Raw genomic sequence first — 57,671 nt, 5'->3', positions numbered from 1 at the left:
CCTGGCCGTCTCGGCATAGAGGCTCTTGGGTAAAGGCTTGGCGGCCATCTTCGGTTCTTCAACTTTGAATGTTCGAGGGCGGGCGTGCCGACAGTGGAAACATTTTTGATGCAAGATGCAGGCCCGGCGCAAGATCGGCGCATGCCGGTGCCGCGGGCGCTGGAGCGCAAGGCGCTCTCGCTTGCCGCTTGGATGACCCATCATGCGAACCATCTCCGGCAGAGCGAGGACGGGCTGTAGGTCGGCGGCCACCAGGCCCCCTCGACTTCGCTGGCCACCATCATGACGGCCCGTTGCTCCGCGACCCTCGGTCTCGAGGACAGGGTGGCGGTCAAGACGCATGCGAGTTCCGTCGTCCACCCGATCCGGTACCTCTCGGGCAGCCAGGCGCGTGAGCAGCTGGAGCGGACTCGCGCCTTCGAGGGCGCGCAGTGCTATCCCTCGCGCACCAAGGACATCGACGATGTCGATTTCTCGGTCGGCTCGGTGGGCCTCGGCGTGGCGCAGACCCTCTTTGACCCGCTTGTTCAGACCTATGTGGGCGCGCGCGGCTGGCTCCGCGAAGGCTTGAACGACCGGATGGTGGCCTTGGCGGACGATGCCGAGTTCGACGACTCTTCGAGGCCCTGATCGAGGGCTGGAAGCACAAGGTCCAGAGCTGCTGGTGGATCATCGACTATAATCGCCAGCACCTGGATGCCGTGGTGCATGACGAACTGCGCGAGCGGCTCGAGGATCTGTTTCGCAAGTTCGGCTGGCGCGTCGTCACGCTCAAACACGGTCATCTCCAGAAGGCGGCCTTCGCTGAGCCCGGCCGCGAGCGACTTCGCCAATGGATCGACGCCTGCCCCCACCTGCTCTGTGCGGCGTTCTGCTTCCAGGGCCGTGGCGCTTGGCGCCTACCGATGAGAGCAGGCTGGGCGGCTAACGGCTGCGCGAGCCCGGTGCCGATTGCGAGAACATCGTTGTCTCTACCGGCGAGGTGGCGCCGGCCGCGGTCGAGGCTTCGGGCCTGATGGCCGAGGATCGGCACGATATCGGCCCTCTTGTCGTCACCTCGGCCGACCGGCTGCACGCCGCCTGCCAGAGGCCGGCTGGACGTGACGCCCTGTCAAGGGGCCGCCATCGCTGTCCAATGATCCAGAACGAGCCGCTCTTCCGGTGTCATCTCGGTGACGTTGCCGGGTGGCATGACGTGGCTTTGGACCGCCCAGAGACGGATGAGCTCGGCATTGCGATCGATCATCGCCTCGTCGTCCAGACGGATGCCGCGCGGTGCCGCGGCCAGGCCCGGCCAACCCGGCTCCGCCGTGTGGCACATGCTGCAGCGGGAGATGACGATGTCGCCAGCGGCGCCTCGAAGCGCCGCCGCATCCTCGGCATCGGCCGGACCGGCCAGGCCCAGGAGAACCAGCGCCAGCAAGCCCAGCGCCGCCACGATCCAGGTCCACCAGGGCGAGGGCTTGTGCGCATGGCGGCTGTTGAAGAAATGCCGGATCGCGGCACCCATGATCAGCACGACGCCCACCATCGCCCAGGCATAGCGGGCGCCGATCACCAGCGGATAGTGATTGGACAGCATGAGGAAAAGGACTGGCAGCGTCAGGTAGTTATTGTGCAGCGAGCGCTGCTTGGCGGCCTTGCCGAGGGCGGGATCGGGCTTCTCGCCCTTGAGGAGGGCCTTCACCACCTTGGTCTGGTTGGGGATGATGACGATGAAGACGTTGGCCACCATCATCGTGCCGATGAGGGCACCCGTCTGCAGGAGTGCCCCCCGGCCGCTGAAGACATGCGCGAAGAGGAAGGCCAGGACCAGGAGATAGACAAACCCGGCGAGCGCCAGCCTGAGATCGCTTCGCCCCAGCGCCGAGCGGCACATGAGATCGTAGCCGATCCAGCCCATGCTGAGGGTGAGAAGGCTCGCCAGCACTGCCTGCCAGGGGGTCAGGGCCAGGATGCCTGGATCGATCAGATAGAGATCGGGGCTGCGATAATAGAGCGCGCAGAGCAGCAGAAAGCCCGAAATCCAGGTCGTATAGGCTTCCCATTTGAACCAGGTGAGTTCCTCGGGCAGCGTGGCTGGCGCCGTTAAATACTTCACCATGTTGTAGAAGCCGCCGCCATGGATCTGCCAGGCCTCGCCGCCTGCCTCGGGCGGCAGATGCGGACGGTGCCTGAGGCTCAGATCCAGGTGGACGAAATAAAAGGACGAGCCGATCCACGCGATGGCCGTGATGACGTGCAGCCATCGCACGCAAAGATTGACCCATTCCCAGAGGACGAGATCCATGGCACCTCCTGGCCGGCGGCGTATGCGCGCCGGTAGACACGGCAAGAATCGTGCGCTTGCCCGCTAGCTGCCGCGATAGGTCGAATAGGCGTAGGGGCTGATCAAAAGCGGCACGTGATAATGTTCGTCGGCATCGGCGATGCAAAAACGCACCGGCACCTCGTCGAGGAACGGGTGCGCACTGAGCACGCTTCCTGTGCGCGCGAAATAGGCGCCCACGGCAAAGCGCAGTTCGTAGATGCCGGCTGCCAGCGCGACGCCTTCGAGGAGCGGCCGCTCGCAACGCCCATCGGCGTTGGTCTGGACGTTCAAGAGCAACGATGCTTGCTCGCCCTCGATGCGGAAAAGTCTAATATCAACCCCGGCGGCGGGCCGCCCGTGCGTCGTGTCCAGGACATGAGTGGTCAACCGTCCGACGCCGTGCGGCATGGTCTCGTCACCTTGGCATGATCATCGCTGGAACTCTTTTAGCGCGAAGTCACGCGGCGCCAAACGACGCGGTGACGGGAGCGATTTCTCAGTTGACCGATTGAACCTGAAATTGCGCCGCTTGGTGCGGCAGCCTGGAAGAAAATGGCGTTGCAGACCTATCCCCGCGATCTGATCGGCTATGGCCCAAAGCCGCCGCAGGCCGGCTGGCCTGGAGGTGCGAGGCTGGCCGTGCAGTTCGTCCTCAATTACGAGGAGGGAGGCGAGAACAGCGTCCTGCACGGCGACCCTGCCTCCGAGACCTTCCTCTCCGAGATGATCGGCGCTCAGCCGGTCCATGGCGCCCGGCATATCTCGATGGAGAGCCTCTACGATTACGGCGCCAGGGTCGGGGTCTGGCGCATCCTCGAACTGTTCGACAAAATGGGCATCCCACTTACGATCTATGCGGTCGCCATGGCGGCCGAGCGCCATCCCGAGGTGATCCGAGCCATGGTGCGGGCCGGTCACGAGATCGCCAGCCACGGTTATCGCTGGATCAACTACCAGGATGTCCCGATCGACATCGAGCGCCAACATATCGCAAAGGCGATGGGCATCCTCACGGAACTGGCCGGCCAGCGGCCGCTTGGCTGGTATACCGGCCGGACCAGCCCGAATACGCGCCGCCTCGTCGCCGAATATGGCGGCTTTCTCTATGATGCCGATTCCTATGACGACGACCTGCCGCACTGGGAACTGGTCGATGGCCGGCCGGAACTCATCGTGCCCTATACGCTGGACGTGAACGATATGCGCTTCATGGCGCTCCAGGGATTTTCCACGGCACGCCAGTTCGAAACGTACCTTAAGGATACGTTCGACACGCTCTATGCCGAGAGTGCCGAGATGCCGCGCATGATGTCGATCGGGCTGCATTGCCGGATCATCGGCAAGCCGGGCCGCCTGCCGGGTCTTCGGCGATTCATCGACTATGCGCGTCGCCACGAAGGGGTCTGGTTCTGCCGCCGCGTGGATATCGCGCGCCATTGGCGCGAACGGCATCCCTATCGCGAACAAGGAACAGGGGCATGACCTCCCAGGCATCCCAGCTCACGAAGGAGGAGTTCCTGGCAAAGGTCGGCCACGTTTTCGAACACAGCCCCTGGGTGGCCGAAGCGGCCTGGGATCGTGGCCTGGTGACGGATGCGCACACGGCCCTTGGCGTGCATCGGGCACTTTGCGGCGCCTTTCGCAGCGTCTCGCCCGAGCGCCGCATGCAGGTTCTAAGGTCGCACCCGGACCTGGCTGGCCGGCTTGCCCTCCTGGGCGGGCTCACGGCGCATTCGGCGGCCGAGCAGGCCGACGCCGGCCTCGATGCCTGTACGCCCAAGGAGTTGACGCGCTTTGCTCAACTCAACGACTATTACACTCGCCGCTTCGGCTTTCCCTTCATCATCGCCGTCAGGGGCAAGACTCGGAACCAGATCTTGAGCATTTTCGAGGATCGGGCCGCCAATACGCCGGAGGACGAATTCGAGATCGCCTGCGACGAGGTCGAACGGATCGCCCTTCTGCGGCTCAAGGACATCCTCCCTTGACCCCCGGCGTCCATGTCATGGACCGGCTGGAGACCCTGGCCGGCTGCAGCGACGAGCCTGGAGCCCTGACAAGGCTCTATTTGAGCCCCGCCCATCGGGCGGCGGCAAAGCTTGTCCTCTCCTGGATGGAGGAGGCAGGCCTCGCCGCCCATATCGACCCGGTCGGCAATGTCGTGGGCCGCATCGAGGGCTTCAGGCCGGGCTTGCCGGCCCTGGTCCTGGGCTCCCACATCGATACGGTGCGCAATGCCGGCAAGTATGATGGCAATTTCGGCGTCGTTGCCGCCATCGAGGCGGCCGCTGCCTGCCGGGAAACCATCATGGCGGGGCCCATCGCCCTGGAAGTCGTTGCGTTCGGCGACGAGGAGGGCGTGCGTTTTCCTGCCACGCTGACAGGCAGCCGCGCCTTTGCCGGCACCCTTGACGCGGCGGTCCTGGATCTCGTCGACAGCCAGGGGGTGCCCATTGCAGAAGCCCTTGCCCGCTTTGGCGGCGCACCTGAACGGTTTCGAGACGCGGCCCGGCAGCCGGGCGAGATCCTGGCTTATATCGAGGCGCATATCGAGCAGGGTCCGATACTTCAGGCCGAAGGTCTGCCGGTCGGCATCGTCACCGCCATCGCCGGCGCTTCGAGGCTGGTCTTCACGGTAAACGGCGACGCGGCGCACGCCGGCACCGTGCCCATGGCGATGCGCAGGGACGCGCTGACGGCTTCGGCCGCCATGATCCTCGAAATCGAGGCGATCGCCAGGGAAACGCCGGATCTGGTGGCGACGGTCGGCCAGGCCCAGGTGCTGCCGGGCGCGGTCAACACGGTGCCGGGGCTGGTCCGCTTTTCGCTGGACGTCCGCAGCGCCAGGGATGCCATCAGGAATGAGGCAAGATTGCGGATCGAGGAGGCATGTCGCGCCATCGCCGATGCCAGAGGGGTCCGGCTGGGCGTGCAGGTGACGCACGAGGCACCTGCGGCGCCCTGCGCGCCCTGGCTGCAGGACATGCTTGCCGCCACTGTCGAGCAGTTGGGCGTGCGGCCCTTCCGGCTACCGAGCGGGGCCGGGCATGACGGCATGGCGATTTCGGCCATCGCCCCTATCGCCATGCTCTTCGTCCGCTGCAAGAATGGCATCAGCCATCATCCTGCCGAGAGCATGACGGTCGCGGATGCCGAGCTTGCGACCCTGGCCCTTCAAGACGTCATCATCCGCTTCAAGGATCATCATGACAGAAACGGCTGAAATCGCCATCAGCGACTATCTGGCCAGCGTCGAGCATGCCGAGGTCGAATTCCTTGCCGAGCTGGTCAAAACACCCTCGGACAATCCGCCCGGCGACTGCGCCCCGCATGCGGAGCGGACCGCCCGCCTGCTGGAAGCGATGGGCTTTGAAGTCGAGCGGCATCCCGTGGCGCCGGCGCTGTGCCAGGCACATGGCATGATCTCCGCCACCAATCTTATCGTCCGCCACAGGTTCGGCGAAGGGCCGGTGATCGCTCTCAACGCACACGGCGACGTGGTGGGTCCGGGCGAGGGCTGGACCAAGGATCCTTATGGCGCCGTGGTCGAGGACGGCTGGATGTATGGCCGGGGTGCCGCGGTCTCCAAGTCGGATATCGCCTCCTATGCCTATGCGCTCAAAGCCCTGACGGTCGCAGCCGAGGCGGGCGCGGTCTTCAAGGGAAGCATCGAGCTGCATCTGACCTATGACGAGGAAACGGGCGGCGAGATCGGCCCGCTCCTCCTCCTGCGGGAGGGCTTGAGCAAGCCCGACTATGCGATCGCCGCTGGCTTCAGCTATGCCGTGGTCACCGCGCATAACGGCTGCCTGCATCTGGAGATCGAGGTGCGCGGCAAGTCGGCCCATGCGGCCCTGCCCATGACAGGGATCGACGCCCTGGAGGCTGCCGTTCCCATCATGCAGGCGCTCTACGACTATCGCGGCGGCCTCGCGCTGAAGGAATCGGCTCTTGCCGGCATCGGCTCGCCGCAACTGACGATCGGCCTGATCGAGGGTGGCATCAATACCAACGTCGTACCGGATCGGGTTACGATGCGGCTCGACCGGCGCATGATCCCGGAGGAAACTCCCGAGGAGGTCGAGGCGGGATTGCGCCAGCTCATCGAGCGGGCAGCAGCCAGCCATCCCCTTGCCACGGTCGCGGTCAGGCGCATTCTCCTGGCGCGGCCGCTGACACCGATCAAAGGCAGCGACCGACTGGCCAAAGCGATCGAGAAGCGCGCCACGGCGGTGATGGGCGAGGAAATTCGCGCCAAGGGCGTGCCCCTTTATACCGATGCCCGCCACTATGCCGAGGCGGGCGTGCCCATCGTCCTCTATGGCGCCGGCCCCCGCACCATAGAAGAGGCCAACGCCCATAGGGCGGACGAGCGCCTGCCGCTCGACGATCTGAGAAAGGCGACGCTCGTCATGGCGCTCAGCCTGGCCGACCTCCTCAAAGCCTAGAAAGTCGGCTGGCGCCGACGCGCGAGCCTGGAAAGTCGGCTGGCGCCGACGCGGCCGGACCGGATCACGACGGCGGCTGGAGCAGCGGGGCCGGCCGCGCTTGACCGCATAGCCGCTATTGCGCCGCGGCATCACCCAAAAAGATTTTAAATCCAACCAAATCGTTTATCCCGCATCAACTGCAAGTTTCAGCTAGATTTTTATGATCGGGCGAAAGGATGCAGGGAAAGCGACGAAATGATCGCGATATGGGCAGGCAGGCGGCGCGGCTTCAAAGCTCTGTTGATCCTCCCGGCGATGCCGGCAATCGTGGCATCGCAGGCGCTCGCTCAGAACACTTTTACCGGTACAACGACGTCGACCGGACCGTTCTCTTCTGGTAAATATGAGTTTAAAGAAAGAAGCACACTCAACGCCAACAGCGCCAATACGGTGAGCGGCAAAGCCCACATATATTTTTATAATTATAGCACACTAAACGCGACCGTCGTCGGCGCCATCGACAGTACCAGCCTAGCCGACGGCACCCAGCTTCGCTTTTACGATTACAGCGTCTTCAATATTCGGTCGGGCTTCGCCACCACAGCCACGACCCAGCAGCAATTCTATGGCGACAGCACACTCAACGCGCTGACTGCCAACGCCCTGAATGCCGGAAATTCATTCTACTATGGCAACGCGCAGCTGAACGCTACAGCGGACAACGCCATCAGCGGTGGCAACCAGACCTTCGATGGCGGTAGCGCGCTGAACGCCTCCGCAAACGCCATCAGTGGCGGCGCGCAGTTTTTCCAGGGTTCCTCTAAATTGAACGCCACCGGTTCGGCTGCGTTACATGGGGGCTACCAACTGTTCTACGATAACAGCCAACTCGTTGCATCAGGAGGCGCGATCGCCGCTGGCAATCAAATCTTTAGTGGCAACAGCGTACTCAACGCCAATGCCGCTGCTGCGGTCGCAGGCGGCACGCAGAAATTCGGCGTCGTCAGCACGCGCAACACCAAAGCCGGTCCGAGCGCGCTCAACGCCAATGCCGCTGCTGCGGTCGTAGGCGGCACGCAGAGTTTCGAGGGCATCAGCGCGCTCAATGCCCAGGCATCCAACGCCATCGCTGGGGGCACACAAAGCTTCGTCGGTTCGAGCGCGCTCAACGCCAATGCCGCTGCTGCGGTCGCAGGCGGCACGCAGAAATTCGACGGCACCAGCGCGCTCAATGCCCAGGCATCCAACGCCATCACCGGGGGCACACAAAGCTTCATCGGTTCGAGCGCGCTCAACGCCAATGCCGCTGCTGCGGTCGCAGGCGGCACGCAGAAATTCGACGGCACCAGCGCGCTCAATGCCCAGGCATCCAACGCCATCACCGGGGGCACACAAAGCTTCATCGGTTCGAGCGCGCTCAACGCCAATGCCGCTGCTGCGGTCGCAGGCGGCACGCAGAGTTTCGAGGGCACCAGCGCGCTCAATGCCCAGGCATCCAACGCCATCGCTGGGGGCACACAAAGCTTCATCGGTTCGAGCGCGCTCAATGCCAATGCCGCCACTGCCGTCAACGGCGGGATGCAAAGTTTCGATTACTCGAGTGCGTTCAACGCTGCGGCGGCCAACGCGATTATCGCCGGGACGCAGTCTTTTCACGGGAATAGCAGCCTCAATGCCCAGGTCGCGGCCTCGGTTGCGGGCGGAAACCAATATCTCCTCGAAAACAGCAAGGTTAACGTCTTTGCCGACAATGCGTTGACCGGAGCTGCCCATCTTCACTTCGACAATCAGCTGGGTGGCGTTGGCGGCACGCTCAGTCTGGGCGGCCACATGACGACCGTCGGCGGCATCACGAGCGAAAGCAGAGGCAGCGGCCTGATCACCAACGGTGATACGGACGATGCCATCTTGACCGTCGATTCGACGACGATCGGCGCGGACACGTTTTCGGGAACGATCAACGATGGCGGAACGGGCCGTCTCACCCTCGTGCTGGCCGGCGGAACCCTCACTTTCTCGGGGACGGCATCGCACACTGGCGGCACCATTGTTTCGAATGGCACCTTGCTGGTGGGCGATTCGAGCGGCGCCGGCACGCTGGGCGGCGATGTCAGCGTCCAGCGGGGCGGCACACTCGGTGGCTCGGGCACGTTGACGGGAGAGGTCACGATCGATGGACGGCTTTCAGCCGGCAACAGCCCAGGAACGCTGACCTTTACCCATGACCTGACGCTCTCGCCCGGCTCCACCTCCCTTTTCGAATTCAACAGCCCGGGCGTCGTCGGTGGAACCGGGGTCGCCGGTAACGACCTCGTCGAGGTGGGCGGAAAGCTTACCGTCGCCGGCGCGCTGGAAGCTCGAGTCGCGGCGGCCGGCTATTACCGGTTGTTTGACTATGGCACGCTGGCACCAGGGAGCGGCTTTGCCAGTGAATCCATCGTCTCGACCGATGCGGGCTTCACGCCGGTCAACTACGCCGTGCGGTACAACATCCCGGGTCAGGTCAACCTCTTGGTCCTCGGGACAGGTCAAAGGGTGCAGTTCTGGGACGGCTCGACCGCAACCGCGAACGGCACGGTCGACGGAGGTGACGGGGTCTGGCAGGGGTTCGGCACGAACTGGACGAGCGCGGATGGCAGCGGCAATGCCGGCTGGGCGAACTCCGTGGCCGTCTTCAGCGGCCAGGCGGGGACGGTAAGCGTGCGGGACGACCCTTATTTCGACACGCTTCAATTCTCGACTTCCGGCTATCGCCTCCAGGATGGCACCCTTGCGATCGGCACGGCCAATGGCGGCATTGTCAACGTCGATGCCAATGTCAGCGCTACGATTGCCAGCGACATCGCCGACGGCTTCGGTGACAGGCTGGTGAAGGTGGGCACGGGCACACTCGTTCTGGAGGGCCCCAAGAGCTATACGGGCGGGACGGCGATCGATGGCGGTGTCTTGTCCGTCTCGCAGGATGTCAGCCTCGGCCAACCGGGAGCCGGATTGAGCCTGGCTGGCGGTACCTTGCAGATCACGGGCAGCGACTATGGATCGACGACGCGGCCCGTTGTCCTCGATGCTGGCGGAGGCGCCTTCGACATCACCGACGCGGGCGGCAGCGCGACGCTGGCTGGCCCCATCACGGGGTCTGGGGACCTGACGAAGCTGGGACCCGGCACGCTGGTGCTGACCGGAGCCGACGCCTATGGCGACACGCTGGTTCAGGCGGGCACGCTGGTCGGCAATAGTGCGTCGATCTCCGGCAATATCGCCAATGCCGGGACGGTCATCTTCGACCAGAGCGCCGATGCCGATTTCGCCGGCAGTGTCGACCCGCTCGACGGCACGGCCGGCACCATGGTCAAGCAGGGCACGGGCAACCTGACGCTGACCGGCACCTCAGCGCTCGACTGGGACGTCCAGGCGGGCACGCTGACGAGCTCGGCCGAGCGCTTTGCGGGCAATGCCGCGATCGGCCCGGCCGGCATCTTCGTGCTCGACCAGACCCAGGATGCTGCCTATTCGGGCACGATCTCCGGCCAGGGTGAACTCGTCAAGGCGGGGCCGGGCACGCTGGCCTATGATGGCAACAGCCCGACATTCAACGGCATGAGCAGGATCGAGGCCGGCAGCCTCGTCGTGGGCTCGAGCCTGGCGAATGCCAGCACACGACTGGGAGGCTCGATAACGGTCCTCGACGACGCGACGCTGGGCGGTCTCGGGACGGTCGGGTCGGGTGCCGGCTCGACACTTACAGTGGCTTCCGGCGGCACGCTGGCGCCGGGCGGCGCGCCAATGAGCGGCACCTCGGAGGGCACGCTTACCGTGGATGGCGATCTCGTCGTTGAGCCCGGCGCACGCTACGAGGTCGGCTTCTCCCCGAACGCTGTCGATTTCGTCCATGTCACAGGCGACGCCACCCTGAAAGGGGGCATGGTCTTTCAACTCGGGACGATAAGCAACGCGCAGTTGTACGCCGTTACCACCATCCTGGCGGCCGACGGCCAACTGACCGGCACGTTCGCCGGCGTCTCGTCGAACTACGCCTTCCTCACGCCCAATCTGCTCTACGATTACGCAGAGGGCACTGTCGGATTGCAACTGTCACGCAACGAGGTCGATTTTACCTCGCGCGGTCAGACGCCGAACCAGCGGGCCGCTGCGGCCGCGATCGACAGCATCGGCATGGGCGCCGGCCATATGGTCTACGATGCCATCGTCCGGCTGCCGAACGACGATAATGTGATCAGCCGGAGCTTCAACCAGGTCACGGGCGAGATCCATGCGTCGACAAAGGCAGCGCTGATCGAGGATAGCCGCTTCGTACGCGAGGCGGCGATCAATCGCGTGCGCGGCGCCTTCGGCGGCGTCGCCGCTACGGCCATACCGGTCATGGCCCCTGATACGAACGGCGCCGCGGCAGCACCTGCCGATTCACCTGACCTCGCCACATGGGGTCACGTCTTTGGCGGCTGGGGCTCATTCAGCAATGACGGCAATGCGGGACGGCTCAATCAGGCGACGAGCGGCTTCCTGCTGGGTGCCGATACCACCGTCTTTGAGCACTGGCGCCTGGGCGTGCTCGGCGGCTACAGCCACACCAACCTCAATGCGCCGGACCCGTCCGCGTCGGCCAAGAGCGAGAATTACCATCTTGGGCTCTATGGCGGCACGCAGCTGGGAGCGCTGGGCTTGCGCACCGGCCTTGCCTACAGCCTGCACGATATCGACAGCGGGCGGCGGGTCTCGCTGCCCGGGCTGCGGGAACACCTGGATGGCGATTATCGCGCCGGCACCTAGCAAGCCTTCGGCGATCTTGGCTATCGCGTCGACCTGCCGGCCGTCTCGATCGAGCCATTCACCAATCTTGCCTATGTGAGCCTGCATACCAACGGCTTCACGGAAGATGGCGGCGAGGCCGCGCTGCATGAGAAGGGGCGGACGATGGGAACCACCCTGACCACGCTCGGCCTTCGTGCCGCCAGCACGCTCGATCTGGGCGGTCTGGCGACCACCTTGAGAGGCTCGCTCGGCTGGCGGCATGCCTTTGGCGACACCACGTCAAAGGCTGCCCAGTCCTTCTCGGCCGGCCAGGCCTTCGATGTTGAAGGCGTGGCAATCGCCAAGGACAGCACCCTCATCGAAACCGGCATCGATGTGGCACTCTCGGGGTCGGCCACGCTGGGGATCCTCTATAACGGCCAGATCGCCGCCGACGCGCGCCAGAACGCCTTCAAGGCCACTCTCAGGCTGACCTTCTAGGATGCCTACTCGATCCCGGCCTGGCGAAGGCGGCACTGGCCGGCAGGATCAGGCGGCGTAGCCGCGCGTCTGGCCGCCCGAGGCACCGCCGTTCAGTTCCGTCAGGAAGGCATCGTGCGTCAACGGCCTTGAGAACATGGGATAGTTCTTTTCGACCGAGAGCCTCTGCTCCTCCTCGGAGAGGGCAGCCGTGCAGTCGGTCAGCGTGACGACCTCGTAGCCTTTCTCGTAGGCGGTACGCATCGTCGATTCGACGCAGCAATTGGTAAGGAAGCCGCCGAGAGCGATCGTCCGGATTCCTCGGGCGCGCAGGACGAAATCGAGGTTGGTGCTGGCAAAGCCGCAAAGGCCGCGCTTTCCCTCGATCAGGATGTCCTCATCCTTGGGCTTGAGCGCGTCAACGATCTCGGCACCCCAACTGCCCTTCTTGAACGCGTTGCTGTCAACGACGCCCTTGAGGATCCCATAGGGCGAGGCGCTGATCTCGTGATAATCAGGCGCGAAAGTGATCGGCACGAGGACGATCGTCGCCCCGGCCTCGCGGGCCGCCTCGACCGTCGCGAGCGTATTGGCCAGCATGTTGGTCTTTTCCATCACGCCGGCGACGGCGGCATGCAAGGCGCCCCCCTCGCTGACGAAATCATTCTGGTACTCTATGAGCACGACCGCCGTCGTCTTCGGATCCATGGCGTAACTCCTTGACTAATGATGAACGGCTAGAGAGGCGGGCGCTCGCCTGCCCAGGGCCGGACGGTCTCGAAGGCTCGGGCGGCGCGCAAGACCAGGCCGTCGGCAAAGCGGGGACCGACGATCTGCAAGCCGACCGGCAGCTTGTCCGGCGTGAAACCGCAAGGCACACTGGCGGCCGGATTCCAGGTCAGATTGAAGGGATAGGAGAATCCCGCCCAGCGGATCCAGTCCCACTCATGCTGCTCCCAATGCTCGGGCATCAGGCGATTGACCGGGAAGGCCGCGACCGAGAGGCTTGGCGTGACCAGGAGATCGAAGCGCTCGAAAAAGGCGCGCTGGGCATCGAAGAGCGCGATGCGGCGATCCCATGCATCCATGATCTCGCGCGTGGAGAAGCGCAGGCCCTCGACGGCGCAGGCGACCAGCCCCGCATCCATGCGATCGGCGTAGCTGTCGAGATAGCGCCCGACCCGGCCGCCAATGGCACTGCACCAGAACACGCGCTCCATGGGATCAAAGGGGTCTTCCGGCCAGAGCCGATCCACCTCCTCGACGACGGCACCGGCCTCCACCAGCGCGGGAACCGCCGCCTCGACCGCGTCGGCGACCTCCGGATCGACCCGCAGATAGCCGAGATTGCGCGAATAGCCGATCTTGAGGCCCTTGATGCCTTCATCGAGGGCGGCCACGTAGTCCTCGGCCGGGCTGTCCAAGGTCATCATGTCGCGCGGATGGGCACCGGCCATCACCTGCAGCATCAAGGCCCCGTCGGCGACGGTGCGGGTGATCGGGCCGTTATGCGCCATCTGGTGCAGATTGGAGATCGGCCAGTTCGGCACGCGGCCGAAGGTCGGCTTGATGCCGAAGACACCACAGAAGGCGGCTGGCATGCGAATCGAGCCCGCGCCGTCGGAACCTTGGTGCAAGGGGCCGATGCCAGCAGCGGCGCAGGCTGCGGCACCGGCACTGGAGCCGCCGGGATTGAACCCGTGGCGCCAGGGATTATGCGTGGCGCCGTGGGCCGGGCTGTCGCCGCATCCCTTCCATCCGGCCTCGGGCGTCGTCGTCTTGCCGATCACGATAGCGCCGGCCGATTTCAGCCGCTCGACCAGCGGTGCATCGGCCTCTCCGACCCGATCCTTGAAGATGTTCGAACCGGCGACGAAGGGCAGGCCCTGCATCGTCGTCAGGTCCTTGATCGTCACCGGGATACCATGCAGCGATCCCAGACCTTCGCCCGCCGCCACGGATGCCTCGGCCTGGCGGGCGGCGTCCCGCGCCGCGTCGAAATCCTCGACGCAAAGCGCATTCAGCTTGGGATTTAAAGCTTCGGCTCGCGTCAGCACCGCATCCATGAGCTCGACGGGTGAGAGCTCCTTTTGCGCGATCTTGGCGGCGGCGACCGTCGCGGGCATGAAGCAAAGATCGGTATCGGCCATGCGACCTCCTGCAGTTAGCGCAAAATCGAACCTAACGGGTTTGCTCCTGCGTCGTCAGCAAGGGATCGCGAATATCTGGCAGCCCCCTAGCGTTTCAGGCGCGAGGTCGCCTCCGCGAGGTCGGTCTGGGCCTGAATGAGATCTTGTTGCGCCCTTGCCTCCTGCATCGAATTGCCGGAAGCCCTGGCAGCCTGGAATGCCTGTTGCTTATCCGCCAGTGCCTGCTGCTTGGCTAAAAGATCCTGCGCGGAGGTGGTGACCTCGGGGCTGCAATCGGACTTGATCGAGGCGATTGCCTCAGCCAGGCCCGGCACCTGGCTGGTAACGCCGTTCATCCGGCCGGCATCCAGCTGGTCCACCAGGGCACGCATGCGCTCGTCGCAGGAAGAGCCCGCCCGGGCAACGGGAGAGGCCAGAGCCAGCACGACGACCGCAGCCGCAAGGCGGCGAAGGTCAGGCAAAGACCGACGCCCCTTGGTCGGCCGCACTGACCAGCGAGCGGAAGCCTGAGAAGAGCTCGCGCCCCACGCCTTTATGAGCGGCGGCGAGATCCGCATCTGCCGGCGTTCTTGCGGCAAAGCTCGCCTGCTCCACCTGAACCTGGATGACACCCGCTTCGCCATCCACACGGACGACGTCGCCGTCCCGAAGACGAGCGATGGGGCCACCATCCAGGGCTTCGGGCGTGAGATGGATCGCCGCCGGGACCTTGCCCGAGGCGCCGGACATGCGCCCGTCGGTCACGAGTGCCACCTTGAAGCCCTTATCCTGCAGGACGGAGAGGCCCGGCGTCAGCTTGTGCAGTTCGGGCATGCCGTTAGCCTTGGGTCCTTGAAAGCGGACGACGACGACGACATCGCGGTCGAGATCGCCCGCCTGGAATGCCGCCTGGGCAGCATCCTGGTCGGCAAAGACCCGGACCGGCGCCTCGACGACGCGCTTGTCGGGCTTGACGGCCGAGATCTTCATGACCGCTCGGCCGAGATTGCCCTGGAGCAGCTTGAGGCCGCCATTGGCGCTGAAGGCATTTTGCACGGATGCCAGCACGGTGGGGTCGGCCGAGTGACTGGGTCCGGCTTGCCAGGTGAGGCCAGCGGCCCCCAGGACAGGCACCTTGCGGTAGAGATCGAGGCCTCCCTCGCCGGCCACCGTCCGTACGTCCCTGTGCAACAGGCCCGCATCCAGGAGCTGGCCGATCAGATAGGCCATGCCGCCTACCTCGTGAAAGCGATTCACGTCCGCCAGCCCATTGGGATAGACCCGCGTGAGGAGGGGCACGACTTCGGAGAGGTCGGCCATGTCGTCCCAGGTGAGCTTGATGCCAGCGGCCGCCGCCATGGCGATCAGATGCATCGTGTGGTTCGTCGACCCGCCCGTGGCATGCAGGCCCACTACGCCGTTCACGATGGCCCGCTCGTCGACGATCTCGCCCACCGGCGTATAATCATTGCCCTCGGCGGTGATCGCGGTCACCCGCTTGGCGGCGGCGCGGGTCAGGGCCTCGCGCAGCTCCGTGCCGGGATTGACGAATGAGGCGCCCGGCAGATGCAGGCCCATGATCTCCATGAGCATCTGGTTGGAATTGGCGGTACCGTAGAAGGTGCAGGTGCCGGCTGTGTGGTAGGAGGCAGCCTCGCTCTCAAGCAGCTCAGCACGGCTCACCTTGCCCTCGGCGAAGAGCTTCCTGACCTTGGCCTTCTGTTCGTTGGGAATGCCCGATGGCATGGGCCCGGCCGGCACAAAGATCGCCGGCAGGTGGCCAAAGCTGAGGGCTGCCACGACCAGGCCCGGCACGATCTTGTCGCAGATGCCAAGGAAAAGCGCGCCGTCGAAGACGTCGTGACTGAGAGCTATCGCAGCCGCCATGGCGATCACGTCGCGCGAGAAGAGCGACAGCTCCATCCCGGCCTGCCCCTGGGTGACGCCATCGCACATGGCGGGCACGCCGCCCGCTACCTGGGCGATCGCCCCTGCCTCGCGGACCGCCGCCTTGATGAGATCGGGATAGGCGCGGTAGGGCTCGTGCGCGCTCAGCATGTCGTTATAGGAGGTGACGATGCCGATATTGGCCAAGACGTCGCCCTTGAGGCCGTCTTTGTCATGCGCATCGCAGGCGGCGAAGGCATGGGCGAGATTACCGCAATCGAGCCTCGCCCGCTGCGGCCCCCGCGTTCGCGCCTGCATGATCCGCTCAAGATAGCGGGCGCGGCTTTCCTGGCTGCGGCGCGCGATCCGCTCCGTCACTTCGCCGATACGCGCATTCAGCCCGCCCATCACCCAAATCCTCCCATAGAGTGCCTAGACGCACCGGCCGGGCGATCGCCCGACCGGATGACCCCTTCATTGGAAGGCCGCGCCCGTCAGGCCGCACGAGGCGGCCTTCTCCTGAAAACAACTCTATAGCGATTCGAGCCAGGGCCGAAACTACTCAGATCGCGTCCTCGTACCAGTTGCGTCCGTCGCGGGCGATCAGTGCCGTGGCGTCAGTCGGACCCCAGCTGCCGGCCGCGTAAAGCTTGGGGGTCATGTTGAAATCCTCCCAGCCCTGGCGGATCGGATCGATCCAGCGCCAGGCGGCGGCCACTTCGTCCTTACGCATGAACAAGGATGCGTTGCCGCGCACGACGTCCATGAGAAGGCGCTCATAGGCGTCCGGATAGCGGATGTGGAAGGTCTCGGCGAAGGAGAGGTTCAAGGGCACGTCGCGCAGGCGCAGGCCGCCCGGGCCCGGATCCTTGATCGTCATGAAGAGCTTGACGCTCTCATTCGGCTGCAGACGCAGGACCAGCCGATTGGCCGTGAGACCGCCTGTCGCCTCGCCGAAAATGGAATGCGGCACGGACTTGAACTGGATGACGATCTCGGAATGCCGCGAGGGAAGTCGCTTGCCGGTACGCAGGTAGAAGGGCACGCCGTTCCAGCGCCAGTTCTCGATCTCGGCCTTGACGACGACGAAGGTCTCCGTCGTCGAGACATGGCCGTTCAACTCTTCGAGATAGCCCGGCACGGGCTTGCCATCGATGGCGCCGCCCCGGTACTGGCCGCGCACCGTCTTGGAACGGACATCGTCGCCGACGATCGGCCGGAGCGAGCGGAGCACCTTGAGCTTCTCGTCCCGCAAGGCATCGGCATCCAGCGAGGCCGGCGGTTCCATGGCGACCAGACAGAGCATCTGCAGGATATGGTTTTGCACCATGTCGCGCGTGGCACCCGACTGGTCATAATAGCCGGCCCGCTCGCCCGCCCCCAGGTCCTCGGCCACGGTGATCTGCACATGGTCGATGGCGGTGGCGTTCCAGATGGGCTCGAACAGCCGGTTGGCAAAGCGCAGTACGACCAGGTTCTGGACCGATTCCTTGCCCAGATAATGGTCGATGCGGAAAATCTGGTGCTCCTCGAAATGCTCGCCCACGGCATCGTTGATGGCCTGGGCGGAGGCGAAGTCCGTGCCGAGCGGCTTTTCGATGACGATGCGGGTTCCGGGCGTACGCAGGTCGTGCTCAGCAAGCTTCTTGCAAATCGTACCGAAGAGGCCCGGGCCGACCGCCAGGTAGAAGACGCGAATGTCGTTGGGCGTGCCCTCCTCAAGGGCGGCGCGAAGATCGTCCCAGCCAGCGTCGCCCGAGGCATCGACGCGCACGAACTGGAGTCGTTCGATGAAGGCGTCGACCTTGGCGCGCTCGAGATCGGCTTCCTTGACAAACTGCTTGAGGGCCTCGCGGACCATCTTTTGATAGCCCTCGCGGGTGAGAGTACCCCGCGCGGCGCCGAAAATGCGGACCTGAGGCTCGAGCTGACCGTCGAGGTCCCGATGATAGAGACCCGGTAGCAGCTTGCGCAGGGCGAGATCGCCTGTACCGCCGAATACCACGATGTCGAATGGCTCGACGGGCTTAAACGATGGGGCCATCAAAGTCTCCAAAACTTCATTCGGCGCGCGCCAGCGCCGCCAGTACGGCGTCGCGACGGGGGAGTGCCGGAATGGCACCGCGCTCCGTCGTGGTCAGTGCGCCCACCGCGTTGGCGAAACGGCAAAGCTCGCGCAAAGCCCCATCGTCCTCCAAGTAGGCATCACCTCCGACCAATCCCTGAAGGAGGCCGGCCACGAAACCGTCGCCGGCTCCCGTCGTGTCCACCGGTGTCACGGCGATCGATGTAATCTCCGAGACACAGCGCTCGGTGACGACCGTACAACCTTCCGCGCCCCGCGTGACGATCAGTAGCTTCATGGCAGGGTGCCAAAGTTGCTGGCATGCGCGCTCCAGATCGCCGTTGGCGGCAAGAAAGGCTAGTTCCTCCTCGCTGAGCTTGACGATCGAGGCCCGCCTGAGGCCAGCCAGGATCGTCGGCCGCGCCGCGTCGAGATCGGCCCAGAGGGCTGGCCGCAGATTGACGTCATAGGAGATCGTGAGCCCGGCATCGGCCGCGATGTCGGCTGCGGCCAGCGTCGTGCCGCGTGCACGCTCGGCCGCCAAGCTTATCGAATCGAAGTGAAAGATCCTCGCTGCCTCGATGGCGGCCTTATCGATCTCGCTCACGCGGAAATTCTGATCGGCACTGTTCTCGCGATAGAAGAGGAATTCGCGCTCGCCATCCTCGCGCAGCGAGACGAAGGCCAGCGACGTGCGGGCCGTCGGATCGAAGCGCAAGGGACGGATATCCACGCCCTCGGCCTCAAGGGTCTGGGCCAGGAAATGGCCGAAGGGATCATTGCCGACCTTGCCCATGAAGGCGCTGGCGACGCCCAGCCTGGCGAGGCCGACGGCGACATTGGCGGCGGCACCGCCCGGTGCCTTCTTGAAGGCTGGCGCATCGATCAGGCCCGTTCCCGTCTGGGTGGGGACGAAATCGATCAAGAGGTCGCCAAAGCAGATAATGTCGGCCATCCACGCGGTCCTGTAAGGAGATGAGCGGTGCCTGGTGGTGAACGACGCCGCCAGGTTGGAAATGCTTATTCTTTCGTCCAGCCCTTGTAGGCGCCGACATTGTCGCGCGTAACCAGTTCGGGCGGCAGAAGGACGATCGGATTGTCGGGCTTCTTGCCGTTCATGATACCGTAACCGATCTCGATCGCGCGCTCCGCCATGGTAAAGGGGTCTTGCGAGGCGGACGCCAGGATAAGCGAGCTGCCATCCTTCAGCTGATTGGCGATGTCGGGCGCCCCGTCGACCGAGGTGATGAAGAGGTCCGTGCGACCCTGCTGCTTGGCGGCGAGATCGGCACCGATCGAGGTCGGATCGTTGATCCCGAAGATGGCATCGACCTGGTCGAATGCCGTCAGCAGACCGCTCGTAACCTCGAGGCCGCCTTCGCGCGAGCCCTTGCCGTTCTGGTTGTCGGAGAGGACCTTGATGCCGGTGTTCTTGTCGAGCACGTCATGACAGCCCTTCACACGATCGACGATCGCGGAGACCGGAGGACCGTTGACGATGATGACGTTGCCCTCGCCCTCCAGCTTCTCGACGATGTACTGACAGGACTCCGCGCCGGCCATCACATTGTCCGTCATGACCGTGCCATCGGCGCCGGCCGCGGCGACATCAACCGCCATGACGACGATACCCGCGTCCTGCGCCCGCTTGACGGCCGGGGCGATCGCGGTCGGATCAACGGCGTTTAGGAGGATGATGTCGACGCCCGATGCGATGAAATTATCGATCTGGGTGAATTGTTTATTGAGGTCGTAATCCGCCGAGACGGCGGTCACCTTGACCTTGTCGCCATTGATTTCCTTGGCTTTTTTCTCAGCGCCCTTGACGATCTGCAAAAAGAAGGGGTTGCCCAGACTGCCGAGCGTGGCTCCGATCGAGGTCAACTCCTTGGCCTGGCCACTGGCTGCCGAACCGGCCAGCAGAAGAGCGGCGAGGGCAGCACCCCCGAGAAGCTTGCGCGTGAACATGAACGTTGTCTCCCAGCATGATTTTAGTTGGTGAAATTGGAAATTTTTCTCAGGTGCGAGCGGCACCCTTGTTGCGGTAGCGATCGAGCGTCACCGCGATGATGATGACCAGCCCCTTGATGATGAATTGCCAGATCTCGCTTACCTGCATGAGGATCAGGCCGTTGCTGAGGACCGCGATGATCAGGGCGCCGATCAGCGTGCCCATGATCGTGCCGATGCCGCCGACGAAGGAGGTGCCGCCCAGAATGACGGCGGCGATGGCGTCCAATTCGTAGGCGAGGCCGAGCTGCGCGCCATTGGCGGAATAGGTTCGTGCGGCCGACATAACGCCGCCAAGGCCGGCCAGCAGACCCGAGGTTGCGTAGACAAAGAGCAGAACCGCCCAGATCTTGATGCCCGACAGCCTGGCGGCGTCGGGATTGCCTCCCACGGCATAGATGCGCACGCCCAAAACCGTGCGGCGCAGAATGACCCAGGAGATCAGGACGACGATGAGGGCGATGATGATGAGCCACGGCACGCCCAAGAGCTTGGCATTGCCGATCCAGGCGAAGGGCAGGCTGGGGTTGAAGACGGTGGTGTCTTGGCCGACCAGGCGGGCGACGCCACGCACGGCGGTCATGGCACCCAGGGTGACGATGAAGGGCGGCAGGCGCAGGAAGGCCACGAGCGCGCCATTGATGCAGCCGAAGAGCAGGCCCACCAGGAGGGCCAGCGGAATAGCCAGGATGCTCAAGGAGGAAAGCGACATGGCGACGGCGGTCACGGCCGAGACCGCGAGGACGGCGCCCACGGCAAGGTCGATGCCGCCCGTCAGGATGACGAAAGTCATGCCCGTCGCCAGGACGATGTTGATCGAGGCCTGCTGCAGGACGATCGGAATATTGCGGGAGCTGATGAAGCGCCCCGTCATGTATTCAAAGCCGATGCAGATGAGAATGAGGACGGGCAGCATGCCCAGGGCCTGGATCAGGCTGCGGAGCTGGGCCGAGCGGCTGCTGGTGCCACCTTGCAGCTGCAGCCGCTCCCGATCGGCCGTCTTGGCGGCCGTTTCTTGCTCGCTCAATGTTGTGCTCCCTGCTTTTGTTTCGACCCGCTCAGGCGGCGATTCCCGTGGCGAAGGCCATGATGTTTTCTTGGGTGATGGCCCGCCCGGTGGCGCCGCCGACCTCGCCTTCGATGCGGCCCTCCCGCATGACGAGGACGCGATCGCAGATACCGATGATCTCGGGCAGCTCGCTCGAAATGACGAGCACGCCCAGGCCCCGCTTGGCGAGGTCGTCGATGATCTTGTAGATTTCAGACTTGGCGCCGATGTCGACTCCGCGCGTGGGCTCGTCCAGGATCAGGACCTTGGGGTTGGTCTCGAGCCAGCGCGAAAGGAGGACCTTTTGCTGGTTGCCGCCTGAGAGCGCTCCCACATTGACGGCGGCACTGGCGACGCGGATGCGAAGGCCCAAGATCGCCTGGATCGCCCGCTTGCGCGCCGATGTCAGATTCAAGAAACCTGGGCCATGCGCGTCGCGGTCGATGACGCCCAGATTGACATTGTCGCGCACTGACATGTCGAGGAACAGGCCCTGGCCCTTGCGGTCCTCGGTCAGATAGGCGAGCCCGGCATCAAGCGATGCCTTGGGATCGCTCATGGGGGCTGGCTTGCCATCAAGGACGATCTTGCCACCGGCCCTTTGATCCACGCCATAGATGAGCCTTGCCAGCTCGGTGCGACCGGAGCCGACGAGGCCTGCCAGGCCCAGCACCTCGCCCGCATGCAGCTTGAAGCTGGAGGGGTGCACGCGCCGGCCGCCGTCGGTGATGCCCTCGACCTCGAGGACCACCGGGCCACGCGTGCCGTCCGGGTCATGATCCTTGGTATAGAAGCTCGAGAGCTCCCGGCCGACCATCATGCGCACCAGAGTCGGCGCGTCGATCTCGCCCTTCTCGAGGGTGCCCACATAGCTGCCGTCACGCAGGACCGAGACCCGGTCGCTGAGCTCGTAGATCTCATCCATGCGATGGCTGATATAGATGATGGCGATGCCGTCCTGGCGCAGTTGGCGGATGATCGCGAAGAGGCCCTCGGTCTCACGCGAGGATAGGGCCGTGGTCGGTTCGTCCATGACGATGATCTTGGCCCCGGACTGCACCGCCCTGGCGATCTCGACGAGCTGACGCTCGGCGATCGAAAGGACCGAGACGGGCGTCTCAGGGCCGAAGGTGGTACCCAGGCGCTTGAGCACGTCACGGCAGGCCTCGATCATGCCGGCACGGTCGACGAACAGGCTCTTGGAAAGCTCGCGGCCCATGAAGATGTTCTCGGCCACCGTGAGATTGGGGGCTAGCGAGAGCTCCTGATAGATAATGGCGATGCCGTGCGCCTTGGCACTGATCGGCCCGTCAATGTGGATGCGTTGGCCGTCGATTAGGATCTCGCCGCCAGCATCCGCCTGGTAGGCGCCGGAGAGGATCTTCATCAGCGTCGACTTGCCGGCGCCGTTCTCGCCCATCAGCGAGAGGACCTGGCCGCGCCATGCCTTGAGCTCGACCCCGTTTAGCGCCTTGACGCCGGGAAAGGTCTTGGAAATGCCGCGCATCTCCAGGGTCGGTACGCCCAGTTCGGCTTGCAGCTCGTCTGCCATCAGCCTTGTCCTCCGATCAGGAGCCCGCGCGAGGGGCCGAAATTCACATGAAACGGCAAGATCGCGGCGCCCAGCATCGGCGCCTCGCGGCCGACCCGGCCCGCCAGCAGCGTTGGCGGCTTGCGGGACTCGGGCGAGGCCTCATCTAGAAGAACCGTCATGCGTCTGATCAGCCCCATCAAAATGTCACGCGGCAGATCGCCGTCCAGGATCACATGCGGGACGTCCAGCACGCGCACGGCCGCCAGGATCGGCGCCACCAGCGCCTGGGCGCAGTCCTCGAGCCATTCCTCAAGGGCGGGCGGACGGACGTTGAAGCAGCGCTGCAGTTCCTCGCGGTCCTCGACCTTGTGGCCGCAGAAATCGAGATGACGGATGAGCGAGGCGATCGAGGCACGAGTCAGGACGATCTCGAGATCGCCGCCGCCGCGAGGGGCGCTTGCGAGCTTCGAGGGCAAGGTCGGCATCAGGCCGACATCGCCGGCATTGCCATTGACGCCGTGACGATAATCGCCGCCGCAGACAACCCCACCGCCCGTCGCATAATCGATGAAGATATAAAGAAAATCGTCGAGCTCGCGGCCGTGACCCCCGAACAGCTCCGCCACGGCCGCGGCCGTGCCGTCATTCTCGGTGATGATGGTCATGCCGGTCATGCGCTGCAGGTGGCTGCGAATATCGAAGCCGTTCCAGGCGGCAAAGGCGGCATCGCCGATGCCGAGCTCGCGACGCCAGCTGCCCATGTCGTAGCCAATGGCGGCACCCATGCCCACCAAGCGCTGGGCCGCGTCCGGCGTGAGTTCGCTGGAAAGCTCGCGCGCGGCCTGGACCGCAAAACGCAAGGCCTCGTCGGGCAGAGGCAGATCGCGCTCCACCCGGCGATAGCCGATGACGGTTCCCGCGAAATCGAGCAGTGCCGCGGCGAAGCCGCTCCGGCTGACGTAAAGGCCGATCGCATAAGCGCCGGCGGGATCCAGGCCCAGCAGGGTGGCCGGCTGGCCGCGACCGCCATCGTTACGCTTGCCGCGCTCGCGGATCAGACGCTGGCCGACGAGTTGGCGGACGATCTGGCCGGCCGTGTTGCTGGAGAGGTGGGCGGCACGTGCGAGGTCGGCCTTCGAGCCCTGGCCCATGCGCCGCAGCGCCTTGATGATAACCCGCTCGTTGAATTGCCGCAGCGACGCCGAGTTAGCCCCCTGTCCGGATGCCGCATCGTCATACGTACCGGCCCAGGCATGGGACTGGCCGTCCAGCAGATCTTGCGCGCCATCCTGCGGTAGGCTTGCACTATTGATGCGCATCGTGGCCTCCCTGCCCGCTGCGCCCTTATCATTGCCTTTAGCCTGCCTAATATCGGCGGCGATGTAAATAAGTAATTCACGGTGAATTAATAATCACCGCGTCCCCGCCGACGGCGAGTCGGCGCCTCAGGGTCGGCGTCGCATCAAGCCGGCAATGGCTTCCCGCCCGTCATCGCCGAGCTTCCCGGCCAACTCCACCAGCACGTTCTGCGCCTGGGCGGTCACCTTCTCGTCGCTCGCGAGCAGATCGGCGAAGGCCGCCTGCAGTGCCTTGGGATCGAAGGGCTTGGCTGTCAGAGCGGCGACCGCCTGCTCGCGGGATGCCCGCATCGCCTCGATGAGCGGACGGAATTCGGCACGATGCGCCTTGAAGGTCTCATCGAGCAGGTCGCGATCGCCGGGGCTGAGCGCTTCCTTGAGCTCGCGCGGATTGGGCAGGATGGCAGGTCCTTGCCCCGGAGGCGGCGGCGGCCAGCCATAACGCGTGACGATGCCGGCCGAGAGGGCACCCAGGAGGAAGAGGTTGAGGGCCAGCGACAAGGTGATGACGATCCTGCGATCGAAGCGGCGCATCGGTTAAAAGCCTTCGAAGCTCGAGACCAGGCGTGTTGCCTGGACGATGTCGATGCTGGAATCGCTGGTGGTCGTATATTCGCGTCCGGCCCAGCTGCCAGCGACGATGCCCAGAACCAGCGAGGCGGCGAGCGCCATGCGGGCGGCGCTGAAGCGCGGCAGGAATCGACTGCGCGGGCGAGGTGCCGCCGACAGCACTGCCTTGCGCAAGGCCGGGGAGGCTGCGGCGTCGTCGATGTCGAGGATGTCCAGCACGGCATCAAGCTCGGCCGCGGCGTTGCGTCTGGCGCGGGCGGTGGGCGAGTGCGCCAGAAGGTCCAAGGCGGCATCCCGTTCGGCCTCCGGCCAGCGATAAGCGCGCGAGCCATAGGCGTCGAGGATCGCTGAGAGGCGCTCGAGCGTGATCGTTCCCTTCATTCCCCGACATCCCCCACGAGATCCGACCGGCTGGCGACGAGCCGCTGACGGAGGCTCCGTCTGGCCCGGGAGAGCAGCGATTCCAGCGCCTCGACGCTGATCCCCAACGTCGCCGCTGCCTCGATATTGCCGAGTTCCTGAAAATGGCAAAGCAGAATGGCTTCGCGCTGGCGCTCGGGGAGGGCTTCGACGGCCGTCCTTACCAGCGCCTCCACCCGGCGGCGCTGCAGGATCGCCAAGGCACCGGGCTCGGGGCTGACGACCTCGGCCGCCGCCTCGAGCGGCTCGGGCACGCGGCGACGCAGCCGGTCGCGGCAGAGATTGAGGGCCACCTGATGCAGCCAGGTCGTCACCTTGGCGCCTCTGTCCGTCCATTGGCCGGCATGGCGCCAGAGCCGCAGGAACGTCTCCTGCGCCACGTCCTCGGCGTCGCCGCGATTGCCCAGGAGGCGCTGAGAGAAGCTCACCACCTGGCGCAGATGCCGATCGACGAGCATGCCGCAGGCCAGCTGGTCCCCGCGTCCCGCCCGCTCGATGAGCTTAAGATCGGGATCGGACGGCTTGGACGGGTTTCCGTGATAGGTCAGCTTGTCGGTCTGATTGTCATTGGCGATGCCGAGCGAGAGCGTATCAGCCACAGCACGTAACCATGGCAGATCGGGCTTGCCAACCGTGAGCTGCGAGATAGACATGGAACTTGCTCATCCTGCGCCGAAGCGATCCTGACCCGGGAACGGAGTTTTAAACGCAGCGCCTTCCTACTTTTTTGGAACGTCGCGATCGGCAGTTTCCGTCGCGATATCCCGCATGGGATTTCTCAAAGATGATTTGCTGTCGGCGCGGGGTCGCTCCAGGAACCGGGAGGGCGGCCTATCGTTCTAAGCGCGACGCCCCTCTTGCTCCGGAGTGAATTCCTTGTCCACCAGCGAATGCCCCCCTCTTCGCCTTCAATCCCGGCTACGTGAGGGACGGCCTTTTCCCTTGGGAGCGACCTGGGACGGGCGTGGCGTCAATTTCGCCCTGTTCTCCGCCTCGGCCAAGGCAGTCGAGCTTTGCATCTTCGATTCGACCGGCGAGACCGAGCTCGAGCGCATCTTCCTGCCCGAGCACACGGACGAGGTCTGGCATGGCTATCTGCCGGATGCCGAGGCAGGCACGGTCTATGGCTACCGCGTGCACGGGCCCTACGAGCCGGATGCCGGCCATCGCTTCAACCCCAACAAGCTGCTCCTCGACCCCTACGCCAAGGGCATCGTCGGCGAACTCAAATGGGACCATGCGCTCTTCGGCTACACGATCGGCCATCCTGACGAGGACCTCTCCTTCGACGAGCGCGACAGCGCGCCCTTCATGCCGAAATCGCGGGTCATCGATCCGGCCTATACCTGGGGGCTCGACCGTAAGCCCGACATTCCGTGGGATCGGACGGTCTTCTACGAGATGCATGTGAAGGGATTCACGCGTCTACACCCCGATATTCCCGAGAAGATCCGCGGCACCTATGCCGGCCTGGCGCACCCCGCCGCCGTCGACTACTTGACGAAACTTGGCGTCACTTCGGTCGAGCTCTTGCCGATCCACCATTTCATCGACGACAGCTATCTGGTCGACAAGGGGCTGAAGAATTATTGGGGCTATAACAGCATCAATTTCTTCTCGCCCGACCTTCGCTACTCGGCGACCAACACGCTGGGCGAGTTCAAGCGCACCGTGGCCCGGCTGCATGAGGCCGGGATCGAGGTGATCTTGGACGTCGTCTATAACCACACGGCCGAGGGCAACGAGAACGGGCCGACGCTCTGCTACAAGGGCATCGATAATGACAGCTACTACAAGAAGCCGAAGGACAACCCGCGCTACTACATCAACGATACCGGGACCGGGAACACGCTGGACACGACGCATGGCCGTGTCATTCAACTGGTGACCGATTCGCTGCGCTACTGGGCGCAGGACATGCGCGTCGACGGATTTCGCTTCGATCTGGCTCCCATCCTGGCGCGCGAGGAGCACGGCTTCGACGAGAGCGGCAGCTTCTTGGACAGCGTGCGCCAGGACCCCGTGCTCAGCCGGGTCAAGCTCGTGGCCGAACCCTGGGACCTCGGCCCCGGCGGCTACCAGGTGGGCGGCTTCTCGCCCGGCTGGGCCGAGTGGAACGACAAGTTTCGCGACACGGTCCGCGCCTTCTGGCAGGGGGAGGATGGCAAGCTCGCGGACATGGCGCAACGGATCACCGCCTCGGCCGACTGTTTCAACAAGCGTGGCCGCAAGCCCTGGGCCTCGGTCAATTTCATCACCGCGCATGACGGCTTCAATCTGCGCGACCTCGTCTCCTATAACGAGAAGCACAACGAGGCGAACGGCGAGGACAACAAAGACGGCCACTCGGACAATCACAGCTGGAACTGCGGCGTCGAGGGACCGACCGAGGATGCCGAGATCAACGCGCTCCGGCTGCGCCAGATGCGCAACATGCTGGCAACGCTGCTGCTCTCGCAGGGCACGCCCATGCTTCTGGCCGGCGACGAGCACGGCAAGACGCAGTTCGGCAACAACAACGCCTACTGCCAGGACAGCGAGATCAGCTGGCTCGACTGGGCGGCCATCGACGAGGGCAACAAGCACCTCACGGCCTTCGTCACGCGGCTGATCGCGCTGCGCAAGCGCTACCCGATCCTGCGCCGGTCGCGCTTTTTCACGGGCGAGCTCGACGAGGAGGCGGGGGTTCGCGATGTTACCTGGTACAATCCATCGGGCCAGGAAATGACGCCCGGCGACTGGGACGACAGCAACGCCAGGTGTCTGGGGGTCCTGATGGACGGCCGGGCGCAGGAAACCGGCATCAAGCGACCGGGCCAGGACGTCACGGTCCTGCTCGTCCTCAATGCCTATCACGACGTGGTCGAGTTCAAGCTGCCGAGCGGGGTCGACGGCAAGAGCTGGGATCTGCTCATCGACACGAACCAGCCGGACCTCGAGGAGGGCAACGGCTTTCGCTTCAACAGCCCCTACGCGGTGACCGGGCGCTCCCTCCTTCTCTTCAGCCTCGACTATACTAATGAAGATTGAATGAAGGGGACCGGCCGGGGCCACTTAAGGAGATGTTAACCCTGGGGGTGTAGAGGAACGACAGCCCGCCTGGCGCGCGGCCGATGCTCGAGCGCGGGCATCGCAACAGCGGAGGCGCAAGGTGTCTTCGATCATCCCCCCTTCCCCAGGCCGGACCATCCTTACGACCTTCGCCGGGCGTCGTGACCGCATGGCGCTCCTCGAGCGCTATGCGCGTGCCGCCTTGGACAGGGGCCTGATCGACGAGTGGCACGTCTGGGACTTCGCGCGGAACGCCGAGGACCGGGCCTGGCTGGAGGCGCGATTTCCCGACCTGCGCATGACGCCGACCTCAAACGTCTTCGCGCCGACCGGCCGGATCTTGGACCTGAGAGCCGCCGAGACGATTTTCGACTTTGCCGTTTCCTCAGCGGACGAGGTCCATCTTGGCTTGAAGCATCTGGACGGTATCGGCCCCTGCATCGACATCACGCTGGGCGGCTGGGGCAATAATGGCTGCGCCATCCTCGTGCATCCGAGTGCTGCCGCCCTGTTCGCCGTCGATGATGCGACGACAATGCCCATACCCCAGGCGCTGAACGTCACGCCGGGCATCCTTACCCCTTATCGCTATCTGCCCGGACGCCTCGTCCTGCGCGCCAACAGCATCCAGGCCTGGCTGGGTGAGAAGCTGGCGGTCGAGCTCGATATCCACCTGGGAGCGGGCCGATTTGCGCTTTTTCTGCGCAGTGGCCCGGACGAGCGTGCGGCCTGGAAGCTGCCGCCGGGCGGCCCGGACGATGGCGTCCACCGCTATTGGCCGGGCGTCGCCAAGGCCGAAATGAGTTTCCCCTGGTACCAATCCTATTACAAACACTATGCCCGCCACGTGCAGGAGCATGGCAACGACGTCATCCTCAAATGCGATGACGACATCGTGTTCGTTGACCTCGATAGGCTCGCCGACTTCGTGGCCCATCGGCGTGCCCATCACGAGCATTTCATGACCAGCGCCAATGTGGTCAACAATGGCGTCTGCGCGCATGTCCAGCAGTCTCTGGGCGTCCTCCCGCCGGAGCTCGGCGAGTTCGAGCTGCCGCCCAAGGGCTTCAAGGGCTCGCTTTGGGAAAGCGGCGCGAAGGCGGCCGGACTGCATGCTCATTTCCTGGCCGATCCCGGCCGGTTCTGTCAGGCGGGCGATATCGAGCTCATCTGGAACGAGCGCATCAGCATCAATTTCGTCGCCATCATGGGCGCGGACTTCGCCCATGTCGGTGACATCCTGCTGGATGACGAGCCCTATATGTCCTACGAGGCGCTCTGGCGCTCGAAAAAGACCAACGCCATCTATCCGGGTTTCACCGCCGTTCATCTGAGCTTTTGGCAGCAGAGCCAGACGATGAACGAAACCGCTATCCTGGACGGCTATGCGGCCCTGGCGAATCGGTATCTGGGCAAGGAGGGCCGGGCTAAGGCACCGGGCCTGAGCACCCTTAGGCCAACTTGCGAATGACGACACGACGGGCCAGCAGGATGGCGGGCACGGCCATGAGGCCGTGCAGGCCGAAGATCCAGAATGCGGAGCGCTCCATGGTGGCGATATCAAGCTGCTCGCCCAGGCCCGCCATACCGGCAATAACGCCGGCCAGTGCCGCGCCGATCGCATAACCGGCCGACTGCACGGTCGGCAGGAGGCCCGAGGCCATGTCCGTCTCGGCCGGATCGGCGGCCTCCATGACCGCCTGGCTGATAAAGCCCCAATTGACTCCGAAGCCGGCACCGATGACGATCTGGGCCAGGGCCACGAGCCAGGGAAGGCCCGCCGGCAAGGCAAAGGCTTGGGCCAGCAGGGCGACGGCCACGAGGATGGGGCCAAGTCGGATGAAGCGAACCGGCCACCGCCCGCTCGTCAGGTTCGCCACCAGGATCGCGAAGATGCTCCAGGAGAGCGCCATCAGGGCCGAGAGCGCGCCCGCATAGGTCGGCCGCCAGCCCCAGCCCGCCTGCAAAAACAAGGGCAGGTAGACGGTCGTGGCGGCCTGGGCAACGGGCATCAGGAGCACGACCCAGAACGCAGCGCCCAGGGTGGAGCGGGTACCGAAGGCGCCCTGCGGAAAGAGACGGTTGGCCTGCCGCCGATCGAGCAGCAGCACAGCCGCCAGCAGCAGCGCCGCTGCCGCCATCAGCAACAGGGTCAGTGCCACATGCTGAGTCCGGCTGGCGAGGGCGATCGCCATGATGCCGAGGCCGATAAGACCCAGCCTGACGAAGGGCGGCGGGGCCGGCCGGTCGGTCCTTCCGGAAGCCGGCAGCGTGCCGGCGACGAGGCCCAAAAAGATGAGGATCAGGGGAATATTTACGAGGAAGGCCGCGCGCCAGGACAGCCATTCGGTGAGCAGGCCCGCGATCAAGGGACCGCCGAAAGCGGAGGAGGCCCACATGACGGCAAGCGCGCCGAACATCTTGGGGAGCAGCGTGCGCGGGAAGAGCTCGGCTGCAAGCGCGTAGCAGGTAGCGGCGATCACGCCCTCACCGGCACCTTGGAACAGCCGTCCCGCCAGGACCTGCGGCATCGAGGTGGCGGACGCCGCCAGCAGCGTGCCGAGTGCGAAGAGCAGGCCCGCCGCCAGCAGCGAAACCCTGGCACCCAGCATCTGCTTGAGAAAACCGGCCGAGGCACCGCCGACGATGGCGGCCGTCAGGTAAAGGGTGAAGGCCCAGCTTATGAGCTCGACCCCGCGCAACTCGACCACGGCCGATGGCAGGGCCGTCGAGACGAGAAAAGTGTTGAGCGCGTAGATGCCCTCGCCAAGGCATAAGGTCAGTGCCGGCAGGACATAGGGTGGCCGCAGCAAATCCGACCATCGCCCCCGCACTCCCGCCTCGCTCAACGCCACCTCGCCATTTGGCCAGCTCTCGATCCGGCTGGCCTTGTCGTTTCAAGCCGATATCTCAGCAGCGGCTCCTAGCCCCTGCGGATCAGAAGATCCAGCCGGTAGTTCTCCTCCCGTGCCTGGCGGACCGGACTGAGGAAGCCCGCGGTCGCCTGCAGGAATGCCTCCACGGCCTGATCGCCGCTCAAGGGATAGTCGGTGGGCTTGATCCAGTGCACCAGGATGACGCTGCCGCCCGGCAGGAGGGAGGCCTCGACGAGCGCCGCCACGCGCTGGATGTCGACGAGGTTCCAATAATAGACGACCTCGGAGAGCACGATCAGATCAAAGCTGCCCTCCGGGCGCTCGTCCGGCACCGTCAGCCGCGCGAAGGTGACGTTTTGCCGATCGGCGTTGCGCCGCCTTGCCCTCGCCAAGGCCGCCTCAGCGGCATCAATGGCCAAAAGACTTTGACAATGCTCGGCCAGCTGACGAGTGAGCACCCCGATCGAGCAGCCGATCTCGAGCCCGCTCGCATAATGCCGCTGCGGTAGGGCCGCCAGGGTCGCCGCGTACTTGGCCTGCTCATAGGGGCTGGTGGCGAAGGACCAGGGATCTTCCTGGTCGGCATAAAGCCGCTCGAAATAGCCGGCCGGGAGGGACTGGGCGGGGCAACTCACCAGAGATCGCCGATGCTGCCGGGCGCGGCGCCCACGTGAATGGAGGCGGTGACTTTCGCCTCGTCGGGCTTGGGCTGGCGAAGATAAACGGCAAGGTCGCGCATCAGGCGCTCCAGGGGCCGCCCTTCGAGGAAACTTGCAAGGCCGACGGAGCGCTGAGCCAGATGGATGACCTCCAACCCCGCTTGCTCCACGGCCAGCCTCGCCAGGTTGACCAGGGCCACCACGCTTGCGGTCTCGTTGCCCTCCGCCTCGGCGAAGGCGGCTGCCCGCTCCACCCAGAGCCTGGCGGCCATGGCGGCCATGGCGGCCTCGCTCAATCTTGCCTGCTGGTGCGGATCGCCCAGCCGGCCGGCATCCACGAGATGGGCGCGCATCGCATCGACGACGGCCTCGATGCCACCGGTCTGGACCGCGGCAAAGCGCCAGGCGCCCCCGGAGAAAGCCGGCTGCCGGACATAGTCGCCAGGCCGGCCCAGGATTTCGTAGGAGTCGACCGCCATGCCGGTAAAGTCGAGGCTGCCCGTGGCGGAGGCGCGCATGCCCTGCACCTGCCAGGCGGAGAGATCGGCGCGCGTGCCGGGCTGGACCTTGGGGATGACCATGACGACACCCTCCCCGGCCAGCCGCGCCGTCACCAGGGGCCGCTCGACCCAGCCGGCCCCGGAGGCCAGGATCTTCCTGCCTTCGAGGCGCCAGCCCTCGCCGTCGCGGTAGAGCACGAGCCCGTCATTCGCGGGCTCGGTGTTCCAGACGCCAAAGAGTGCGCCATCGCGAGCGGCGGCGGCGAAGCGACGGATCTGGTCCTGGTTGCCATAGCGGGCGATCAGGCCCGCGGCGTTGACGTGGCCCTCATAAAGGCGACCGAGCGGCAGGCTGCCGCGGCCGATGATGCGCAGGATCGCGCAAACCGTGGACTGCGCGGCGCCGCCCCAGAGCCCTGCCCCGCCTGCGGCGACTGGAAAGGGCGCCAGCAGCAGACCCTCTCGCGCCAGCGCCGCGACCTCGGCCGCCGGGAAAGCACCTCCTTGATCGAGCTCGGCGGCACCCGCCATCGCCGCCTCAGCCACATGCCGCGCTGCGGCTTGCCACTCGTCGACGGCCGGGCTCGCGCGCAGAGAAGAAACTGGATGCTGCATGGAGGGCCTCATTGATGCCCTTCATGAACGGCATCCGGGCCGAGGCGTTCCATCCACCCCTTCCAACGGGGCAGTGTACATAAGCCGCAGGCAAATCCGCCCACGGCGCCAGCAAGTGGTGCTATAGGAATAATCAGAAAAGAGCCGCCATGACAGGCGACCAGACAGAAAACGAGGCCGCGGCCCATGACCGGTGCCGGGCGATCAGGAGGGTGGACGACGTTGAGCGATCCAGGTTCGCTCGGCTCTGCGGAATTTGCAGGCCTGCCGCTCGCGCGGGAGGAGGCCAGCCTGCAGCACGCCTCCTCTCGCGCTACGGGCAAGCCCGATGCCCGGCACGCTGACGAGACGCCTCGTCCCGGCGAGACGCCGATCGCGGTGGCGATCGTCGACAAGAGCCCCATCGTCCAGACCGGCCTGAAGAGCGTCATCGCCAAGGATGCGCGCTTTGCCATCGCCTTCGTCGCCACCGATGGTGAGCGGTTGATGAACGCGCTGGAGCGCCTGCGCTGCGACGTGCTGGTGACCGGCTGGTCGATGCCGTTCATGGATGGCAGGGGCGTTCTGGAAGCACTCCGCGAGCGACCGGGCGCGCCGCCGATCATCGTCTATACTGGCAGTCCGGACCCGGACGTACCGGCCATCGTCATGCGCCTGGGCGGTGCCGCCTTCGTCAGCAAGACGGAGCCGCCGGAAAAGCTTCTCGAAGCCGTGGCGGCGGTCGCCGGAGGCCAGATGGTCTTTCCGATCGGTGCCAGGCGTACGCTCGACAATCCGCTCTCGACACTCAGCCCGCGCGAGCAGCAGATGCTGGAAGCACTCTCCAGCGGCCGCACCAACGCCGAACTGGCGCGCGCCTTCAACCTTTCGCCCAATACCGTGAAGTTCCATCTGCGCAACCTCTTCGACAAGCTCTCGGTGCGCAACCGCGCCCAGGCCGTCCACCTCCTGGCCACGACCCGCCGCTCTTGAAGTTATTGGGCTACTGCGCGTCGCGCTGCATGAGCCGAGGCTAGCCAAGCCAGCCCTCGAGCCAGCCGATGCCGTAGGCGCCAGGTGCCAGCATCAGGAAGGCCCAAAGGACGGCGGAGAACAGGTTCGCCGTCTGGAAGGGCCAGAACGGCATGGCGCAGATCCCGGCCACGAGCGGCACGCTTGCCCGCAGCGGCCCGAGAAAGCGGCCACCGAAGACGCCAAGCCAGCCATAGCGTTGAAAAAAGGCATAGCCGCGCGGCAAAAGCTCGGGTGTCCTGCTGAGCGGCCACATCCTGGCCACGCCTTCCTTGTAGCGATCGCCCACCCAGTAGGACAGCCAGTCGCCGAGTGTGGCGCCCAGAACCGCCGCCAACCAGATGGGCAGGAAAGGCAGATTCGCCTGCCCGATCAAGGCACCCACGGCCAGGAGAATGACCGTCGCTGGAATGAGGATCGAGAGAAAGGCGATCGATTCGCCAAAAGCCAGGAGAAAGACGATGGGTGCCGTCCAGCCCTGATGGAGGCGGACGAAGGCGGTGATCATGTCGCTGACGTCGGCAAAGCTCATGCATGGCTCAATGAAGGTTGGATCGACCCGCTGCCGGAAACGACTGGGCAATTTCCGCGGACGGCATCTTGCCGGGCTTGGGTGGTCTGCCCAAATGTCGCCCATGTTGGGTGATATCAATGATTCGGGGCAGAAATTTAATGGTGCGGCCTTGGTGTTGCGTCCCGAGCAATGCCGTGCCGCGCGGGCACTTCTCAACTGGACGCAGCAGCATCTGGCCAACGAGGCGCGGGTCGCGCGGGCGACCATCCGCGATTTCGAGAATGCGCGGCATCGCCTGCATGGCAGCACGCAGGCCCTCATCGTCGCCGCCCTCGTAGGTGCCGGCGTGGGCTTCCTGGCCGATGCCCACCTCGGCATCGGCGTCTATCTGCGCTTGACCGGCCATGATTGCGCCTGACCTGACAACCTTGCCTCTAGCCGCCGCAGCCTGACGGACCCTATGGAAGCCATCCTCGATCCGGGCATCCTTGCCGGATTGACCACCTTGATCGTGCTCGAGGTCGTCCTCGGCATCGACAATCTCCTCTTCATCGCCGTCCTCGCGGACAAGCTGCCCGCACACCAGCGCGACAAGGCACGCCTGCTTGGCCTCGGGCTGGCGCTGATCCTCCTGGCCGGCCTCTCCTGGATTATCGGCCTCACCCAGCCGGTCCTGGAACTGGGTCCCTATGCCTTCTCGTGGCGCGATCTCATCCTGGTCGGCGGCGGCTTCTTTCTCCTTATCAAGGCGACCTTGGAGATCCACGAGCGGCTGGAGGGCCATCATGGAGCGGAGGGCGGCGGCTCACGTGCCATCTTCTGGATAGTCATCGTCCAGATCCTGGCCCTGGATGCGGTGTTCTCACTCGATTCCATCATCACCGCTGTCGGCATGATCGACCAGCTCTGGGTGATGATGACCGCCGTCATCGTCGCCATGACCATCATGATCGCGGCGAGCAGGCCGCTCACCAGCTTCGTCGGCCGCCATCCGACTGTCGTCATGCTGTGCCTGGGCTTCCTCCTACTGATCGGCTTCAGCCTCCTGGCCGAGGGCTTTGGCTATCACGTGCCCAAGGGCTATCTCTACGCCGCCATCGGCTTCTCGATCCTGATCGAATTCTTCAACCAGATGGTGGGCGCCAAGCGGCGACGGACGCTGGCCCGCCTGCCCATGCGCCTGCGCACCACCGATGCCGTCCGCCGGCTCCTGGGCGGCTCTGCGGGCTCGATCAGCAACGACGATACGATCAGCAATGTCGGCGGCGACGGCCCAGCGGAGTTCGGCGATGCCGAGCGGGCGATGATCGAGGGCGTGTTCGGTCTGGCCGAGAAATCGGTGGTGGCCATCATGACACCCTGCCACGAGATCTTCTGGATCGATGCCGACCGGCCCCTGGCCGAGGAGGGCAGACGGGCGGCATCGACTGGCCGGACGCGCTGCCTTGTGGGCCGTGGAAGCCTGGATCGGCTGTTGGGCATGGTGGAGACCAAGGAAGTCCTGAGCCGCCTGCTGAACGAACCCCACGCGCGCATCGAGACCTTGGTGGAGCCGCCGCTCATCGTCCATGACCGCCTGACCGTCATCCGCCTGATCGACCTTTTTCGCGAAACCGGCAGCCGGTTCGCCGTCGTGGTCGACGAGCATGGCGCCATCGAGGGCATCGTCACCTCGACCGATATCTTCGCGGCCATCGCCGGCGACCTTGCCGAGGACGAGCAGGTGGCGGGCGGCATCAGCCATATGGGTGACGGCACCATCCTGGTCGAGGGCCAGACGCCGATCGCCGATGTCGCCCAGGCGCTGAACCGGCCTCGGCTCGGTCAGAGCGGGCGCTACGCCACGATCGGCGGCTATCTTCTTTGGGAATTGGGACGCATGCCGAAGGCGGCCGAGGTCCTCGAACGCGACGGCATCCGCTTCAGCATCGAGACCATGGAGCGGCGGCGCATCGGCAAGGTTCTGATCCGTGCGCTCGATCCGGCAGCCCGTGCCGAGGAAGGCAAGCCGATGGCCGGCTGAGAAACGCGGCCACGATACCCTTGCCCGCGCGTCGGTCCTCGCGGTGTGGCCCAAAGACCTTCTATCAATGGTTCAAGTCATCTGCGTGCGGGAATCTTCGCCATGTGCGGCATCGTCGGCGTCATCGGTCAAAGCGAGGCGGCTCCCCTGCTCCTCGCAACCCTCCGGCGCCTGGAATATCGCGGTTATGACAGTGCCGGCATCGCGACGCTGGTCGAGGGTGCGATCGAGCGACGCCGCGCCCAGGGCAAGCTCGATCGGCTGGCAGAGCAGCTGGAGCTGGCGCCGCTGGCCGGCACAACCGGCATCGGTCACACGCGCTGGGCGACGCACGGCGCGCCCACCGAGGCCAATGCCCATCCGCACATGGCGGACGGCGTGGCCGTCGTCCATAACGGTATCATCGAGAATTTCGCCGAGTTGCGCCGGGAGCTGATCGCCGCCGGCCATTGCTTTGCCACCCAGACCGACACCGAGGTCGTCCCGCATCTTTTGAGTGCAGCCCTTCGCCGCGGAGTGCCGCCCAAGGAAGCGGCACTCGAGGCGGTCCGCCGGCTCAAGGGAGCCTTCGCCCTGGCCATGCTCTTCGAGGGCCGGAGCGACCTCCTGGTGGCGGCAAGGCGCGGCGCGCCGCTGGCGATCGGCTATGGCGAAGGGGAGATGTTCATCGGCTCAGACGCCCTGGCGCTGGCACCGCTCACCGACCGGATCCAGTACCTCGAGGAGGGCGACATCGCCATCTTGAGCCCGCATGGATGCAGCATCGTCGACGTCGATGACCGGCCCGTCACGCGCGAGATCCAAAAGACGGCGCTCTCCGGCGCGCTGATCGGCAAGGGCAATCACCGGCATTACATGGAAAAGGAGATCCATGAGCAGCCGGCCGTGATCGGCGATACGCTGCGCTCCTTCACCGACCCCTCGAGCCACCGCCTGGCCCTTCCGGATCTGCCCTTCGACTTCGCCCACCCCGAGACCAGGCTGCAACTCGTGGCCTGCGGCACCGCCGCCTATGCCTGCATGACCGCCCGCTACTGGTTCGAGCAGTTGGCCGGCATCCCGACCTCGACGGATATCGCCTCGGAATATCGCTATCGCGATACTCCCATGACCTCCAGGGAACTGGGCATCTTCGTCAGCCAGTCGGGCGAGACTGCCGATACCCTGGCGGCGCTTCGGCACGTCAAGGCGCAAGGGCGGCCGACGCTTGCCATCGTCAACGTCGCCGAGAGCACAGCTGCCCGCGAGGCGGATGGCATGCTTCGTACGCTGGCGGGCCCGGAGATCGGCGTTGCCTCCACCAAGGCCTTCACGACGCAGCTAAGCACGCTTGCCTGCCTGGCGATCGGTGCCGCCAGGGAGCGGGGTTGCCTCGCAGCCAGTCGGGAAGCCCAGCTGATGCAGGCCATGGACGAGATCCCGGCCCGCCTCCTGCAGGTACTGGATCAGGACCAGGTCTTTCGTGACATCGCCTCCATGCTGGCCGGTGCCGGCTACGTGCTCTATCTCGGTCGCGGTGCCATGTATCCGATCGCCCTCGAAGGGGCGCTGAAGCTCAAGGAAGTGAGCTATATCAAGGCTGAGGGCTATGCGGCGGGCGAACTCAAGCACGGCCCGATCGCGTTGGTCGACGAGGAGGTGCCGGTGATCGCGGTTGCGCCCTCCGATCATCTCTTCGAGAAGACTGCCTCCAACCTGCAGGAGGTGGCCGCGCGCGGCGGCAAGGTCATTCTCTTTTCGGACGCGGCCGGGATCGCCGCCATGGGCGACCTGCCCGTGGCCAGCGTGACGCTGCCTGCCGTCGATCCGTTCGTGGCGCCCATTCTCATGAGCCTGCCCGTGCAACTCCTGGCCTACCACACCGCCGTCGCCAAGGGGACGGACGTCGACCAGCCACGTAATCTCGCGAAATCGGTAACCGTCGAGTAATCCATTCCATCTAAAGAAGCGTGACGCGCGATGCACACGGCCGGGCTTTGTGCTAAGGCGCCGCGCGATCGTGGCATCCGCTGGTCGGCTGGTCCTTGAGGGGCCGCGCGATGGCGATGCCAGCTTCACTTAACCAGGCCTGACCGTTTGCATGGGCCTGCAACAAGACGGCGTTTCGGTCCTGATCATGATGTTTTCCGCCCATCTGGGGCGTCGCGTTACTGCCCTCGGACTGGCCTCCATGCTCGGTATGCTGGTCTTTGCCGGACTCTTTCCCGCGCAAGCGCAGGACGCGCCCGTCACCGCTGATGCCGAAGGTGGCCAGACCATCGTCGCCCGGGCCGACGGCGCGCCGGTCGAGGTCGATGGCGGCGACGTGTTGGGCAAGATCCGAGTCTATCGGCCCAATGGCGACATCAAGGCGCTGGTCTACCTCTTCTCCGATACCGCGGGCTGGACCCCGGCCCTGGACGGGGTCGGCCGCGTGCTGGCCGAAGAGGGTATCCTGACCGCCGGGATCGAGCTTGGCCATGTGCTGGCGAACTCGGCGACCCCCGACCAGGACTGCTTTTATCTCGTCTCCGATCTCGAGGAGCGTGCCCAGGAGATCGAGAAGAACGCGGGCATCGCCGACTATATGACGCCGATCCTGGTAGGGGTCGGGCATGGCGGGACGCTTGCCTACGTAGCCCTCACGCAATCGCCGGATGCGACGACGGAGGGCATCGTCACGATCGATGCCGCACCCTCGCTCGAGACGCGCCAGCCCTTCTGCGGGCCGGCACCCTTCCAAAAAAGCGTGGCGGGCGGTTTCGCCTATGGCAAGGCGCCGAGCCTGCCCGGCTGGTGGCGAGCGGCGGTGCATGCCGATCAGAACAATTATTTTCCTTGGATCGATCGATTCGAGGAGGCCGAGATCGTCTCGCTGGACGAGAATGCGACGCTGGGTCGTGCTGTGGCCCATATCGTCATCGAGACCGTGAACGAAGTACATTCGGGCGACGGACAGCGGCTGGCCGATCTGCCGCTGGTCGAGCTGCCGAGCCAGCAGGACGGCGACCTCTTTGCCATCGTCCTCTCGGGTGACGGCGGCTGGCGGGATCTCGACAAGTCGATCGGCGAATGGCTGGCGGGACACGGCGTGCCCGTCATCGGTGTCGATTCGCTGCGCTATTTCTGGACGACGAAATCGCCCGAGCAGATCGCGCGCGACGTCAGCCGGATCGTCAAGCGCTACGGTGACGCCTGGCATCGCCAGCATGTCATTCTCGTGGGTTATTCCTTTGGTGCCGGCGTGTTGCCTGCGACGGTGGATGCGCTACCGGAGAGCGTGCGCAATCGGGTGACGCAAGTCTCGGTCCTAGGCATCGGCCCGACCGCCGACTTCGAGTTTCACGTCACGGGCTGGCTGGGCTCGACCTCGGCCGAGGCCCAGGACGTAAAGGGGCCGGCCAGCCGCTTGGACAAGACGCGCGTGCAGTGCTTCTACGGCGAGGAAGAAGAAGATACGCTTTGCACGGACCCGGTGATGGCGGGTGCCGAAATCATCAAGACAACGGGTGGTCACCATTTCGATGGTAACTATGACCGTCTTGCGCAGTTAATTCGCGAGGGTGCGCTGCGTCGTCTTGGCGCTGCGGCCAGTACGGCCGCGACGGACACGCGCGCGGCGACGACACGGAGCGACTAATGGCGACGTCGCTGGACGAGGATGAGACGCGCCGGCCGGCCACCGAGCCGCCGGCCGGGGTTGTCGTGGCCAAGGACGAGGCGGCCTCCTTCAGGCGCGCCATCCTTATCGAGCGGTTGAAGGGCTGGGGCACGCCGGTCGTCGGCTGCGCGCTCCTGGCCCTGTCGCTCTGGGTGCTGCACGACATCTTGCGCCATTTTCACTATGCAGACCTGCGCGCTTCGGTGGCGGCTATCGGCTGGCCGCCCATACTGGCATCGCTCGGCCTGACGGCGGTGAGCTTCGCAGCCCTCGTGGGCTATGAATATTTTGCCATGCGTTTTGCGGGCAAGCGGCTCTCGGTCGGCCGGACCGGGCTTGGCGCCTTCATCGCCCAGTCGATTTCGCACACCACGGGCTTTGCCGCCTTCGTCGCCACCTCGCTGCGCTATCGCATCTATGCCGAGCGTGGCCTGACGCTGGTCGATGTCGCCAAGGTCCAGGCCTTCTTTGTCTTCACCCTGGGACTGGGACTCGTCACCCTGGGCGGCATCGTCCTCCTGATCGAGCCCGGCTTCGCCGGCCGCCTAGTACCGATGCCGCTTGGCGTCTGGCGCGGCATCGGCGCCGCCATGGTGGCGCTCGTTATCGCCTACTTCCTCTGGAGTTGGCGGATGCATCGGCCGATCCGCGTCTTTGGCGAGGAGATCGAGCCGCCGCGGCCCTCCGTCACCCTCCTCCAGATCGGCCTTGCCTTCATCGACATCATGGCGGCCGCCGGCGCGATGTGGGTACTGATGCCGGCGGGACTGGACGTCTCCTATCCCGATCTCCTAGGCATGTATCTGGCAGCCGTTCTGCTCGGCATCGTCAGCCACGTGCCGGGTGCCCTGGGTGTGCTCGAGGGGACGATGCTGTTGTTGCTGGCCCCCTCGCAGGAACTGATGGCGCCCGTCGTCGCCTCACTCCTGCTCTTTCGCATGACCTACTATCTGGCTCCCTTCATCGCGGGCTCGCTTTCGCTGGCCGGGCTGGAATTCGGTCGCTGGCGCGGCTTTCTCGACGCGGCAACGACGCGGACAGTCACCCGTATCGCCCCGCTCATCCCGGTGGCGGCGGCGGGCCTGGCGGTGCTAGCGGGCGCCATCCTCCTCTTCTCCGGCGTGACGCCGCCGATCGAGGCGCGCTTTACCGCCCTTAGCGATATCATGCCCCTGCCCGTCATCGAGCTTGCGCATGTCGCGGGCTCGGTGATCGGCGTCTGCCTGCTCCTTCTGGCCCGACCGCTCTATCGTCGCCTGGCTGGCGCCTGGACCCTGGCCGTGGGCCTGCTCGCGGCCGGCATGGCCGCCTCGCTGATCAAGGGCTTCGACTTCGAAGAGGCAACACTCTGCCTCGTCGTCCTCCTCATCCTCCTGGCCTGCCGTCCGGAATTCTATCGCCGCTCGCGACTCCTGGACGAGCGGCTCTCGCCCGGCTGGTGGATCGCCCTGGCGCTGATCGTCGGCGCCTCGATCTGGCTCTTGATCTTCGCCTATCGCCACCTGGGCGACCCGACCAGCCTGCTCTTCACCTTCGACATCGACCGCAACGCGCCCCGATCGATCCGTGCGGTCCTCGTCACCGTCGTCATGGCGCTGGCAGCCGGGGTCTATCAGCTTGTCCGGCCGTCAAGGCCGCAAAGGCTGGCACCGGTCGACGTCGACATGGGCATCATTCGGCAGATCGTCGATGCCAGCCCGGCTGCCGAGGCGAGGCTGGCCTTTAGCGGCGACAAGCGTTTCATGTTCTCGAGCGACGGCACGGCCTTCATCATGTATGGCCTCTCGGGGCGAAGCTGGGTGGCCATGGGCGAGCCGGTCGGGCCGAAAAAGGCCTGGCAGGAGTTGCTCTGGGCCTTTCACGAGGAGGCCGACCGGCATGGCGGCCGCTCGGTCTTCTACGAGATCGGCCCCGATAACCTGCCCTTCTTCCTTGAGCTCGGCCACCGCATCGTCAAGCTGGGGGAGCGGGCGCGCGTGCCGTTGGAGCCCTTCGAGCTGAAGGGCAAGCGACGCCAGGATCTGCGGACCGCCATCAATCGGGCGCAAAAGAGCGGCCTTTCCTTCGAGGTCGTCGAGGGAGAGGCACTTGAAGCGATCCTGCCCGAAATCGAGGCCATCTCGGATGCCTGGCTTGCGGCTCACAATGCGCGCGAGAAGCGTTTTTCGCTCGGCTATTTCTCCAAGGACTATCTACGCTCGGGACCCGTTGCCATCGTGCGGCGGGAGGGCAACGGCATCGTCGCTTTCTGCAATCTCTGGCTGGGAGCCCAAGGCGAGGAGTGCAGCATCGATCTCATGCGCTTCGAACGCGACGCCGGCCCCGGCATCATGGACTATCTTATGACCGAGTGCCTCCTTTGGGCCAAGGCGCGCGGCTATCGCTGGTTCGATCTCGGCATGGCGCCGCTCTCGGGCCTGCCCGATCACAAGCTGGCCCCGCTCTGGACCAGGCTCGGCCGCCTGATGGTCCGGCACGGGGCGCATTTTTACAATTTCAACGGCTTGCGCTCGTTCAAGGCCAAGTTCGACCCGGTCTGGGAGCCGGCCTACTTGATCTTCCCGGACGGTTCGCTGCCGCTGGTCCTGGCCGACACGGCGGCCCTCATCGCCGGCGGCTGGAGCGGGATCGTGCGGAAATGAGCCGGAGCACCTTGCCATCATGCTGATCGAGACGGCACGCCTGCGCCTCAGGCCCTTCAGCGCCGCCGACAGTGCGAGCCTGGCCGCCCTGATGGCGGATCCCCTGGTCATGGCGGACCTGGGCGGCCCCTTGGACCGCCAGGCCAGCGATGCGAGGCTCGAGCGCTATATCAAGGCAGCCAGCGAGGCGGGCACGGCGCGACTGGCCATGGAGACGCTCTCCGGCAGCTTCGTCGGCTATGCCGGCCTCATGCCGCAACAGGCCCCCCACCCCTTGGCGGGCGAGCACGATATCGGCTGGCGGCTGGTACCTGCCGCCTGGGGCCAGGGCTTCGCCACGGAGGCCGCGAGGGCCGTCGTCGCGGACGGTTTCGGACGGCTCGGGCTGCAACGGATCCTGGCCTATACCGCCTTCGACAATCACCGCTCGCAGCACGTGGCGCGCAAGCTCGGCATGCGGCGCGCGCCCGAACGCGATTTCGACCTCAAGGAACTAGGCGTGCCGCTAGCCGGACCGGCTTTCGTCTGGACGCTCGAACGGGACGGAATGCCCGCTCGCTAGGCCGGCTAAGAGGTCGGGCCTGAGGGGTGGGCCCACGCCCACCCTGGCCGCGATGGCTCAAGCGGCGATGCGCTGACCGCTCTGCTTGTCGAAGAGATGCACGGCGTCGAGCTTCGGCAACAGGTCGATGCGCGCGCCCGGGCGGAACTCGTGGCGCTCGCGGAAGACCGCCTGGGTGTGCTGACCGGCGATGCTGGAAACGACCATGATCTCCGAGCCGGTCGGCTCGACGACGACCACCTCGGCCGGGATGCCGCCGCCATTGGCGTCGGCCAGGGTCAGATGCTCGGGCCGGATGCCATAGACGACCTCCTGGCCGTCGCGCCCGAGGGCATCGGCCGGCAACGGCAGAAGGGTGCCATCCTTCGCCACGGCCTGGAGCTGGTTGCCCTGGCGCTGCAGGCGGGCATCGATGAAATTCATCGACGGCGAGCCGATGAAGCCCGCGACGAAGAGATTGGCCGGCCGGTCGTAGAGATCGAGCGGCGCGCCGATCTGCTCCACATGGCCGCCCTGCATGACGACGATCCGATCCGCCATGGTCATGGCCTCGATCTGGTCGTGGGTGACGTAGACCGAGGTGGTCTTGAGGCGCTGATGCAGTTCCTTGATCTCGGTGCGCATCTGCACGCGCAGCTTGGCATCCAGGTTCGAGAGCGGCTCGTCGAAGAGAAAGACCTGCGGGTTGCGGACGATGGCGCGGCCCATGGCGACGCGCTGACGCTGACCGCCCGAGAGCTGCCTTGGATAGCGATCGAGGAGGGTGGCAAGGCCCAGGATGCGGGCCGCCTCGCCGACACGCTGCTCGATCGTCTCCTTGGGTGCGCGCGCCAGCTTCAAGGAGAAGGCCATGTTCTGCTTGACGGTCATATGCGGATAGAGGGCGTAGTTCTGGAACACCATGGCGATGTCCCGGTCCTTGGGGGCGACGTCGTTGACGACGCGGCCGCCGATCGCGATCTCGCCGTCGCTGATCTCCTCCAGTCCGGCGATCATGCGCAAAAGCGTGGACTTGCCGCAGCCCGAGGGGCCGACCAGCACCACGAACTCGCCGTCCTGGATGTCGACGTTGACGCCATGGAGGACCTTGACGGAGCCGCCATAGGTCTTTTGCGCGTTACGAATATCGACGCTTGCCATTTGTTTCGTTTCCTTCCTGCGGTCGCATGAACGAGGGCCGGGCCGCCGCATGGCCGGAACCGGCGCCAAGCGTTCCCAAGATCGCGCCTCTTTTGCACGGAGGCGACGGACGTCGGGAGCATCTGGACGCTTATGGGCCAGCCGGCCGGGTGCCGCAAGCAAGCAGCCCTTCTGCCAGTGCCGCCGAAAGGATCAGATCTTGGCGAGATCGGCCGCCTGGCGGCGGCGGGGGCGCACGGCCGAGGGGGGACGGCCGAAGCTCGCTTTATAGCTGCGGCTCAGATGCGCGCAGTCGGCAAAGCCGCATTCGAGGGCCACCTCGGTGACCGAGTGCTCGGTCATGCGCAACAACCAGTCGGCGCGCTCCAGCCTGAGGCGCGCATAGGCGGCATTCGGGCCGATGCCCAGGGCGTCGCGAAAGAGCCGCTCCAACTGGCGGGCCCCGATCGAAAGCTCCAGGGCGATCGCCTCGACGCTCAAGGGATCGCCCACATGCTGCTCCATCAGGAGAAGCGCGCGCTTGACGCGGGGGTCCTGCGCTTGCGCCGTGGAAGGCGGCTGCGGCTGCGGGCCAACGCCCGGCCGCGCGCGATCCTGGAGGAGGATGCGCATGCTCTTGCGCGCCAGGGCCTGTCCCAGATGCTGGTCGACCAGGGAGGCTGCAAGATCGGCGGCGCCCGTGCCGCCCGAACAGGTGATCCGGTCGCCATCCTTGACGAACAGCCGGTCGGCGCTGGCCGAAAGCTCGGGAAAGAGCTCGACGAAATCGCGATAATGATACCAGGAAACGCAGATCGAGCACCCGTCGAGGAGGCCCAGACGGGCCAGGACGAAGCTGCCGGTACACACGCCGACCAGCGGGCGGCCCCGTTCGGCGGCGCGCACGAGATAGGCCTCGGTCATCGAATCGATCGGGCGGGCGGGACCGCCGCTGCGCGGCAGCAGGCCGCCCACCACGGCCACGTAATCCAGGGATTCGGGCGGCAGCAGGCCGCTGGTCGGCATGACCTCGACGCCGGCACTCGAGACGATCGGCCGGCCGCTGGCGCTCATCACGTGCCAGCGGCAGCGATCCTGCCGTGAGCCGTCACCTTCGTCGGCGGCAAGGCGGAGCGCGTCGACGAAGGTGGAAAAGGCCGAGAGCGTGAAACGGTCGGCCAGGACGAAGCCGACGGTCAAGGTGGGCTTGCTCATGGCCTAGCGGGGCAGGGTCGCCTGGCTTTCGTCCTTGGGCAGGACGAAAGGCTGGTGGCGGCTGCTCTGGTCGACGCGCGGCGAGACACCGTAGCGATCGCGATAGCATTTGGAAAAATGCGTCGCCGAGACGAAGCCCGAAGAGATGGCGACCTCGGTGACCGACATCTGGGTCTGCCAGAGAAGCTGGCGAGCGCGGCGGAGCCGGAGGTCCAGATAATAACGCGCCGGCGAGACCGCCAGATACTTCTTGAAGAGTCGCTCGATGTTGCGGCGGGACTGGCCTGCCTGGGCCGAGAGGGCCGAGAGATCGAGCGGCTCCTCGATATGTTCCTGCATGATGCGGATGGCGATCGAGAGCTCGCGCCGCTCGATCGTGTTGGCGGCCCGCGTGCGCTGCTGGGGAGTCGTCCCCTTGCGCACCTGATCGTGCAACATTTCCTCGGCGACCTGCATGGCCAGCTTGTCGCCGTGATCGGCGGCGATGCGATAGAGCATCATGTCGGTCGCGGCCGTGCCGCCAGCGCAGGTGAAACGATTGCGATCGACAGTGAAGAGCTGGTCCTTGACCATGACCGCGGGATAGGTCTCGGCCATCGCGCTCATGTTCTCCCAGTGGGTCGTGCAGGCATGACCGTCCAGGAGGCCGGCCCGGGCCAGAAGATGGCTGCCCAGGCAGAGCGAGCCGATCACGGCACCCCGGCTGGCGGCACGACGCAGCCAGGCGACGATCTGCCGGTCGTCGAAGCGATGGCCCTCGAGGCCGCCACAGACCGTGACAAGGCGAAGATCGGGGGCAGCCTCCAGCCCGTGATCGACCGAGACGGCAAAGCCGGCGCTGGAGCGCACGGGCGCTCCATCCTTCGAGAGCAGGACCCAGTGATAGAGTTCCCGCTCCGCCACGTAATTGGCAAGGCGCAAGGGCTCGACCGCCGCCGCGAAAGCAAGCGCGGTGAAGCCCGGCAAGAGCAGGAAACCGAAGGTCGAGGATTGCGATGCGGCCATGCGTCTCCGCGGTATGCCCGCTAGATGGATGTCGGAAAGCAAACATCATGCCAGCATCCTGAAATCACTTCAGCATAATAACGCTCTCGACACTAAGGCCAGCATATAATGTTCCTTTCCATCAGACTCCATCCCATCCTCGTTCGCGAGGCCAGGACGGCTGATCGCAAGCGGCCAGCCCGCCTGCGCCGACTCCAAGGATGGCGCTGAACCAGCATGAGCTTCGCTCTTTTCCACAGATCCTCGGCCTTCGCCCGGCAGGGGCTGGATCGACGACGCCATCGTCGCCTCGTGGCCCTGGCGCAGGCCGACCTGGTGACCGCCCTGGGGCTGGCGGGCCTCCCGTTCTTGCGCCACCTCGTGGCCTTGCTGGCTTGGCCCGCTGCCGGCCGCTTTGCGCGTGTCGTCGCCAGGCTGGATGACGATGCCCGCGACCGAGGCCTGGCATTCGCGGCGGCGCACGCCTTGCCGCGCTTCGCCGCCGGCCTGGATTTGATCAACGCCAACGCCCTTCCAGGCACGGGACCGCTTCTGGTCGTAGCCAATCATCCGGGCCTCACCGACGCGCTGGCACTGATGACGGCGATATCGCGCGACGATCTGTTGATCCTGGCGGCCGAACGTCCCTTGCTGGTCGAGCTGCCGGCGGTCAGCCGCCACCTCGTCACGATCGGCGACGGGCGGGAGAGCAGGCTGAATGCGCTCAAGCGGGCCTGCCACCATCTTCGCGACGGGGGCGCCGTCCTCACCTTTCCGGGCGGCGGCATCGAGCCCGACCCGGCGCTAGAGAGCGAGCCTTTGGCTCTTGCCCGCTGGTCCACGAGCCTGGAGCTCCTGGCGCGCAGTGTGGCGGGCGGCCTGGTCGTGCCGGCCCTGGTGAGCGGCGTTCTCGGTCGCCAGGCCCTGGCGCATCCCCTGGCACGGCTAAGGCGACATCCGGCGGATCGGCGCTGGCTGGCGGCACTCCTGCAGGTGGCCTGGCCCGGCCTGCATGACCGGCCGGTACGCCTGGCATTCGGCCAGCCCTTGGTCATGCCCGGACGAAAAGGCGACCCGGCCCTCGTCAGGAGGCAGGTCGAGCGCCAGATGGTGGAGCTGCTGCGGGCGATGGGAAGCATGTAGCCGGACCGGCTACCGGCTTTCCTAAACGCGGCAAGCCGCCGCGCACGCAGGTGGAAACTGGATCAGGGAGCGGAGAATCGCAGATGATATCGAGCCGGACGTCAGAGGAGGACCAGGCCTTGCGCGCCCAGACGGTGGGCGAACTTTGGCGTCGCACGCGGCGGCGGACCGTGGACCTCGTCACCGGGCTGCCGCCCGAGGATCTGGTGGTCCAGTCGATGGAGGATGCGAGCCCTGCCAAGTGGCATCTGGCGCATACGACCTGGTTCTTCGAGACGTTCGTCCTCACCCCCTTCTTCACGCGTTACGAATCACCCGACCCGCGCTTTGCCTTCCTCTTCAACTCCTATTACGTGCAGGCGGGCCCGCGTTTCGAGCGCGCGCAGCGTGGGCTGATATCGCGGCCGACCGTTGCCGAGGTGATGGCCTACCGCGAGGCGGTCGACGAGGCCATCCGCACGCGGCTCGACTATGGCGGCTTGTCGCCAGAGGCGATCGACCAGCTCGAGCTTGGCTGCCACCACGAGATGCAGCATCAAGAATTGCTGCTGACCGACCTCTTGCACGCCTTCAGCTTCAATCCGCTGCGACCGGCCTACCGGGCACACGAGTCTTTGCCGGTCCTGCCTTTCTACGACACGAATGGCTGGCTGCATTTCGAGGGCGGCATCGTCGAGATCGGTCACCCCAAGAATGGCGGATTCGCCTTCGACAACGAGGGGCCGCGCCACGAAGTGCTGCTTCAGCCTTACCGTCTGGCGGGGCGGCCGGTGACGGCCCGCGAATGGCTGGCCTTCATCGAGGATGGCGGCTACCGGACGCCGACGCTCTGGCTCTCCGATGGCTGGGCCACGGCCAAGCGCCTGGGCTGGACCGCGCCTGGCTACTGGTGGAAAGAGGACACGCGCTGGTGGTCGATGACGCTGCGCGGCCCGCAGCCGGTCGAGCTTGATGCGCCGGTGACGCATGTGAGCTTCTACGAGGCCGATGCCTTCGCCCGCTATGCTGGCAAGCGACTGCCGACCGAGGCCGAATGGGAGGTGGCCTCCGCCCGCTGCCCGCCAAAGGGCGCCAATTTCCTCGAGAGCGGCCTTCTCAGGCCGCGCTCGACCCATCCGGACGGGCCGCGTCTGGCGCAGATGTGGGGTGATGTCTGGGAATGGACCGCCAGCCCCTACATGGCCTATCCGGGTTTCAAGCCGGCAAAGGGCGCGGTCGGCGAGTATAATGGGAAGTTCATGTGCAACCAGTTCGTGTTGAAAGGCGGCTCGTGCGTGACGCCGGAAGCCCAGATCCGGCCGACATACCGCACCTTCTTCTACCCGCATCAGCGCTGGCAGTTCATGGGCCTGCGCTTGGCCGAGGACGATCTCTAGACATCGGATATCGGCCGTTGGCGAAAGCTTCATCGACCGGCCCGGAACCGCGTGCCCAGATGGTGGCTTCCTTGGCGTTGACATTTTGGATGGAGATCTGATGAGCGACAGCGAACCGGGCGGCGACCTCCGCCAGGCCAAGGCCGGGGCCTCCAGCCTGCCGCCCTGTACCCTGGTGGTCTTCGGTGCCGGCGGCGACCTTACCAAGCGGCTTCTGGTCCCCTCGATCTATAACCTTGCCCATGACGGGCTCATTAGCGACGATTTCGCGGTCATCGGCGTCGATCGCATCGACCAGGACGATGCGGGCTGGCGCCAGAATCTGACGGCGTTCACGCAGGCGGCGGCCAGCGACGGTACCGCCGGGGGGCATGTCGGCCAGCCCGACGAAGCGCGCTGGCAATGGCTGATGCAGCGGCTTTCCTACATCAAGGGCGACTTTGCCGACGAGGGGCTTTTCGCCCACTTGAAGGAGCGGATCGGCCAGGGCAACGCCATCTTCTATTTCGCCGTCGGCGATCGCTTTTTCGCGCCCCTGGCCGAACAATTAGGCAAGGCCGGCCTGCTGACAGAGGGGGAGGCGCGTTTCAGGCGCGTGGTGGTCGAAAAGCCCTTCGGCCACGATCTGGCGACGGCGCGCGACCTGAACCAGCGGCTGCTCAAGGTGGCGAGCGAGGACCAGATCTATCGGATCGATCATTTCCTCGGCAAGGAGACAGTGCAGAGCATCATGGCGGTGCGCTTTGCCAATGGCATGTTCGAGCCCATCTGGCGGCGCGAGTTCGTCGACTGCATCCAGATCACGGCGGCGGAGAAGGTGGGCGTCGAGCGGCGCGGCGAGTTTTACGAGCATGCGGGCGCCCTTCGCGACATGGTCCCCAACCACCTCTTCCAGTTGCTCTGCATGGTGGCGATGGAACCGCCCTCCTCCCTCTCGGCCCAGGCGGTGCGCGACGAGAAGTCGAAGCTGATGGCGGCGCTGCGCCCCCTCAGCAGGGAGGACGTGGTGCGTGGCCAGTATACGGCCGGCAGCATTGATGGGCAGGGTGTGCCGGGCTACCGGCAGGAGCCTGGCGTCTCGCCCGAGAGCGACACCGAGACCTATGTGGCGCTACGCCTCGCCGTTGATAATTGGCGCTGGGGCGGGGTGCCCTTCTTCCTGCGCACCGGCAAGCGACTGGCGGAGCGGCGCACCGAGATCTCGATCCATTTCCAGGCCGCCCCGCACCAGCTCTTCAGGGATGCCGCGAGCGAGCGGCTGGCGCGCAATGTCCTGACGCTCAAGATCGACCCCGAGCATGCGATCGAGACCAGCTTCGATGCCAAGGAGCCAGGCCCGGCCATGCGACTAGGCCGGGTCACGACCCGCATGAACTATGCCGACTTCTTCCCGCACCGGGCCAATGTCGGCTACGAGACACTCCTTTATGACTGCATGATGGGCGATGCCACGCTCTTCCAGCGCGCCGATGCGATCGAGCGGGCCTGGACCGTCGTGGCACCGGCTCTGGAAGGCTTTGCCAAGGACGAGATCCCGCTTGAGAGCTATGCCGCCGGGAGCCAAGGCCCGGCCGGCGCGGATCGGCTGACCGGCAGCGAGCATGCCTGGGCGCCACTGCAAAAGAGGAGCTGAGATCAGGAAATGGGCGGCATGGCGGATGTGCGGGCGATGTGTGCCATTGGGCAGCGTGGCCAGATCGGGCTCGATGGCGGCATGCCCTGGAGCGGGACCGAGGGGAGGATCTACGAAGCCGACGTGGCGCGCTTCTTCGAGCTGACGCAGGGCCATGTGTTGATCGCCGGCCCGACCACGATCGCCTCGGTACCCGCCTTCGCCAGGAAGGACCGAACCCTGGTCACCATCCGCTCGCACGAGCAGCCCGGCGAAGTGCTGGCGCGCTTTGCCGGGCGCGTCGTCTTCGTCGGCGGCGGGCCCAGGGTCTGGGCCGCCTATGCTCCCTATATCCGCCTTTGGGACATCAACCGCCTGCCCTATGACGGCCCGGCGGATCGCTGGTTCGATCCGGCATGGCTGACTGCCGGCCCGCCGCCCCGTGGCGTCTAGGCCCGAGCAACACTAGGGATTCGTTCGTTCCGGCATGGCTGGCCGAAAGCGCGCCGAACCTTTAGGTTGTGGTCCTTGAACAGGCGGCATGGCGCAGGCAGGTGGCTGGGTGGTCCCGGTTCCGGTCGCGCGCATTCGTGCGACGCACGAAGCGAGCTCATGATGTCTCTCGGCGATTTTGCTGGAAGGGAGACTCGACGAAGCGTCTTGCCTGACACGTGAGAAAATAACCAGTCAGGACGCTGGCAATAATGTTTGATGCTTTTTCATTTATAATAATCGCCTTCGCTCTTATAATTTTCTTGATGATATTTAGAAGATTATTTGGGCACGTAAAAGCAAACCCGAGCGTCTACATTATTCATTTTCGCAACGGCAAGCCCGTGCGCCAGGGAGCGGGTCTGTCGTTTTTCTATTTCGCCCCCAATGCGTCACTCGTATCGATTCCGCTCGAGACGATCGACATTCCCTTTATGTTCCAGGAAGTAAGCCAGGACTTCCAGGAGGTGACGGTCCAAGGGCAGGTCACTTATCGGATCAGCGAGCCCGTCGTTCTGGCCGGAATGATGAATTTCACCCTCGGTCCGGACCGCAAGGCCTATCTTTCCGAAGATCCACAAAAGCTTTCGGCACGCGTCGTGACGGTCGTGCAGGTGCAGGTGCGCAATGCGTTGCAGACCATGCCGCTGCAAGATCTCCTGCGCCGCTCGAGCGAGCTTGAAATCAGTGTGCGCGATGCCGTCGGGCAGGCGGCGACGTTCAAGACACTGGGCATCTCGCTGGTCGACCTTTCCATCCTCGCGGTGAAGCCCAACCCCGATACAGGCCGCGCCCTCGAGGCCAATGCGCGCGAGCAGATCCTCAAGCAGGCGGATGATGCGGTCTATGTGCGCCGCAATGCGGCGATCGAACAGGAGCGCGCCGTCAAGGAGAATGAGCTCAATACCGAGATCGCGATCGAGACCAAGAAGCGGCAGATACGCGACACGCAGCTCGAGGCGGAGCGTGCCGAGCTGGAGCGGCGCCAGGAGATCGAGGACCAGGCCCTGACCGGCAAGATCAACCTTGAGGAGCGGAACCGCGAGCTTACCGTCCTGCGCCTGGAGAATGCGCGCAAGGAGGCGGACGCCAAGGCCTATGCGATCTCGACGACGATGGCGGTCTTCAAGGATGTCGATCCGAAGGTGCTCCAGGCGCTGACGATCGGGCAGGCCAAGTCGAGCACGTTGATCGCCCAAGCCTTTAACGGGCTGGCCGAGGGGGCCGACCGGATCGGCGAGCTCAATATTTCCCCCGCCTTGCTGCGATCGCTGCTCGAGGACCAGGAAGACTAGGGAGTAGGCATTGGAACCGTTGCAGCGCCAGATCGTGCTCGTCGTTCGCGAGACCAGGCTCGAGGAACTGATAAGGCGCTTCAACACGGCCGGGCAGGCGCGATTCTATATCGAGCATTTGGGTGCCGATTTCTCCGACTACGAGGCCGAGCATCGGCGCTACCTCGAGGCGACCCGGAGTGTGGAGGAAACCTTGCGCCGCTATGCGCGGGTCCAAAAGCTCGAGCGCCGCTATCTGGCCAATTTCATCTTCCCGCCCGAAGCGCTTGTCGTCGTGCTGGGCCAGGATGGGCTTGTCGCCAACACGCTGAAATATGTGGGTGCCCAGCCGGTGATCGGCGTCAATCCTGATCCGGAGCGCTGGGATGGTGCGCTTCTGCCCTTCAAGGTCGGCGACCTGAACAAGATCGTTCCGCTGGCGCAGGCGGGCAAGCGGCCCACACGGCGGATCACGATGGCAGCGGCAAGACTGGCCGACGGCCAAGTGATCCACGCCGTCAACGATCTATTTATCGGCCCCCGCTCCCACGTCTCGGCGCGCTACAGCATTCGCATCGGTGAGAGGGTCGAGCAGCATTCGTCGAGCGGCCTCATCGTCTCGACCGGACTCGGGTCGACGGGCTGGTTCAAGAGCGTGCTGGCCGGTGCCGCAGGCATCGCAGATGCCCACATGTCGGCGGCGCACGCAAAGCTGCGCGAGCAGGGCTTTGCCTGGGAATCGGCGTTTCTCTATTTTACCGTGCGCGAACCCTTCCCCAGCCGCACGACCCAGGCCAGCTTGACCTTTGGCCAGATCACCCCGGAGAAACCGCTCGAATTGACCTCGCAGATGCCGGACTATGGCGTGATCTTCAGCGACGGCATCGAGACGGACCGCCTCGAATTCAATGCCGGCATGACGGCCTCGATCACCGTCGCCGACCGCTTCGGCACCCTGCTGGAATAAGCTCTCGACACCGGAATTGCTCGTCCCGCATGGCGGGCACCCGTCTTGCGGAAGCAGCGGGGTCCCCAGTCGTGATGTGCCGCCGGGGCCCGGCGGCGAGGCTCATTTCCGCTTGTTGTAGACGTCGACGAAGACGGCTGCCAGGAGGACCAGGCCCTTGATCACCTGCTGGTAGTCGATGCCGATGCCAAGGATCGACATGCCGTTATTCATCACTCCCATGATGAAGGCGCCGATGACGGCCCCCATCACCGTGCCGACGCCGCCATAGGCCGAGGCGCCGCCGATGAAGCAGGCGGCGATGACGTCGAGCTCGAAGCCGAGGCCGGCCTTGGGCGTGGCGGTGTTGAGGCGGGCGGCAAAGACCAGACCCGCCAAAGCTGCCAGCACCCCCATGTTGACGAAGGTCAAGAAGGTCAGCCGCTCAGTGCGGATGCCCGAGAGCCTAGCTGCCTTCTCGTTACCGCCAAGGGCATAGATGCGCCGTCCGACCGTCATCCGACTCGTCACGAAGGCGTAGATAGCGATCAGGACGAACATGATGATGAAGACGTTGGGCATGCCCCGATAGGAGGCCAGGAGATAGGTGAAATAGACGATGACCGCGAAAAGCAGCGCGTTCTTCAGGATGAAGAAGCCCGCCGGATCCGTCTCCACATGGTGCTGCTGTTGTCGCAACCGGCTGGTGAAGCTCACATAGACCATGGCCAGGGCGGCCAGGATGCCGATCGCCAGTGACGTCACCTTGAGGGTGCCTACCTGGAGGATATCCGGGATGAAGCCTGAGGAGAGGGCCTGAAAGGTAGGCGGGAACGGCCCCACCGACTGACCGTGCAGGAGGGCCAGGGCCAGCCCCTTGAAGACCAGCATGCCCGCCAGCGTGACGATGAAGGAGGGAATCTTGAAATAGGCGACGAAGCTGCCTTGGGCAGCGCCGATCAGCCCGCCCGCCACCAGGCAGAGGAGGACGGCCAAGGCCGGCGGCACGCTCCACTCGACGATCATGACGGCCGCAAGCCCACCGATGAAGCCCGCGACCGAGCCCACCGAAAGGTCGATATGCCCGGCCACGATGACCAGGAGCATGCCCAGCGCCATGATGACGATGTAGCTGTTCTGGAGCACCAGATTGGTCAAATTGAGCGGCTTTAGGAGCGTGCCGTCGGTGACGATCTGAAAGAAGATCATGATCGCGAACAGCGACAAAAGCATGCCGTAGTCGCGCATATTGTTCTTGAGATAGTTCTTCCAGGACCGGCTGGGCTGGAGCCCGGGGTCGGTAAGCGGCAGGCTGCTGCTCATGAGGCTACTCCCTGCTGCGCTTGCATGATCGCGCGCATGATACGTTCCTGCGATGCCTCGGCGGCCAGGAATTCGCCGACGAAGCTCCCCTCGTTCATCACGTAGATCCGATCGGAAATGCCGAGAAGCTCGGGCATCTCCGAGGAGATCACCACGACGGCCTTGCCCTGATCCGCCAGGGCCTGGATGATCGTATAGATCTCATACTTGGCGCCGACATCGATGCCGCGCGTGGGCTCGTCCAGGATCAAGACCTCCGGTCCGGAGAACAGCCACTTGCTCAAGACCACTTTTTGCTGGTTGCCGCCCGAGAGGTTGACGCTCTCCTGGTAAACGTCCGAACAGCGTATCCTGAGCTTGGCCCGATAGTCGCTGGCGACCTTGAGTTCGCCCATGTCGTCGATGACGCCGCCCTTGGAAACACCCTTGAGGTTGGCCAGCGTCACGTTCTTCCTGATGTCCTCGTTCAAGAGCAGGCCCAGGGACTTGCGGTCCTCCGTGACATAGGCCAGGCCATGCGCGATCGCCTTGTTGATCGTGCTGACATCGACTTCCTTGCCGTGCAGGAAGACCTTGCCGGTGATCTTCTGGCCCCAGGCGCGGCCAAAGAGGCTCATAGCGAATTCGGTCCGCCCGGCTCCCATCAGCCCGGCAATGCCGACGATCTCGCCCTTCCTCACCTCGAAGTTGAGATTCTTCGAAACCTGCCGCTCCGGGTGCAAGGGGTGGTAGACAGACCAGTCCTTCACCTCGAGGACTGGTGGCCCGATCTCGGGAAGCCGCTCGGGATAGAGGTTGGCCATCGAGCGCCCGACCATGCCCTGGATGATCCTGTCCTGGCTGATCGCCGCCTTGCGGCAATCCAGCGTCTCCACGGTGCTGCCGTCGCGCAGGACCGTGATCGCATCGGCGACCTTCTCGATCTCGTTCAGCTTGTGCGAGATCAGGATCGAGGTGATGCCCTGCGCCTTGAACTCCAAAAGGAGGCGCAAAAGCGCCTCGCTGTCCTTCTCGTTCAAGGCGGCCGTCGGCTCATCCAGGATGAGCAGCCGCACCTCCTTGGCCAGAGCCTTGGCGATCTCGACCAACTGCTGCTTGCCGACGCCGATGTCGGTGACCAGCGTCGTCGGCGCCTCGTCGAGCCCGACCTTGGCCAACAGGTCCCGCGCGCGCCTGAAGACCTCTGAGCGATCGACGACACCGAACCTCGAGGGCTCGTTGCCGAGAAAAATATTCTCGGCGATCGAGAGGAGCGGCACGAGCGCCAGCTCCTGGTGGATGATGATGATCCCTAGCTTCTCGCTGTCGGCAATGTCGCGAAAGCGACGCTCCTCACCGCGAAAATGGATCTCGCCCTCATAGGTCCCATGCGGGTAGACGCCGCTCAAGACCTTCATAAGGGTCGACTTGCCGGCGCCGTTCTCGCCGACGATCGCATGAATCTCACCTTCCTGGACAACGAGGTTGACGTTATCCAGCGCCTTTACGCCCGGGAAGGTCTTGCCGATCTCGCGCATCTCCAAGATGGCTGTCATCGCCTGGCAACCCCTCGACGCTAGCTCAATGGATCTGACTCTCTTGGTAATAGCCGCTGTCGATCAGGACGGGCTTCCAGTTTGAGATGTCGACCACGACCGGCTTGAGGAGATAAGCCGGCACCACCTTGACGCCGTTGTCGTAGGTCTTGGTGTCGTTCACCTCGACTGGCTTGTTCGATCCCATGGCGTCCACCATGTCGACCGTCACCTTGGCCAGATCGCGGGTGTCCTTGAAGATGGTGGAGGTCTGCTCGTGTGCCAGGATCGATTTGATCGATTGCACCTCCGAGTCCTGGCCGGTCACGACCGGCATCTTCAGATCCTTGCCGCCATAGCCCACACCCTTGAGCGAGGATAGGATGCCGATGCTCAGCCCGTCATAGGGCGAGAGAACCGCATCTACATGCTTATCCGTGTAGTAGGCGCTAAGAAGGTTATCCATGCGCGACTGGGCGGTGGCCGGGTCCCAGCGCAAGGTCGAAACCTTGTCCATGCCCGTCTGGCCGCTCTGAACGACGAGCTTCTTGCTGTCGATATAAGGCTGCAGCACCGACATCGCGCCATTGTAGAAGAAATAGGCGTTGTTATCGTCGGGCGAACCTCCGAACAACTCGATGTTGAACGGCCCCTTGCCCTCCTTCAGGCCTAGCGTCTTCTCGATATACTGCGCCTGCAACACGCCCACCTGGAAATTGTCGAACGTGGCATAGTAATCGACATTCGGCGAGTTCCGGATCAACCGGTCATAGGCAATGACCTTGATCCCGGCATCATGCGCCTGCTGCAGCACGTCCGAGAGCGTCGTGCCGTCGATCGAGGCGATCACCAGAACCTTGGCCCCCTTCGTCACCATGTTCTCGATCTGCGAGAGCTGGTTTGGAATGTCGTCGTCCGCATACTGCAGATCGACCTCGTAGCCGCGATCCCGCAACTGCCTGGCCATGTTGTCGCCATCGGCGATCCAGCGCGCCGACGACTTGGTCGGCATCGCCACGCCCACCAAACCCTTATCCGCCGCTTCCACCCGCCCCATCGCCAGAACGGCAACCAGCGCCGCCCCGGCAAGCATCAATGCACGCCGTTTCACGTTAGCTCGACTCCCCTAGCGGCTCCCTGCCGCTTTTTGCTTGTCGTCCGGTAAGCAACAAAAAATGCGCCACCAGACACGTCACCATACCGCCTCCCTCGATTTTTTGTCATCTGCGAACATTGTGCCGCAGCCCGGCCGTACACCGCCGGCGGCAAAAATATCGCGAAGCATGCGACGGCGTACGACAAGAGCGCGAAAAAGAAGCCTTCGGCGACCAGGAGGCACCGCCTCCTGGACCTGGGGGGCGATGGGGTGGTCGGATAGCGGGCAGCGCATGAGATCTGTTGTATAAGGACTATATTCCTTGTACAGTGGGCCCCATGGACTGGACCGATCGTCTCGCCCCCAAGCCGCCACGGCGCCGCTACCCCTTCTGGGCCAGGCGCGACCGCAGGCGCACGGCCCAGGCCATGGCGGCTGGACGTACCGCCCAGGAGATGGCGCTCGTCAATCGCGTCCCCGTCATGGAAGTCGA

45 protein-coding genes and 2 pseudogenes (1 of these 47 running past the window's edge) are annotated in these 57,671 nt (G+C 64.9%); 21 read left to right on the top strand and 26 right to left on the bottom strand.

Going from position 1 to position 57,671, the window contains the following annotated elements:
- A protein-coding gene (locus CFB17_RS00240; RefSeq protein ID WP_088559393.1) for an NAD(P)/FAD-dependent oxidoreductase crosses the window boundary here: on the bottom strand, positions 1–48 show its start. The gene continues 1,242 nt to the left of window position 1, outside the view; the window shows 48 of its 1,290 coding nt (coding positions 1–48); the start codon lies at positions 46–48; its stop codon lies off the left edge, out of view.
- Positions 49–108: 60 nt separating this feature from the next.
- Here CFB17_RS00240 and CFB17_RS19885 point away from each other — a divergent pair.
- Positions 109–899: pseudogene (locus tag CFB17_RS19885) on the top strand (transketolase); the annotation flags it as partial.
- Positions 900–1,111: 212 nt separating this feature from the next.
- On the opposite strand, the gene CFB17_RS00225 reads toward CFB17_RS19885, so the two are convergent.
- Both CFB17_RS00225 and uraH read right to left on the bottom strand, forming a co-directional pair.
- Positions 1,112–2,290, bottom strand: coding sequence for a urate hydroxylase PuuD (locus CFB17_RS00225; protein WP_088559390.1), 1,179 nt, complete (start codon positions 2,288–2,290; stop codon positions 1,112–1,114).
- A gap of 63 nt (positions 2,291–2,353) precedes the next feature.
- Positions 2,354–2,719 carry a hydroxyisourate hydrolase gene (gene uraH, locus CFB17_RS00220; RefSeq protein ID WP_088559389.1) on the bottom strand — a complete coding sequence of 122 codons (366 nt, stop codon included), beginning with the start codon at positions 2,717–2,719 and terminating at the stop codon, positions 2,354–2,356.
- 144 nt (positions 2,720–2,863) lie between these two features.
- On the opposite strand from uraH, the gene puuE reads away from it, so the two are divergent.
- The 5 genes and pseudogenes from puuE (at position 2,864) to CFB17_RS19415 (ending at position 11,991) form a co-directional block, all read left to right on the top strand.
- Positions 2,864–3,793 carry an allantoinase PuuE gene (gene puuE / locus CFB17_RS00215; RefSeq protein ID WP_088559388.1) on the top strand — a complete coding sequence of 310 codons (930 nt, stop codon included), beginning with the start codon at positions 2,864–2,866 and terminating at the stop codon, positions 3,791–3,793.
- On the top strand, positions 3,790–4,299 hold the full coding sequence (uraD, locus tag CFB17_RS00210) for a 2-oxo-4-hydroxy-4-carboxy-5-ureidoimidazoline decarboxylase (protein ID WP_088559387.1): 510 nt from the start codon (positions 3,790–3,792) through the stop codon (positions 4,297–4,299). The genes puuE and uraD overlap by 4 nt, the downstream gene beginning before the upstream one ends.
- Complete coding sequence (locus CFB17_RS00205; protein ID WP_243389646.1) at positions 4,296–5,534, top strand: allantoate amidohydrolase; 1,239 nt, start codon at positions 4,296–4,298, stop codon at positions 5,532–5,534. Before uraD ends, CFB17_RS00205 begins: the two co-directional genes overlap by 4 nt.
- Positions 5,518–6,759: an ArgE/DapE family deacylase gene (locus CFB17_RS00200; RefSeq protein ID WP_207761872.1), complete on the top strand. Its 1,242-nt coding sequence runs from the start codon at positions 5,518–5,520 to the stop codon at positions 6,757–6,759. The genes CFB17_RS00205 and CFB17_RS00200 overlap by 17 nt, the downstream gene beginning before the upstream one ends.
- A gap of 237 nt (positions 6,760–6,996) precedes the next feature.
- Positions 6,997–11,991, top strand: a pseudogene (locus tag CFB17_RS19415) (autotransporter domain-containing protein).
- Positions 11,992–12,039: 48 nt separating this feature from the next.
- Here the strand turns inward: CFB17_RS19415 and CFB17_RS00190 are convergent.
- The 13 genes from CFB17_RS00190 to CFB17_RS00130 form a co-directional block, all read right to left on the bottom strand.
- Positions 12,040–12,678: a cysteine hydrolase gene (locus CFB17_RS00190; RefSeq protein WP_088559386.1), complete on the bottom strand. Its 639-nt coding sequence runs from the start codon at positions 12,676–12,678 to the stop codon at positions 12,040–12,042.
- Between the two features lie 29 nt (positions 12,679–12,707).
- Positions 12,708–14,120: an amidase gene (locus CFB17_RS00185; protein WP_088559385.1), complete on the bottom strand. Its 1,413-nt coding sequence runs from the start codon at positions 14,118–14,120 to the stop codon at positions 12,708–12,710.
- A gap of 86 nt (positions 14,121–14,206) precedes the next feature.
- A complete protein-coding gene (locus tag CFB17_RS00180) occupies positions 14,207–14,581 on the bottom strand; it encodes a DUF1090 family protein (protein WP_165769337.1) in 375 nt (124 codons plus the stop codon).
- Positions 14,574–16,394, bottom strand: a complete 1,821-nt coding sequence (gene edd, locus CFB17_RS00175; RefSeq protein WP_088559383.1) for a phosphogluconate dehydratase — start codon at positions 16,392–16,394, stop codon at positions 14,574–14,576. The genes CFB17_RS00180 and edd overlap by 8 nt, the downstream gene beginning before the upstream one ends.
- A 154-nt stretch (positions 16,395–16,548) precedes the next feature.
- Positions 16,549–18,030, bottom strand: a complete 1,482-nt coding sequence (gene zwf, locus CFB17_RS00170; RefSeq protein ID WP_088559843.1) for a glucose-6-phosphate dehydrogenase — start codon at positions 18,028–18,030, stop codon at positions 16,549–16,551.
- 16 nt (positions 18,031–18,046) lie between these two features.
- Positions 18,047–19,006 (bottom strand): PfkB family carbohydrate kinase, encoded by a 960-nt coding sequence (locus CFB17_RS00165; RefSeq protein WP_088559382.1) that lies wholly within the window; start codon positions 19,004–19,006, stop codon positions 18,047–18,049.
- Positions 19,007–19,071: 65 nt separating this feature from the next.
- Positions 19,072–20,019, bottom strand: a complete 948-nt coding sequence (locus tag CFB17_RS00160) for an ABC transporter substrate-binding protein (protein ID WP_088559381.1) — start codon at positions 20,017–20,019, stop codon at positions 19,072–19,074.
- Positions 20,020–20,068: 49 nt separating this feature from the next.
- The gene (locus CFB17_RS00155; protein ID WP_322112113.1) at positions 20,069–21,043 is read right to left on the bottom strand and encodes an ABC transporter permease subunit; all 975 of its coding nucleotides are present in this window, start codon (positions 21,041–21,043) and stop codon (positions 20,069–20,071) included.
- A gap of 76 nt (positions 21,044–21,119) precedes the next feature.
- Positions 21,120–22,661, bottom strand: coding sequence for a sugar ABC transporter ATP-binding protein (locus tag CFB17_RS00150; protein ID WP_243389644.1), 1,542 nt, complete (start codon positions 22,659–22,661; stop codon positions 21,120–21,122).
- On the bottom strand, positions 22,661–23,962 hold the full coding sequence (locus CFB17_RS00145) for an ROK family protein (protein ID WP_088559380.1): 1,302 nt from the start codon (positions 23,960–23,962) through the stop codon (positions 22,661–22,663). The genes CFB17_RS00150 and CFB17_RS00145 overlap by 1 nt, the downstream gene beginning before the upstream one ends.
- 126 nt (positions 23,963–24,088) lie before the next feature.
- Entirely contained in the window at positions 24,089–24,535 is a 447-nt protein-coding gene (locus tag CFB17_RS00140; protein ID WP_088559379.1) for a periplasmic heavy metal sensor, read from the bottom strand.
- A 3-nt stretch (positions 24,536–24,538) separates the two neighbouring features.
- Positions 24,539–24,952 (bottom strand): hypothetical protein, encoded by a 414-nt coding sequence (locus CFB17_RS00135; protein WP_088559378.1) that lies wholly within the window; start codon positions 24,950–24,952, stop codon positions 24,539–24,541.
- Positions 24,949–25,644, bottom strand: a complete 696-nt coding sequence (locus tag CFB17_RS00130; RefSeq protein WP_088559377.1) for an RNA polymerase sigma factor — start codon at positions 25,642–25,644, stop codon at positions 24,949–24,951. The genes CFB17_RS00135 and CFB17_RS00130 overlap by 4 nt, the downstream gene beginning before the upstream one ends.
- 214 nt (positions 25,645–25,858) lie before the next feature.
- Between CFB17_RS00130 and glgX the strand changes: the two genes are divergently transcribed.
- Complete coding sequence (glgX, locus tag CFB17_RS00125) at positions 25,859–28,021, top strand: glycogen debranching protein GlgX (protein ID WP_088559376.1); 2,163 nt, start codon at positions 25,859–25,861, stop codon at positions 28,019–28,021.
- Positions 28,022–28,142: 121 nt separating this feature from the next.
- Positions 28,143–29,513 (top strand): hypothetical protein, encoded by a 1,371-nt coding sequence (locus tag CFB17_RS00120; RefSeq protein ID WP_133063803.1) that lies wholly within the window; start codon positions 28,143–28,145, stop codon positions 29,511–29,513.
- Here the strand turns inward: CFB17_RS00120 and CFB17_RS00115 are convergent.
- From CFB17_RS00115 to CFB17_RS00105, 3 genes are all read right to left on the bottom strand, one after another.
- Positions 29,494–30,891 carry an MFS transporter gene (locus CFB17_RS00115; RefSeq protein ID WP_165769336.1) on the bottom strand — a complete coding sequence of 466 codons (1,398 nt, stop codon included), beginning with the start codon at positions 30,889–30,891 and terminating at the stop codon, positions 29,494–29,496. The genes CFB17_RS00120 and CFB17_RS00115 overlap by 20 nt on opposite strands.
- Before the next feature lie 74 nt (positions 30,892–30,965).
- Positions 30,966–31,553, bottom strand: coding sequence for an SAM-dependent methyltransferase (locus tag CFB17_RS00110; protein ID WP_088559373.1), 588 nt, complete (start codon positions 31,551–31,553; stop codon positions 30,966–30,968).
- On the bottom strand, positions 31,550–32,692 hold the full coding sequence (locus CFB17_RS00105; protein ID WP_088559372.1) for an acyl-CoA dehydrogenase family protein: 1,143 nt from the start codon (positions 32,690–32,692) through the stop codon (positions 31,550–31,552). The genes CFB17_RS00110 and CFB17_RS00105 overlap by 4 nt, the downstream gene beginning before the upstream one ends.
- A gap of 222 nt (positions 32,693–32,914) precedes the next feature.
- Between CFB17_RS00105 and CFB17_RS00100 the strand changes: the two genes are divergently transcribed.
- Positions 32,915–33,664, top strand: coding sequence for a response regulator transcription factor (locus tag CFB17_RS00100; protein WP_243389643.1), 750 nt, complete (start codon positions 32,915–32,917; stop codon positions 33,662–33,664).
- A gap of 40 nt (positions 33,665–33,704) precedes the next feature.
- Here the strand turns inward: CFB17_RS00100 and CFB17_RS00095 are convergent, their stop codons facing one another.
- Positions 33,705–34,235: a DedA family protein gene (locus CFB17_RS00095; RefSeq protein ID WP_088559370.1), complete on the bottom strand. Its 531-nt coding sequence runs from the start codon at positions 34,233–34,235 to the stop codon at positions 33,705–33,707.
- Between the two features lie 154 nt (positions 34,236–34,389).
- Between CFB17_RS00095 and CFB17_RS00090 the strand changes: the two genes are divergently transcribed.
- From CFB17_RS00090 to CFB17_RS00065, 6 genes are all read left to right on the top strand, one after another.
- A complete protein-coding gene (locus tag CFB17_RS00090) occupies positions 34,390–34,635 on the top strand; it encodes a helix-turn-helix domain-containing protein (RefSeq protein WP_243389642.1) in 246 nt (81 codons plus the stop codon).
- 42 nt (positions 34,636–34,677) lie between these two features.
- Positions 34,678–36,240, top strand: a complete 1,563-nt coding sequence (locus tag CFB17_RS19880; RefSeq protein WP_088559369.1) for a TerC family protein — start codon at positions 34,678–34,680, stop codon at positions 36,238–36,240.
- A 102-nt stretch (positions 36,241–36,342) separates the two neighbouring features.
- Positions 36,343–38,169, top strand: a complete 1,827-nt coding sequence (gene glmS / locus CFB17_RS00080) for a glutamine--fructose-6-phosphate transaminase (isomerizing) (RefSeq protein WP_088559368.1) — start codon at positions 36,343–36,345, stop codon at positions 38,167–38,169.
- Positions 38,170–38,320: 151 nt separating this feature from the next.
- Positions 38,321–39,859 (top strand): virulence factor family protein, encoded by a 1,539-nt coding sequence (locus CFB17_RS00075; protein ID WP_088559367.1) that lies wholly within the window; start codon positions 38,321–38,323, stop codon positions 39,857–39,859.
- The gene (gene mprF, locus CFB17_RS00070) at positions 39,859–42,522 is read left to right on the top strand and encodes a bifunctional lysylphosphatidylglycerol flippase/synthetase MprF (protein WP_088559366.1); all 2,664 of its coding nucleotides are present in this window, start codon (positions 39,859–39,861) and stop codon (positions 42,520–42,522) included. Before CFB17_RS00075 ends, mprF begins: the two co-directional genes overlap by 1 nt.
- Before the next feature lie 19 nt (positions 42,523–42,541).
- On the top strand, positions 42,542–43,084 hold the full coding sequence (locus CFB17_RS00065) for a GNAT family N-acetyltransferase (protein WP_088559365.1): 543 nt from the start codon (positions 42,542–42,544) through the stop codon (positions 43,082–43,084).
- A gap of 57 nt (positions 43,085–43,141) precedes the next feature.
- On the opposite strand, the gene CFB17_RS00060 is transcribed toward CFB17_RS00065, so the two are convergent.
- The 3 genes from CFB17_RS00060 to CFB17_RS00050 all read right to left on the bottom strand — a co-directional run bounded on the left by CFB17_RS00060 (position 43,142) and on the right by CFB17_RS00050 (position 46,423).
- Complete coding sequence (locus CFB17_RS00060; RefSeq protein WP_088559364.1) at positions 43,142–44,224, bottom strand: ABC transporter ATP-binding protein; 1,083 nt, start codon at positions 44,222–44,224, stop codon at positions 43,142–43,144.
- A gap of 192 nt (positions 44,225–44,416) precedes the next feature.
- A complete protein-coding gene (locus CFB17_RS00055; RefSeq protein ID WP_088559363.1) occupies positions 44,417–45,418 on the bottom strand; it encodes a GlxA family transcriptional regulator in 1,002 nt (333 codons plus the stop codon).
- A gap of 3 nt (positions 45,419–45,421) precedes the next feature.
- Positions 45,422–46,423, bottom strand: coding sequence for a GlxA family transcriptional regulator (locus CFB17_RS00050; RefSeq protein ID WP_088559362.1), 1,002 nt, complete (start codon positions 46,421–46,423; stop codon positions 45,422–45,424).
- 216 nt (positions 46,424–46,639) lie between these two features.
- Between CFB17_RS00050 and CFB17_RS00045 the strand changes: the two genes are divergently transcribed.
- The 6 genes from CFB17_RS00045 to CFB17_RS00020 all read left to right on the top strand — a co-directional run bounded on the left by CFB17_RS00045 (position 46,640) and on the right by CFB17_RS00020 (position 53,266).
- Positions 46,640–47,545, top strand: coding sequence for a 1-acyl-sn-glycerol-3-phosphate acyltransferase (locus CFB17_RS00045; protein ID WP_088559361.1), 906 nt, complete (start codon positions 46,640–46,642; stop codon positions 47,543–47,545).
- Positions 47,546–47,628: 83 nt separating this feature from the next.
- Positions 47,629–48,921: an ergothioneine biosynthesis protein EgtB gene (gene egtB, locus CFB17_RS00040; RefSeq protein ID WP_088559360.1), complete on the top strand. Its 1,293-nt coding sequence runs from the start codon at positions 47,629–47,631 to the stop codon at positions 48,919–48,921.
- 100 nt (positions 48,922–49,021) lie between these two features.
- The gene (zwf, locus tag CFB17_RS00035; RefSeq protein WP_088559359.1) at positions 49,022–50,554 is read left to right on the top strand and encodes a glucose-6-phosphate dehydrogenase; all 1,533 of its coding nucleotides are present in this window, start codon (positions 49,022–49,024) and stop codon (positions 50,552–50,554) included.
- Positions 50,555–50,572: 18 nt separating this feature from the next.
- Positions 50,573–50,986: a dihydrofolate reductase family protein gene (locus tag CFB17_RS00030; RefSeq protein ID WP_088559839.1), complete on the top strand. Its 414-nt coding sequence runs from the start codon at positions 50,573–50,575 to the stop codon at positions 50,984–50,986.
- 305 nt (positions 50,987–51,291) lie between these two features.
- On the top strand, positions 51,292–52,320 hold the full coding sequence (locus CFB17_RS00025; RefSeq protein ID WP_088559838.1) for an SPFH domain-containing protein: 1,029 nt from the start codon (positions 51,292–51,294) through the stop codon (positions 52,318–52,320).
- Positions 52,321–52,330: 10 nt separating this feature from the next.
- Positions 52,331–53,266 (top strand): diacylglycerol kinase catalytic domain-containing protein, encoded by a 936-nt coding sequence (locus CFB17_RS00020; RefSeq protein ID WP_088559358.1) that lies wholly within the window; start codon positions 52,331–52,333, stop codon positions 53,264–53,266.
- 102 nt (positions 53,267–53,368) lie between these two features.
- Here the strand turns inward: CFB17_RS00020 and mmsB are convergent, their stop codons facing one another.
- Genes mmsB through chvE form a run of 3 tightly spaced genes read right to left on the bottom strand, consistent with a single transcriptional unit; the run spans position 53,369 to position 57,175 of the window.
- Entirely contained in the window at positions 53,369–54,568 is a 1,200-nt protein-coding gene (mmsB, locus tag CFB17_RS00015) for a multiple monosaccharide ABC transporter permease (protein WP_088559357.1), read from the bottom strand.
- Positions 54,565–56,103 carry a multiple monosaccharide ABC transporter ATP-binding protein gene (gene mmsA, locus CFB17_RS00010; RefSeq protein ID WP_088559356.1) on the bottom strand — a complete coding sequence of 513 codons (1,539 nt, stop codon included), beginning with the start codon at positions 56,101–56,103 and terminating at the stop codon, positions 54,565–54,567. Before mmsA ends, mmsB begins: the two co-directional genes overlap by 4 nt.
- 25 nt (positions 56,104–56,128) lie before the next feature.
- A complete protein-coding gene (chvE, locus tag CFB17_RS00005; protein WP_088559355.1) occupies positions 56,129–57,175 on the bottom strand; it encodes a multiple monosaccharide ABC transporter substrate-binding protein in 1,047 nt (348 codons plus the stop codon).
- Positions 57,176–57,671 lie beyond the last annotated feature (496 nt).

This window comes from Arboricoccus pini, assembly GCF_900187945.1.
Lineage (GTDB): Bacteria > Pseudomonadota > Alphaproteobacteria > Geminicoccales > Geminicoccaceae > Arboricoccus > Arboricoccus pini.
This window is presented reverse-complemented; position numbering and strand designations above follow the sequence as displayed.

Bases quoted from the DNA above. Each gene is read 5' to 3' on its own strand.
- CFB17_RS00065 (WP_088559365.1), top strand. From the start codon at position 42,542: ATGCTGATCGAGACGGCACGCCTGCGCCTCAGGCCCTTCAGCGCCGCC.
- CFB17_RS00190 (WP_088559386.1), bottom strand. From the start codon at position 12,678: ATGGATCCGAAGACGACGGCGGTCGTGCTCATAGAGTACCAGAATGAT.
- puuE (WP_088559388.1), top strand. From the start codon at position 2,864: ATGGCGTTGCAGACCTATCCCCGCGATCTGATCGGCTATGGCCCAAAG.
- CFB17_RS00185 (WP_088559385.1), bottom strand. From the start codon at position 14,120: ATGGCCGATACCGATCTTTGCTTCATGCCCGCGACGGTCGCCGCCGCC.
- CFB17_RS00135 (WP_088559378.1), bottom strand. From the start codon at position 24,952: ATGAAGGGAACGATCACGCTCGAGCGCCTCTCAGCGATCCTCGACGCC.
- uraH (WP_088559389.1), bottom strand. From the start codon at position 2,719: ATGCCGCACGGCGTCGGACGGTTGACCACTCATGTCCTGGACACGACG.
- CFB17_RS00165 (WP_088559382.1), bottom strand. From the start codon at position 19,006: ATGGCCGACATTATCTGCTTTGGCGACCTCTTGATCGATTTCGTCCCC.
- CFB17_RS00025 (WP_088559838.1), top strand. From the start codon at position 51,292: ATGATATTTAGAAGATTATTTGGGCACGTAAAAGCAAACCCGAGCGTC.
- glmS (WP_088559368.1), top strand. From the start codon at position 36,343: ATGTGCGGCATCGTCGGCGTCATCGGTCAAAGCGAGGCGGCTCCCCTG.
- mprF (WP_088559366.1), top strand. From the start codon at position 39,859: ATGGCGACGTCGCTGGACGAGGATGAGACGCGCCGGCCGGCCACCGAG.
- CFB17_RS00160 (WP_088559381.1), bottom strand. From the start codon at position 20,019: ATGTTCACGCGCAAGCTTCTCGGGGGTGCTGCCCTCGCCGCTCTTCTG.
- CFB17_RS00095 (WP_088559370.1), bottom strand. From the start codon at position 34,235: ATGAGCTTTGCCGACGTCAGCGACATGATCACCGCCTTCGTCCGCCTC.
- CFB17_RS00075 (WP_088559367.1), top strand. From the start codon at position 38,321: ATGGGCCTGCAACAAGACGGCGTTTCGGTCCTGATCATGATGTTTTCC.
- CFB17_RS00140 (WP_088559379.1), bottom strand. From the start codon at position 24,535: ATGCGCCGCTTCGATCGCAGGATCGTCATCACCTTGTCGCTGGCCCTC.
- CFB17_RS00045 (WP_088559361.1), top strand. From the start codon at position 46,640: ATGAGCTTCGCTCTTTTCCACAGATCCTCGGCCTTCGCCCGGCAGGGG.
- CFB17_RS00050 (WP_088559362.1), bottom strand. From the start codon at position 46,423: ATGGCCGCATCGCAATCCTCGACCTTCGGTTTCCTGCTCTTGCCGGGC.
- CFB17_RS00055 (WP_088559363.1), bottom strand. From the start codon at position 45,418: ATGAGCAAGCCCACCTTGACCGTCGGCTTCGTCCTGGCCGACCGTTTC.
- CFB17_RS19880 (WP_088559369.1), top strand. From the start codon at position 34,678: ATGGAAGCCATCCTCGATCCGGGCATCCTTGCCGGATTGACCACCTTG.
- mmsB (WP_088559357.1), bottom strand. From the start codon at position 54,568: ATGAGCAGCAGCCTGCCGCTTACCGACCCCGGGCTCCAGCCCAGCCGG.
- CFB17_RS00060 (WP_088559364.1), bottom strand. From the start codon at position 44,224: ATGGCAAGCGTCGATATTCGTAACGCGCAAAAGACCTATGGCGGCTCC.
- uraD (WP_088559387.1), top strand. From the start codon at position 3,790: ATGACCTCCCAGGCATCCCAGCTCACGAAGGAGGAGTTCCTGGCAAAG.
- CFB17_RS00200 (WP_207761872.1), top strand. From the start codon at position 5,518: ATGACAGAAACGGCTGAAATCGCCATCAGCGACTATCTGGCCAGCGTC.
- zwf (WP_088559359.1), top strand. From the start codon at position 49,022: ATGAGCGACAGCGAACCGGGCGGCGACCTCCGCCAGGCCAAGGCCGGG.
- CFB17_RS00145 (WP_088559380.1), bottom strand. From the start codon at position 23,962: ATGCGCATCAATAGTGCAAGCCTACCGCAGGATGGCGCGCAAGATCTG.
- CFB17_RS00030 (WP_088559839.1), top strand. From the start codon at position 50,573: ATGGCGGATGTGCGGGCGATGTGTGCCATTGGGCAGCGTGGCCAGATC.
- CFB17_RS00130 (WP_088559377.1), bottom strand. From the start codon at position 25,644: ATGTCTATCTCGCAGCTCACGGTTGGCAAGCCCGATCTGCCATGGTTA.
- chvE (WP_088559355.1), bottom strand. From the start codon at position 57,175: ATGCTTGCCGGGGCGGCGCTGGTTGCCGTTCTGGCGATGGGGCGGGTG.
- CFB17_RS00105 (WP_088559372.1), bottom strand. From the start codon at position 32,692: ATGCAGCATCCAGTTTCTTCTCTGCGCGCGAGCCCGGCCGTCGACGAG.
- CFB17_RS00225 (WP_088559390.1), bottom strand. From the start codon at position 2,290: ATGGATCTCGTCCTCTGGGAATGGGTCAATCTTTGCGTGCGATGGCTG.
- egtB (WP_088559360.1), top strand. From the start codon at position 47,629: ATGATATCGAGCCGGACGTCAGAGGAGGACCAGGCCTTGCGCGCCCAG.
- zwf (WP_088559843.1), bottom strand. From the start codon at position 18,030: ATGGCCCCATCGTTTAAGCCCGTCGAGCCATTCGACATCGTGGTATTC.
- mmsA (WP_088559356.1), bottom strand. From the start codon at position 56,103: ATGACAGCCATCTTGGAGATGCGCGAGATCGGCAAGACCTTCCCGGGC.
- CFB17_RS00150 (WP_243389644.1), bottom strand. From the start codon at position 22,661: ATGGCAGACGAGCTGCAAGCCGAACTGGGCGTACCGACCCTGGAGATG.
- edd (WP_088559383.1), bottom strand. From the start codon at position 16,394: ATGGGCGGGCTGAATGCGCGTATCGGCGAAGTGACGGAGCGGATCGCG.